The 41,059-nt window shown below is 42.1% G+C and carries 31 protein-coding genes (1 of these 31 running past the window's edge); 7 read left to right on the forward strand and 24 right to left on the reverse strand.

Annotated features, from left to right (window positions below; all coding sequences use genetic code 11):
- Both HUU58_08665 and HUU58_08670 read left to right on the forward strand, forming a co-directional pair.
- Positions 1 to 3,062 carry the 3' end of a VCBS repeat-containing protein gene (locus tag HUU58_08665; GenBank protein NUN45741.1) on the forward strand. Its footprint begins 6,469 nt before the window's first position, so the window shows 3,062 of its 9,531 coding nt (coding positions 6,470-9,531); the start codon falls outside the window, past its left edge; its stop codon occupies positions 3,060 to 3,062.
- A 41-nt stretch (positions 3,063 to 3,103) separates the two neighbouring features.
- Entirely contained in the window at positions 3,104 to 3,664 is a 561-nt protein-coding gene (locus HUU58_08670; GenBank protein ID NUN45742.1) for a hypothetical protein, read from the forward strand.
- A gap of 83 nt (positions 3,665 to 3,747) precedes the next feature.
- Here the strand turns inward: HUU58_08670 and HUU58_08675 are convergent, their stop codons facing one another.
- Genes HUU58_08675 through HUU58_08705 form a run of 7 tightly spaced genes read right to left on the reverse strand, consistent with a single transcriptional unit; the run spans position 3,748 to position 11,312 of the window.
- Positions 3,748 to 5,574, reverse strand: coding sequence for a BamA/TamA family outer membrane protein (locus HUU58_08675; protein ID NUN45743.1), 1,827 nt, complete (start codon positions 5,572 to 5,574; stop codon positions 3,748 to 3,750).
- Positions 5,571 to 6,182 (reverse strand): YigZ family protein, encoded by a 612-nt coding sequence (locus HUU58_08680; GenBank protein NUN45744.1) that lies wholly within the window; start codon positions 6,180 to 6,182, stop codon positions 5,571 to 5,573. Before HUU58_08680 ends, HUU58_08675 begins: the two co-directional genes overlap by 4 nt.
- Positions 6,183 to 6,199: 17 nt before the next feature.
- Positions 6,200 to 7,501 (reverse strand): dihydroorotase, encoded by a 1,302-nt coding sequence (locus HUU58_08685; protein NUN45745.1) that lies wholly within the window; start codon positions 7,499 to 7,501, stop codon positions 6,200 to 6,202.
- 1 nt (position 7,502) lies between these two features.
- Positions 7,503 to 7,898: a hypothetical protein gene (locus HUU58_08690; GenBank protein ID NUN45746.1), complete on the reverse strand. Its 396-nt coding sequence runs from the start codon at positions 7,896 to 7,898 to the stop codon at positions 7,503 to 7,505.
- A gap of 17 nt (positions 7,899 to 7,915) precedes the next feature.
- Entirely contained in the window at positions 7,916 to 8,317 is a 402-nt protein-coding gene (locus HUU58_08695) for a group II truncated hemoglobin (protein NUN45747.1), read from the reverse strand.
- A gap of 6 nt (positions 8,318 to 8,323) precedes the next feature.
- Positions 8,324 to 10,063, reverse strand: a complete 1,740-nt coding sequence (locus HUU58_08700) for a hypothetical protein (GenBank protein NUN45748.1) — start codon at positions 10,061 to 10,063, stop codon at positions 8,324 to 8,326.
- A gap of 46 nt (positions 10,064 to 10,109) precedes the next feature.
- Entirely contained in the window at positions 10,110 to 11,312 is a 1,203-nt protein-coding gene (locus HUU58_08705) for a class I SAM-dependent rRNA methyltransferase (protein ID NUN45749.1), read from the reverse strand.
- A gap of 440 nt (positions 11,313 to 11,752) precedes the next feature.
- Between HUU58_08705 and HUU58_08710 the strand changes: the two genes are divergently transcribed.
- Genes HUU58_08710 through HUU58_08720 form a run of 3 tightly spaced genes read left to right on the forward strand, consistent with a single transcriptional unit; the run spans position 11,753 to position 16,747 of the window.
- On the forward strand, positions 11,753 to 12,763 hold the full coding sequence (locus tag HUU58_08710) for a hypothetical protein (GenBank protein ID NUN45750.1): 1,011 nt from the start codon (positions 11,753 to 11,755) through the stop codon (positions 12,761 to 12,763).
- A gap of 58 nt (positions 12,764 to 12,821) precedes the next feature.
- Positions 12,822 to 16,154, forward strand: coding sequence for a tandem-95 repeat protein (locus HUU58_08715; GenBank protein NUN45751.1), 3,333 nt, complete (start codon positions 12,822 to 12,824; stop codon positions 16,152 to 16,154).
- Positions 16,155 to 16,162: 8 nt separating this feature from the next.
- On the forward strand, positions 16,163 to 16,747 hold the full coding sequence (locus HUU58_08720; GenBank protein ID NUN45752.1) for a hypothetical protein: 585 nt from the start codon (positions 16,163 to 16,165) through the stop codon (positions 16,745 to 16,747).
- A 190-nt stretch (positions 16,748 to 16,937) separates the two neighbouring features.
- On the opposite strand, the gene HUU58_08725 is transcribed toward HUU58_08720, so the two are convergent.
- The 13 genes from HUU58_08725 to HUU58_08785 form a co-directional block, all read right to left on the reverse strand.
- Positions 16,938 to 18,452, reverse strand: a complete 1,515-nt coding sequence (locus HUU58_08725) for a hypothetical protein (GenBank protein ID NUN45753.1) — start codon at positions 18,450 to 18,452, stop codon at positions 16,938 to 16,940.
- 197 nt (positions 18,453 to 18,649) lie between these two features.
- Entirely contained in the window at positions 18,650 to 19,204 is a 555-nt protein-coding gene (locus HUU58_08730) for a GNAT family N-acetyltransferase (protein ID NUN45754.1), read from the reverse strand.
- A 148-nt stretch (positions 19,205 to 19,352) separates the two neighbouring features.
- Positions 19,353 to 19,949, reverse strand: coding sequence for a mobile mystery protein B (locus tag HUU58_08735; protein NUN45755.1), 597 nt, complete (start codon positions 19,947 to 19,949; stop codon positions 19,353 to 19,355).
- Entirely contained in the window at positions 19,940 to 20,404 is a 465-nt protein-coding gene (locus tag HUU58_08740) for a mobile mystery protein A (GenBank protein NUN45756.1), read from the reverse strand. The genes HUU58_08735 and HUU58_08740 overlap by 10 nt, the downstream gene beginning before the upstream one ends.
- 305 nt (positions 20,405 to 20,709) lie before the next feature.
- Positions 20,710 to 21,078 (reverse strand): DUF3703 domain-containing protein, encoded by a 369-nt coding sequence (locus HUU58_08745; GenBank protein NUN45757.1) that lies wholly within the window; start codon positions 21,076 to 21,078, stop codon positions 20,710 to 20,712.
- A gap of 11 nt (positions 21,079 to 21,089) precedes the next feature.
- A complete protein-coding gene (locus tag HUU58_08750) occupies positions 21,090 to 22,361 on the reverse strand; it encodes an efflux RND transporter periplasmic adaptor subunit (GenBank protein NUN45758.1) in 1,272 nt (423 codons plus the stop codon).
- Between the two features lie 11 nt (positions 22,362 to 22,372).
- Positions 22,373 to 26,734 carry a CusA/CzcA family heavy metal efflux RND transporter gene (locus HUU58_08755; protein NUN45759.1) on the reverse strand — a complete coding sequence of 1,454 codons (4,362 nt, stop codon included), beginning with the start codon at positions 26,732 to 26,734 and terminating at the stop codon, positions 22,373 to 22,375.
- Positions 26,735 to 26,838: 104 nt separating this feature from the next.
- Positions 26,839 to 27,252: a hypothetical protein gene (locus tag HUU58_08760; protein NUN45760.1), complete on the reverse strand. Its 414-nt coding sequence runs from the start codon at positions 27,250 to 27,252 to the stop codon at positions 26,839 to 26,841.
- Between the two features lie 782 nt (positions 27,253 to 28,034).
- Positions 28,035 to 30,266, reverse strand: a complete 2,232-nt coding sequence (locus HUU58_08765; GenBank protein NUN45761.1) for a multicopper oxidase domain-containing protein — start codon at positions 30,264 to 30,266, stop codon at positions 28,035 to 28,037.
- A complete protein-coding gene (locus tag HUU58_08770) occupies positions 30,267 to 30,926 on the reverse strand; it encodes a class I SAM-dependent methyltransferase (GenBank protein ID NUN45762.1) in 660 nt (219 codons plus the stop codon).
- Between the two features lie 52 nt (positions 30,927 to 30,978).
- Positions 30,979 to 31,842, reverse strand: coding sequence for a DUF3347 domain-containing protein (locus HUU58_08775; GenBank protein NUN45763.1), 864 nt, complete (start codon positions 31,840 to 31,842; stop codon positions 30,979 to 30,981).
- A gap of 93 nt (positions 31,843 to 31,935) precedes the next feature.
- Entirely contained in the window at positions 31,936 to 32,307 is a 372-nt protein-coding gene (locus HUU58_08780) for a hypothetical protein (GenBank protein NUN45764.1), read from the reverse strand.
- A 267-nt stretch (positions 32,308 to 32,574) separates the two neighbouring features.
- Complete coding sequence (locus tag HUU58_08785) at positions 32,575 to 33,264, reverse strand: hypothetical protein (protein ID NUN45765.1); 690 nt, start codon at positions 33,262 to 33,264, stop codon at positions 32,575 to 32,577.
- 590 nt (positions 33,265 to 33,854) lie between these two features.
- Here HUU58_08785 and HUU58_08790 point away from each other — a divergent pair.
- Together HUU58_08790 and erm are read left to right on the forward strand one after the other, a co-directional pair.
- Positions 33,855 to 34,832, forward strand: a complete 978-nt coding sequence (locus HUU58_08790) for an IS30 family transposase (protein NUN45766.1) — start codon at positions 33,855 to 33,857, stop codon at positions 34,830 to 34,832.
- Between the two features lie 24 nt (positions 34,833 to 34,856).
- Positions 34,857 to 35,657 carry a 23S ribosomal RNA methyltransferase Erm gene (erm, locus tag HUU58_08795; protein ID NUN45767.1) on the forward strand — a complete coding sequence of 267 codons (801 nt, stop codon included), beginning with the start codon at positions 34,857 to 34,859 and terminating at the stop codon, positions 35,655 to 35,657.
- A 156-nt stretch (positions 35,658 to 35,813) separates the two neighbouring features.
- Here the strand turns inward: erm and HUU58_08800 are convergent, their stop codons facing one another.
- The 4 genes from HUU58_08800 to HUU58_08815 form a co-directional block, all read right to left on the reverse strand.
- Positions 35,814 to 36,953 carry a site-specific integrase gene (locus HUU58_08800; GenBank protein NUN45768.1) on the reverse strand — a complete coding sequence of 380 codons (1,140 nt, stop codon included), beginning with the start codon at positions 36,951 to 36,953 and terminating at the stop codon, positions 35,814 to 35,816.
- A 284-nt stretch (positions 36,954 to 37,237) separates the two neighbouring features.
- Complete coding sequence (locus tag HUU58_08805; protein NUN45769.1) at positions 37,238 to 37,690, reverse strand: hypothetical protein; 453 nt, start codon at positions 37,688 to 37,690, stop codon at positions 37,238 to 37,240.
- A gap of 36 nt (positions 37,691 to 37,726) precedes the next feature.
- Positions 37,727 to 39,094: a GHKL domain-containing protein gene (locus tag HUU58_08810; protein NUN45770.1), complete on the reverse strand. Its 1,368-nt coding sequence runs from the start codon at positions 39,092 to 39,094 to the stop codon at positions 37,727 to 37,729.
- Positions 39,084 to 40,457, reverse strand: coding sequence for a sigma-54-dependent Fis family transcriptional regulator (locus HUU58_08815; protein ID NUN45771.1), 1,374 nt, complete (start codon positions 40,455 to 40,457; stop codon positions 39,084 to 39,086). The genes HUU58_08810 and HUU58_08815 overlap by 11 nt, the downstream gene beginning before the upstream one ends.
- Positions 40,458 to 41,059 lie beyond the last annotated feature (602 nt).

Here is a 41,059-nt window from a genome sequence, read left to right on the forward strand (position 1 = left end):
AGCGTCCCGGCGCAAATGACATTGACATTCGTGGTAATTATATCGGGGTCGGCGCGAATGGAACAACCGCCATAGGCAATAGCGGTGCCGGTATTGAAATCGAAGCTGTTTTCGAAGGATTTTTTTCTGAATACGATTCGATCACGGCCAATATTATTGCGTACAATACCGACGGTGTCGAATTGGTTGGCAACGGTGTTTTCTCGACCTACCTTCATAACAATACGATATACGGAAACACTTCCGAAGGTATCGTGATCGAAGAAGGTGCTCAAAACGGGATCACGGCTCCGTCTATTACATCTGTTTCCAATTTCGTCATCAGCGGTACGGCTTCGGTTGGCGCCATGGTATATGTTTACCAGGACACCGGAAATCAGGGACGCTACTACCTCGGTTCTTCCGCGGCTGACGGCGAAGGTTCATGGTCATACAACGGACTTTACTTGCCCGGTTATAATGTAACAGCAACGCAATTTTTAGATAAACAATCTTCGGCGTTCTCTGCACCATTCGCTACACCATCCGGCACTGTACATGCTACGACCACATCGCTTTCTTACGGCAATGTCTTAGCCGGTGATAGTGCCACACTAACCACGCGCATTTATGCCATAGGTAATCCTGTGGTAATGAATAGCGGTTCGTTAGTATTGGGAACGAATGCACAGATGTTAGCTACGTTAGGAACCGACACCCTCTTTATGACGGATACGATCACGGTACAGGTTCGTTTCAAACCGGTTAACTTTGGATTTCTTACCGATACACTCCGTATTTATTACGGTGAAGGTAATGTGTTTGATATTCGTATCGGTGGAACCGGAACGTCCGGTACAATAGCAGCCAGCAGCATCGGATTTGCGATGGAGACACTCAATGGCGACAGCACAAGCGTTCCTATCCAGATGTACACGACAAGCGGTTGGGTAGAAATCACATCAGCTATATTCGGTCAGAACAATTATTTCACTTATTCGATCGACAAAACGTTACCTTACATATTGAAGCCCGGCGATACAGCCGATGTGACGGTTACATTTAAACCGACAACATTTACCAGTTCCGCCGACACGCTATACTTTGCAAACAATTCATCCGATGGCATGCTGGAATTGATGTTTAGCGGTTTGCCGCTCCCGGGTACGGTAGCGACGAATCTTGCATCCCAAGATTTTGGTAATGTTCTATTGGGCGATAGCTTGGAATTGACGACAAAGATTTACGCTCCGTCAGGCCGGGTCGAAATCACATCCGTCACACTTTCCCAAGGTGATGTACTTTCGATGACGGTAACGCCGGCATTACCTTTTACGTTGAATGCAGGGGACACCATCCTCGTGAAAACGAAATTTATTCCGTCTGATTTTAACTCGTTTAACGACACCATTACGGTTTTAAGTAACGCCTCCAACGGAACCGTTACTGTGTCGTTGTCCGGACAATCTTTGCCCGGAATCATTTCGTCTGCCGCTTCGGCGTTCGATTTTGGTAATGTGTTAGTAGGTGACAGCGCTCAAACCTCAACCCGTTACTACGCCACAGGCGGTCCCGTTCAAATAACCGGTTCTTCACTGGTAACAAGCGGTGAAACAAGTGTCAGCTTTACACCGTCATTGCCCTATTTACTGCACGTAGGAGACTCTGTTGTCGTTACCGCCAAATATAAGCCGTTAACATTTGCGGCGATGAGCGCTGACACGATCCACCTGATCAGTAACGCATCAAACAGCGGCAAACTGAGCATCCCGATGAGCGGTTTCGGTCAAACCGGTACGTTGGCCTTTAATACTACACCGGCTAATTTCGGTTCGATTCGCGTTGCCGATAGCAGCACGGCCCAAATCGTCAAGGTATACAGCAGCGTAGGTCAAATCCCTCTTACAGGATATACCATCGGCGCTCATTTCAAAGCGACGACTTCGACCGTATTCCCTATCACCATCAAATCCGGTGATACGGTTACGTTAGCTGTTAAATTTAAACCGCAGACCACCGGCGCTCTTTTAGACACCATCAAAATCGGAAACGTACGTATTCCGCTTGCGGGCACCGGTTTAGAAAACGTGGCGCCTACGCTTACGCTCGGCGTGACAAGCGTCATTGCACTCAAGCAGTACCTTGGTATTTACATGTATAGCAGCGAGGCGTTGAGCGCTAGATCTGCCGCATTTAAATTTAATGATGTCAGTGTCACCGCTCCGACATTTGATGCCGTATCCGGCGTTAATAACCTGTACTATGCGCAGTACAAATTATCCGCAGCCGGTTCCCTCAAGATCGACGCTACCGGTACGGACATTGCCGGAAACATCGGTACGCGTTCCAAAACGTACACGATCGGTTCATTGACCAAAGATCAAACTTTGGCTGTCGAAGCGGAAGGTCTGCGTATCAACGGCACTAAAGGCGCTATCAGTGAAAGCGGTTTTATGATTATTACCAAATCGCAAACCTATGACGGCGACCCTGTCGGTTTATCGAAAGGTACGTCCAAGTCGGCGACCGATTTTGCGAATGCCAATATCCAATCATGGGACATCATCAGCACCGTAGCGCTTGAGAAATCCGTGACGCTGACGGCCGTTTATGATGAAACATGGATCAACACATTACAAACGCAATACGCCAACTTCGACGAACGTAAAATCGGTTTCTACCGCGAAGAAAACGGTTCATTGGTTTATCTGGGCGGGGAAGGTCGCAACGGTAGCGTTGCACTTCAAACCAAATCGCTTGGTAAAATCGTGATTCAGTACAATGACGAACATCGTTACTTGCCTTCAGAAATTACGTTGGCGCAGAACTATCCCAATCCGTTCAACCCCACGACGACGATCGAATTCGGTCTTCCCGAAGCCTCGCACGTCAAACTGGTCGTCTATAATATCCTCGGGCAACGCGTCGCTGAGCTTTTCAACGGTCAGCGCAACGAAGGATATCATAAATTCGTATGGAACGGACGCAATGCACAAGGTGCCACGGTGGCCAGCGGCGTGTATCTGTATCGCCTCGAAACCAATAAAGGCAACGTGACTAAGAAAATGATGTTTATCAAATAACGTACGGTATATAAAAAATTATATAACAAAGGATCATGATTATGAAACACTTCAAAGTATGGCTGGCCGGCGCACTGATGATCGCGCTCAGCACAGGATGCAGCGAGGATCCGGCGACCGACCCTCTCGGGGATGCATGGCAGCTTTTTATAAACGGTCAATACACTGAAGCACAAACCAGTTTTGAGGCCCTTATCGAAACGCAACCCGGTCAAGCTTACGCCGGACTCGGGTGGACGGCCATGAAACTGGACAATATCCCGGCATCGGTGGATTATTTCGAACTGGCCGCGGGTGATTCACTTGTGCATGGTTACGCAGGCTGGGCTATTGCGTCATGGGCTAATAAAGATTTTACGCATATCGTCGAACGTGCAGGTTTTGTAATACGCAAAGAACCGACATTCGAATTTGAATTCTACAAAGATATTACCATCAGCACCATGCGTCTTATGCAAGCCTACGGTTATTATCATACAGGCAATATGTCAGCCTGTCTTGCCCGCATTCAAGAGTTGGATGGTGGTTTTGCCAGTACAACTGACCCGGCATTATTGCTGGCAAAACTTGACGCTTTAAGCGCAACCGCTTCCGGATTATAAAGCGAACTTTTTATAACAAAAAACCGCAGCCTAAAAACTGCGGTTTTTTTATGTGTAATTTTTGCAGAAGCATCTTTTTTTCATCAAAACGTACCTATAAAACCAAAGTGGATTTTCCCCTCCGACGGACGATCGTTTTGACCGAGACCATAGTCCAGAGCAAACTGCCCAAGCCGCGTTCCAAATCGCATACCAAAACCATAACCCCATGGGAAACCGTCTTGTTTATTAATTTTCGTACGTTCTAAATCAGCATATACTCTGCGGTAATAATAACCTTGATCGTAAAATACAAACAATCGTGAAGCGCGCCCTGTAACATAACGCAACTCCAAATTGTTCCAACCTACGCGCGTTCCGCTAAAAAAGCCTTCGGTATAACCGCGCAGGGTTTTTAGCCCGCCAAATAAAAACTGTTCACTCAGCGGCGCCACATCACGACCGGGCCTGAACACTGAAAAATGTAACCCGTTTGCAATAACCCAGCGACGGACCGGTTCACGGTAAATTTCCAAATCCATTCGCCATGTTTGTGTGCGGATGGATTGGGAAAACGAACGTATGATTTTTTGCTCGCCGCCATAGGTGATCGTATCCGTACCGTCGGATGACAGAGTCCAATTTTTTTCCCGTGTACGTCCATACGAAAAAACCGTATGATAATATAAACCATTGCGGGGATTGATTTGTTCGTCACGCATATCCCCGGTCAAGCCGCCATTCCATGCGTAACCATCGCTCTGCGGTGTATTAAATATAAATGCTGTTTTCGGATCGGCGGGTTCCACCGTCTGTAAACGCACCCCCGCTAAAACTGACCAATCGTGGGTAATTTCAGTTTGCAATTCCATCTCCCAGGCGCTGCGCGAATACAACGAATCTTCGATTTGCTGTTGCACGGCTATGCGTCCGTTGACAGGCCATCCGACCAACCACGGTTCGGTGTACTGCAGCATCAAATCCTGTGAAAGGCGATTTTTCTTTTGCCAGCGCATACTCAACTGCCGCGCCGTTCCAAAAAGATTATAAAACGATACATGAATCAACCCGGTGAAGTATCCTTTTTCATCACGCGCCGCATCACGCGGGACATAACCGATAATCCCGTCCATTGTATTGGCACGATCTTCCTCGACATCCAGCCATACCGTCAACAGGGAATCCGGTCTCATTGTAACCGACGTAAGCTCCGCATTGCGAATAAAAGGAAATCGTCGGATACGCGTAAGACCGTCTTGAATGGCGCGGTGATCATAACCGCGGGGTAATCTCATGCGCATTTCACGCGTCAAAGTCAGCGGTTTGGTGCTTTCGTTTCCCCGAACGATAAATTCACCGACCGGTTTGACGATACGTCTTTTGATATGCAACAGGACATCAATTATAAAATCAGACTCCGCATCACGCCGCATCCAGACCGAATCAAGCGCTATATGTACAAACGGCGCACCGTTGTTTTCAAACCAGTCCAGCATGCGATTTACCGATGCCGTCCACTGATCCGGTGAGAACATATCACCTGTTTTCCATCGCATAACTTCCGTAATCTGCGAAGCTGAAATATCCGATTCGCCGCTTATGCGCACAGAACCAAGCTTAGCTTGTTTTTCTTCGGATAGAAAAAAAATCAATTGTATGCCGCCTGCGCCTTCGGTTGGTTTTTGTTGAATGGAATCAATGGACGACGCCAAATAACCCTGATCGCGATAGTATTCTAAAATACGCATCGCATCATTGCGAGATTGTTCCTGATCAAAAACGGAACCGGGTTTGTGATAGAGCAGAGATAAGATTGTTTTGTCATTCACGATACGATTACCGTGAATGGAAACAGAAACAATACGCTCTGTTGCGGTTTGTGCACAAAGCGTAGTAGTAAATAAAAATATAAACCAGCGCATAAATTTCACACTGAGATCACCGTAGCACGGCCACGGGTCTGATGAATTATCGCATCGCAGAAGTGCAAAACTTCATTTTTGCGAATCGCAACATCCATCGTGGCTTGCTCTGCATATACAGTGTCCCCTGCTTTCCCGCCGGCATGATGTACACAGCGCATGATCGTATTGATTTCATCGTATGGAAACTGTATCCGAAGGTTTTCATAGATCAGCCGCTGTTCTGCACGGCATCGCGAAAGAACTTCCGCGGCCGAATCACCGTACGCACGTACAAGTCCGCCCGTGCCAAGCTTGGTGCCTCCGAAATATCGAACGACGATGACGATAATATCCGTCCAGTTTTTAGCCGTTATGGCCTGCAGAATCGGTTTACCCGCCGTACCGGAAGGTTCGCCGTCATCGCTGAGGCGAACCAAAACATGAGGTATTAAACCCACTTGGTAAGCGAAGCAGTGATGCGTGGCATCAAAATAATTTTTACGAATAGATTGCAAAAACTGTTCGGCGCCGTCTTTATCTTGAACCGGCGCGGCATACCCGATAAATTTCGAACCTTTAACTTTGATTTCGGAAGTACATGATTCGGCGATCGTGTAGTATTCATCCGGTGTCATGCGTTTTTCCGAGGAAATCACGATGCGTAGAAAATTTTTCCGTTATGTATAACGCCGACGGCTTTGCCTTTCATCGCATAATCGTGATACGGTGTGTTGATTGATTTCGAACACGTCTGATGCACGTCGTATTTCCAGCGCATTTCCGTATCGAGAATGGTCAGATTGGCTTGCGCACCGATGACAAACTCCGGCAGCGGAAGATGCAGAAGTTTACGGGGTGCGATAGCCAATTTGTACAAGGCCGACTCCAGCGAAATCACGCTTTTATGTACGAGATCATTGAGCGTAATACCGACGCATGTTTCCAGACCGGTGATGCCAAACGATGCTTCGTCCATCGTACATTCTTTATCTTCGATCGTATGCGGCGCATGATCGGTGGCGATAATATCAATCGTACCGTCTTGCAAACCCAACTTGATTTCTTCGATATCTGCAGATGTGCGTAGCGGCGGATTCATCTTAGCGAAGGTATTGTAGTTTTCCACCGCTTCGTCTGTCAATGTAAAGTGATGCGGGCACACTTCACAAGTCACTTTGAGGCCGCGTTGTTTCGCTTGGCGTACCAGACGCACGGTTCCGCCCGTTGAAATGTGTGCGATGTGAACCGGAGCATCCGTATATTCCGAGAGTAAGATATCCCGCGCCACAATGACCTCTTCAGAAATGCTCGGAATCCCTCTCAACCCTAATCGCGTACTGGTAAATCCTTCATTCATCGAACCGCGATTAGAAAGTTGTTTATCCTCTGCATGCTCGATCACAGGGATATTAAACATCTTCACATACTCCAGCGCACGACGCATGATTTCCGCATTGTACACCGGGTCGCCGTCATCTGTAATTCCGACCGCGCCGGCTTCGACCAAACTTCCGATTTCTGCTAATTCTTTACCTTCACGTCCCTTGGTGACACACCCCACGGGATGCACATCCACCAGATGGCCTTGCGCTTTATGTTTTACGTACTGTACGGTATCGGCGGTATCTATCGGCGGCGTTGTATTGGGCATACAAGCAATAGCCGTAAAGCCGCCCACCATCGCTGCGTTAGCTCCGGTCCAAACGGTTTCTTTATCTTCGCGACCGGGTTCACGCAAATGTACATGCATATCCATAAGACCGTGCGTAACGATTTTGCCGGAGAGATCAATCACTCTATCCGCAGGATCATCGCATTTACCGATGCGCACATAGCGGCCATCGGCGACAAGTATATCCACGACCTGATCCGATTTATGTATCAGATCCAAAAGTCGAACATTTTTGAGTAGCAGTGTTTGCGGTAATTTTTCTGCTTTGACGTCGCGCGCCATGTTAGTGTTTTTCCTGTGAAAATTCGTAAATAATATAAACCATAATGACTAAAATCAGACTGAATACAAGGGTTTTCATTTCACCGCCTTGTACATCATATTTTATTCCGCTGATGTCCGATAATTCGAAATCGCGAAACGAATCGTAGATGCGCATGGAAACGATACCGTCCATGTACGAATAAAACACGCCGCGGTGCATATCACCGTTGGTCGTACGAATTTGGATCACGTAACCGGGTTTTATTTTGTACATAAACACCGATTCTATTTCTTTGCGGCGTTTTTCTTTTTCCGTTTCATCTTTCGGTTCATCGGACCGCATATAGTAATTATGCGAACATCCGACGAACATCATCCATCCGAACAGCATCACCCACAGTAAGCGTTGCGACATAGAGACTCCGTTTCTTATTAATGCGGTTGGTTACGCATGGCATCAGCGACCATGTAAAAAAACTCATTGAGCAAATCAATCATCCCCGGCTCATGCAACTGTTCACGCATAGCTTGCCCCATACAAGCCATCCACTGGTCGCGGGCGTTTCCATTGATCGGAAACGGCGCATGACGCATGCGCAATGCCGGACTGCCTCTTTTTTCCATATAGACCGGCGGCCCGCCGAAACGACCCACCAAAAACATAAACAATTTATCCCGCGATTCGGTAAGATCGGTCGGGTGCATCGCACGTATTTCACGTGCTGAGGAATCGGTATCCATTATATCATAAAAACGATCAACTAATTTCCTCAAACCTTCTTCACCGATAACGGAATACAACGTACCAATAACGGCTAACTTATCCTGATCCATACCGCTTTATTTTTTCTTACCTTTGCCTTTAGTTTTTTCTTTTACCGGATCACGCGGCAAGTCTTTTTCTTGCGGTTTATTTTGCTTTTGTTCTACGGCAGGCGACATCGATTGGCCTAAAAAATTAACATTTTCGACGACAAACGGAAGCTCGACGCCTTCGACATCATCATGGATATGAATATTGATCGTTCCGCGTTTGGGCACGGCGGCATTCAGATTCAGCACCATCGTCGTAGATTCTTCAGTGTACGTACTGATATACCGATCCGATATACCAACCGGATTACCTTTTTCGTCAAGGATATCCATTTTATTCAATTTGAAATCCGGCAAGCCTACACGAATGACCATCTGATGCGTATATTCATCATCCTGAATATCTTCAATCACCGTACCGTATTGATTGCCTTCGGCGCCTTTTTCAAACTTTCGAATACCGGGATCCACGACACTTGTGGAAGTGCTGCGCATAGCATACACCGTTCCCTCGACACGTTTGATGCCTTTGGCGGTAGCATCCGGTACAGCCAATGTCAGCGTCCAACGTAAAAAATCTTTTTGTTTGGACATTTCGACGTAGTTGGTTTCGCGGTACCATTCGCTTTCATGCAAAAGATTTTGTCCGTTGTCGGCGATGGCACCGGTAACTACGGCACGTTCCGTTTTGACGATCGCGCCCGGCAACGCACCCGTAAATGTTACCTGATAACTTTGATCCGTACCAAACTGGAAATAGTCCGGATCTTCGACATTGGAATAGGTAATGCGGGTGATTTTGACCCAATCAAAAGTCCCACCTTGATAGCTCTGGACGGCACGTTCGGACTTTGAAGACTCCATCGTAGTCGAAGATTCGGTTTGATTGAGTCCGAGACGTTCGATCATCGCATCATAACCGGCTTTGGCCGCAGAAACTTCGGCGTCGTAATTAAATTGAGGCGCTGTTTTACCGCTCACCACGGCACGCACCGGGCCTTTTTGACCGAAAAGTAATTCGTTGACCGCATCGCCGGACGGCGGATTGTCTTTGATATTGGCGCCCGCCCGCGCTTGCTCTTTAAGCCAATTTTCGTCGGCAAACAATTTATCTAATACCTGAATGAACTTCTCGCCGGTAAAGGAAACCTGATACGAACCGTCGGCCTGTTGGGTCATATTATTAGACGACTGTGCTTTGCCGGGCAAACGAAAATTCATTTCGCTTTTCATCGTGCCCATAATCGCCAACAGCATCGGACGCATTTGGTTATAACCGTTTTTTTGTTCTTTTACGGCTTTGGTTATTTCCGCATCGGTGGTCGGTATTTTTTCTGAACCGGATTTGGCTTTATCGGATTTTTTTGAGGGGTTCGTTGCCAATTCCAGTACCCAGTTCTTTTGTGCATCCTGATATACGACGATGCTGTCTCCGGCTCCGGCATTCTTAAATTTTACATTGGAAATATTTTTGAAATACGCTGTGCCTTTGAAATAATTGCGTCCGTCGTCGAGTACCCGGAATTCAACATCTTTCCATGTGTCTACACCCGTCGCTTGCTGAATAATTTCGCGCGCTGTTTTGGAACCATCCGGTGTTTTACCGTTCATATTACCCATCATGCCATCCATGCCGGCGGTCGTTACTTCGACCGTCACTTTTCCTGAACCGTCGGGATTGATCGTATAATCGGCTTTGGTTTCAAAGCAACCGCTCCATACGATCGTAGCCAAAATCATCAGTAATAAAGGCATCAAGCGCTTCATATATTTTTCTCCTGTTGTATATTCTGAATGTAAAACAATTACGATCTTACATCAATTGGAAATACACTGTTTTAAGATACAGCGTTTCCGGAATCTGAAGCATCCACGGATGATCGGGTGGCTGATAGGTAATATTGACTACGCGCATCGAAACACCATTGTCCGCGGAAGCAAACCGTGCGGCCTCGAGCATCAGGTCCACCGGCATGTGATACGCGCAAGATGAAAGTACGATATGCCCGCCCGGATTAAGAAGTTGGATCGCTTGGTGAAGCAACTTCCAATAGGCCCACTTCAGTTTTTCGATGCCTTCTTTACGTTTAGCAATGGCCGGTGGATCAATAACGATCACATCGTATTTTTTCACCTTGTCCGGCGCCGAAGTTTTGAGAGCAACCTGCTCTTCCATGTACTTGAATACATCGGCGTGGATAAATTGTAACCGCTTTTCGACATTATTACGACGCACATTGGCCCGGCCACCTTCCAGAGCGACAGCATCTTGATCCACGGCGGTCATGCGCACACCGGATTGGGCTAAAGCCACAGCAAATCCGCCGGTGTAGGAAAAAAGATCCAGTCCGGTTTGATTAGGTTTGACCAAAGTACGTACATACGCGCGGTTTTCACGTTGATCCAAATAAAAACCGGTTTTATGTCCGCGATGAATATCTACATGAAACAACAAATCATTTTCCGATATGACGATTTCTTCCGGTATCGCACCATACACAACACCCGAAAAAGGCTCCAACCCTTCTTCTTCACGCGATTCCATGTCGCTGCGATCATAGATACCTTTGGGTTTAACGACTTCGACCAAAGTTTCTAATATTTCAGTACGAAATTTTTCCATCCCCAGCGAGCGAAATTGCACTACAAGATATTCGCCGAATTGATCCACCATCAAACCGGGCAGGCGATCACCTTCGGCATGAATCAACCGCCGTGCGTCCGATGACAACGCCAATTGCGTACGAAAATCAAAGGCCCGTTGAATACGCTGCTTAAAGAAATGTTTGTCTATCGTACGATTTTTCCGATCGAGCACCCGCACGACAATATGAGATAACGCGTTATAATAACCCACGGCAAGAAACTTATCCTCCGCATCGGCGATTTCGACGATAGCGCCATTGGGAATATCACCGCGATCTTTGAATTGCGTGGCGATATCATCGCGAAATATCCACGGGTACGCATTGCGAATTTTCTTTTCTTTGCCGGATTTTAGACGAATACGATGCATGAAGCAGTCCAAGAAATAGCTTACACAGATTTGCAACGCAATTTACATGAGGAAACGCAGAATATCAAAAGATTTAGAATAAAGAATAAGATTACTAATCAAACATTTCCTGTATAACATCATTAAATAACATTATTACATCGCCTACATATTTATGTAGGTTAATTTCAAATCATTATAAAACATATTGTTGAATAAACATTCAACAAATTTTGACGCTATAAATCCTCTTCAAGTGTGCGTTGGATCACATACCGGACAAAAAAATTAGTTTATCATCATTGGTTATGAAGCTTTTTTGTAAAAAAAACATTGCTCTGCCATCGTTTTATAATAGCTTTATGATAAATACTTTTCGCAGCTCATTTTCTAATAAACATACTTTACTTATTTAATAGGTTTTAAAATCATACATTTCATTAAACCAAAGGATTATTTCTATGCGTAAACTTATGACGATGATTGCCTTATTAGCGCTTTGTAGCGTACAGACTTACGCCAAAACATGGACCGTGGATCAGAGACCGGGCGCTAATTTTCAGACTATTGCCGCGGCCGTTGCTTCATCTTCCGTACTTGCCGGAGACACGATCCTTGTATCAGGTTCATCCATTGCGTATGCCGGATTTAGCTTTAACAAAAAACTCACGATCATCGGTCCCGGATATTTTTTAGGCGAAAACACCAACTTACAGGCCGATACCAATTCAGCAAAAATCAACACGCAGGTGACGATTCAAGGAGGCGCTCAGGGTTCCGTGCTGATGGGCTTACACTTTCTGACATCGCTATATGTGGATGCGGACAATGTGCAGATTTTACGTAATCGTTTTCAAATAACTTCTTTGTACGACTATGGTATCTACGTATACGCCCAAGACAGTGTAGTTATTCATCAAAATTTTATGACACAAACAGCTGCATGGTACCACTGTATTACCATAGCTAGTAATAACACACAATTGTCCATTAAAAATAACTTTATGGAATATACCGGAGGAAACGCATCGTATGGTGCTTTGAGCATCCAATCCGATGTAACTGGTGATGTATCGAATAATATCATATACGGAAACGTCAACATTAGTAACGGAGCCCTAATTTTCAACAACAATATTCTGCGTTCAGGGAAATTTACAAGCGTAGGCATTACCCCATACAATAATATAGCTGCAGACACCGCCTTCGCAAGCTGGACAGCTAACGGCAATCAAAGCAACATCAGCATGTCGAGTGTTTTCGTATCTTCCGGCACATCTGACACGAAGTGGCAAATCGCTACGGAAGGCCCGGCCGATAACAATGGCTTCGGAGGTGTTGATTGCGGTATGTATGACAATAGCGCCGGCAGAGCTTATATCCCGTCGGGTATTCCACCGATTCCGTCTATTTATCAATTTGATGCCTCGGATCTCAATAATGTCACCGTCAAAGTGAAATCACATAACTAATTCTATCTGCAAAAATGCGCATCGAATTAGTTCAACCTTCATTTGAACGGGAGTTAATATGAAATTTTTTACAGCCCTTATCGGGCTATGGCTCAGTGCCACATCTTTATTCGGGCAAAGCCCGCCGGATGTGCACTCTGTCGAGTACTTCATAGATACCGATCCCGGATTTGGCTTAGGCACTTCTGTAGCACCAAGTGCAGCTACTTCGGGTTCGGATAAAACATTTGTATTTACCGTATCTACAACCGGATTACCATCGGGGTTTCATACGCTGTATGTTCGTTCACGGGATAACAACGGGGGTTGGTCTCAAGCAACAGCAAAAGCCTTTTATGTTATGCCCGGCGAATCGGGTTCGTTTGCAGCTGCGGTGCAGCGCGTAGAGTATTTTATTGATACGGATCCCGGCTTTGGCAACGGAATAGCGATGGGATCCCCCTCGTCGGGAGATGCGACAGTGACCGGCATGATCGACATTTCTGCGCTCCCCGGCGGTTTTCATACATTGTACGTACGGGCACGCGACGGATTTCATAAGTGGTCCGTACTCAATAGCCGCGCTTTTTACAAATCGGTAGTATATACCCCCCCGACGGATCCGCAAGTCACATACATCGAATACTTCGTAGATAAGGATCCGGGGTATGGTAACGGAACATCCGTTCCGGGATTTACGGCTTCGTCGGATATCACACACAATTTTTTAGTGGATATCGGCGCACTTTCAGGCGGATTTCATACATTGTTTATTCGCACCAAAGATGCCAATGGTAATTGGTCTATCGCATCTACGAAAGCCTTTTATAAACCACACAACTATGTTGCTCCGTCTGATCCTCAGATCACGGCGATGGAATATTTCATCGACACCGATCCGGGTTTCGGCGCGGGTACGGCCTTGAGCTTTACCGCTTCATCGGATGTGACGGTCAACGGCGTGGTAGATATCACTTCCGTCAGCGGGGGTTTTCATACGCTCTATTTGCGCAGCAAGGATGCCAATGGAAACTGGTCTGTCACGCAGGCGCATGCTTTTTACAAAGCGCATACCGTCTCCAATACATCGTCTAACATCACAGCCATCGAGTATAATTTTTACAAATCCGGATCATCGACACCGGTACGGATATTTACGGCTTTTACTCCTTCAACGGATGTTCAGACAACGTTTCTGGCTGATCTATCAGGTCTTACCATCGACAGCACCTACGATATGCGCGTTACGGCGATTGACGCGACAGGACGTCGCAGCATTACGGCTACGGCATCCACCGTCATCATCGAACGCCCTAATCATGCGCCGGAAATTAAATCATCGGTTGCCGATGTGACCGTCAATGAAGACTTTGATAGCCTGATCGTCGCGTCGCTCGACACGGTGTTTCATGATTCGGATATGACCACCGTGGGCGATCATTTGCAATTCAACGTCTCGGTCAACGGCTCAGCCGTAACTTCTGTGTTGCGCGGTTCGCAGCTGGTAATTTTTTCTTCTCCGGATATATTCGGATCCGCCGAAGTGATCATCACGGCTACCGATGACAGCAGCGCATCGGTCAGCGACACGATACATGTTACCGTGAATTCCGTTAACGACCGGCCTGTGGCAACCTACGATGTCGCGCAATCCAATGCGGGATATACGGCGTATGTCCAACCGCTCAAAAACGATACGGATATTGACGGGGACGCCCTCGTCATCGCAGCGATCGTCGCGATGCCGCAACACGGAACAGCTACGGTAGTAAGCCCGGCGGATACGTTGATTTCCTATACGCCGACAGTAAGTTATAGCGGTATAGACTCGATCCAATATGCCGTAAGCGATGGGCTCGGAGGCCTTGATACAGCGATCATTTATCTTCAGGTCAACGGTTATATCAATTCAGCCCCTCAGCGAAACAACACCATTGCCGATGTTACCGCAGCGGAAGATTTCGGCGTTATCGCATTAGCACAACTCAATTCGGTATTCGGCGATAATGATATAGCGCTCAACAACGATAGTTTGCGGTATTCCGTTTCCGTACAACCGGCCATCGTTGCATTAAGTTTGCGGCACGATACGGTGGTTGTCAATTCGATCGCTAATCAATTCGGCATCGCGGAAGTTATCGTTACGGCGACCGATGACAGCGGCGCTACGGCCAGCGATACATTGACTGTTACCGTTAATTCCGTCAACGATGCACCGTTCACACAAAACGACGCGGTTTCAACGACGGGTATTCAAACGGTCGTAGCGCATCCTTTGAATAATGACACCGACGTCGAGAGCCAAACGCTTACGATCGCGGCCATCATAACGTCACCCCAGCATGGTTCGGCGACGATCCCGTCCGGTGATACGACGATCGCTTATACCGCAACCATCGGTTACAGCGGCAACGATTCGCTGACGTATTCGGTCAGCGATGGGAACGGCGGTTTGGATACAGCTAAGCTCGTCATTACGATACAAGCTCCGGCGCCGTTGAGTCTGAGTACATCGGTCCACCAAAATCCGGCTTTGGCACAATACGCCGACGTCTATGTCATCGCGGATACGGCGCTCATCGGGTTGCCCGACGTCAAAATGTTTTTGGGAAGCGATTCGACCGCGCTGACGATGACTGTATCTACATCGCGGGTATATCGCGGACAATTTGAATTTGCAAGCAGCGGCGCTTATACGATTCGTACACGCGCTACGGCCGCCACCGGCGCACAGGCTGTGAACTTCCGTTCCTTTACGGCGACTTTGGCCAAACCCGGCGTGACGACAAACGTCGCTTCGACCGACGCCCAGGCCCAGCTTTTGGTGAAATCGAAAGCCATTGTTTCGCCGACGTACATCACGGTTGCGACGGATGCATCTATGAACGGCACGGCGTACCAATTCGCACCCGCATTGACACTGCAGGAACCGTCGGAAATAACGATACGGTTTGAACCTTCGCAGTACGAAGATGCCGGTAAAATTTTTATCGAAAGCGAAACGGACGGTCGTATCGTACGTTTGCAAACCGGCGTCTATCCGGAGCAACGTATGGCCAAAGCCAAGATCACTTCGCTCGGTAAAGTGCGCATCGTGTATGATCCGTCGTTCACCGGTTCCAATACCGTTCCGACAAATTTTTCTCTGAAAGCCAATTATCCGAATCCGTTTAATCCGTCCACCACGATCGCTTACGATCTGGCGAAAGAAGGTCTGGTGACATTGACGGTGTACAACGTACTCGGACAAAAGGTCAAAACACTGGTGCATGGTCATGCACCTGCAGGTTCGTACAAATTGCTGTGGGATGCCACCGATGAACGCGGCAAACGCGTTTCTACCGGCGTGTATTTTTATCGTTTAGAAACGCCCGGCTTTGTACAAACCCGTAAAATGCTTTTGATGAAGTAGGAGTAATCATGAAAAATAAAATTATCTTTTGCGCACTGGCGATCGTGTTGTTATCGAGTTGCGGTCCCGATCCGGGAACATCTGAAGATTATGCGGCCACGGTAGCCGAAGGCTGGACTTTTTTTGAAACCGGTTCGTATCCGCAAGCGAAAGAACGTTTTCGCGCGGCCATCGCGATAGACCCTGCTTTTTCAGAAGCCTTTACCGGTTTGGCATGGTCACAGATGAAAACGGACAGCTTAGATGAAGCCGTCACCGTTTTTAGCTTTGGTTCGGCTACGTCTGACGTCACCGCCGATTTGTGGGCGGGATGGGCGTTTACGGAACATGCGCTAAAGCAGTACACCGCTTCCAATGGTCGCATCACAAATGCCCTTGCCGCGGATGCGAACTGGATATTTAGTCATACCGCAGGATTATCGGTCAGCGATCTTCGCGTTTTGACGGCGGAAAATCACTTTGCACTCGGCAGTTATGCGGCCAGTCTTTCGGCCGTTCAGCAACTCAATGCGGCTTTTACCGCGGATGTGACGACCACCGCCGGTCAGTCTGCGCTCGCCGCTGAGATTGAGCGATTGAAGGGAATAAACTAAGTCTTTATCTCAAGGGTCATAAAAAAAGGCGAAGTGCAACACTTCGCCTTTTTTATTTTCAGGATGTGATTTGCGATGGGCGGGAAGCTTTAGTACAAATATTGATGCGGAGAACCAAACTTTGATTTACCACAAATGTGTCTGCGGAGCACTAAACCGCCACTTTTGCCGGACCCGTGTTGTGCGTTCTTTATTTTTCATATCCAAACCAATTTCCTTTATCGTCAAACTTCCATTCCTTTGGAAGGTTTTGTATTTGATAAAGGTTTATGTATTCAGATTTGTACGTCTGGTTCGCATCAGATGGTATCACTATGTCACTGAGCATATAATTGTATCTTTGTGTGGCTTCATTCGAGTTGCCGGGTAAACTCATACTTTCTTCTGTGGGGTTTAAAATAAAAACCCGCTCATATTTTTGCAAATCGTTATTATTAAACGAGGTAATTAAACAAGATTTTGTGCCAAGAAACCAGTTACTAATGTGTTCCGCGCCATTTCTTGTTATTATTAAATCGTTATTGTTAAAACCTACTGCTGATTTCATTTTCATCAAATCCAGATAAGTCTCATCATTACTTTCTCTGTTTCGGGTTAAATTCGAGATATCACCAACTGCGATGAGGATTGTACCAAACAAGACCAGCCCGATAACCGACTTTTTTATCCACGGCTTGGATATATTATATTGAACCATAAAAAGCAGCACAAAGATTATGGGTAAACATATGTAGTTTGCAAATCTCGCCATTAACAAGAGTTCGTAGATGGGAAATACGAGTAGGTAACAGAACAAGATATTGGATATCCAAAATATACTATTTTCTTCATCAGGTTTTGTCTTGGTATTTCTGTACCAATAGTAGAAAATTGCTATCACACCCAAAGGAAAAATAAGTATAAATAACGAAGCAAATTTATCTGGGTCATTAGCCGAAAAAACCATTCCCAAACTTGAACTGTCAAATATTCGGTTTATATAAAAACCTACTCGTTCAAATCTTTGTATGTCTAATAAGTAAAATGCAAGTAATGCAATTCCTAACCCAATAAATAAGCTAAAAACAAGCTTAAGCGACAATCTTTTTCTTGTGTGAATTAACAAAGACAGCATCAACGATGCAGTGTATAAAAGAGCTGTCGCTGTACTTCCGAAATGACTAAGTACCATTAAGATAAATACAAGAAAAATTATAAAGAAGCGTTTGACATTCAGATTATCAAGTGCCGATTTTGACTGTTGCATAATGATGGCTAACAAGAGCAAGCCTAAAGCGTTTTTTTGTAAAAATTCAGGCATATACAAAATGCTCAAAGGATAAAATGCACTGGCAAAAACGAATACCCACATCCAATTAGGCAAGGTCTGTTCTTTAAAAATACTTTTTATAGTAGCATAAACCGGAATGGGTAATAAAGAAGGAATCAGGCACATCCAAAATCTTGTTGCTGACACAATGGCTACATGATTTTCAACTCCAAACCAACTTAAAACTTTTGCTGTAAAAGCATAAATATAGAAAAGCAACGGCATATCGGGAAAAGGTAGTGCCCCATTTTCAAGCAAACCTTTGGTTTGAACATAATAATAGTAGGTATGATTGAACCATCCTACAAATTCAGGTCTTCCAATCCAAATCACAAAAACACGAACAAGAAATGCAATAAAAATAAGGATTAAAAGAAGTTTTGAGTTTTGTTTCATATTAATTTTAATTATAACCCACAACGGTTTCGGGCTTTGCGTTCGGGCGGGTTTTCGGAGCACAAAGCATCAATTTATTACTCAAGTTTATTAGAATCTCTAAATTCCAAGTTTGCACGCGGCATGCTGAATTTGTTGAAGCATCGCCTCGCTTGACGCAAAACGGATGTCAGCGGTTCGTTGTTTTTTGTAAACCATTACTTTTTTCTATCGTCCCATTCTCTTTTTAGCATGGCAAATTGAAATTCACTTCCCCATTTTCCTTTAAAAAATATGTTTTCTATAAAGTGTCCTTCTTGTCTAAAACCGATGCTTTTTAATAGGTTCACGGAAGCCCTGTTTTCTGCGTCCGAAATTTCAACTACTCTGTGTATTTTTTGGGTGTCAAACAGAAACGACAAAATCCCAATTAACGCTTCTTTTGCAAAACCTTTTTTTTGTTCAAGATGCGAAATTGTAATTCCAATTTCTGCAATTCTTATGTCGGATTGATCAAGCTTAATTGCACAGTCGCCAATAATTTTTTTCGTTTCTTTATTTTCAATGCCGTACTGCACCCATTCTCCGGCTTTTCCAAAGTGTCTTGCTGAATTGTCTTTAATAAATTCTTCGGCTTGTTCCATTGTCATAGTATCAAAACTTTGATATTTAACAACTTCCGGATTAGAACGATAAACATGAAAATCAGGCAAATCAGATAATCTGAGATGCCGAATTTTAAGCCTAGTCGTTTCTATATTTGATACTTCCATTGCCTAAATTTTTTTGGATATGTATCGTTGTCTTTTACGAAGCCCGCTAACGTTCCCGCGCTTTGCGTTCGGGCGGGTTTCGGAACACAAAGCTCCAAGTTTGCACGTAAATCCGCCTGACTCAAAACCCGTATTACCTGCCGTTTTTTTATGTTTTAGCAAAATCAATCAAAGGCTTAATATCACCAGAATCTGCTTGCCTTATCGCAGTCAAATAAACTGATCTCGCTTCTCCCTTTTTATTTAGATTTGTGCTATTCCAAGTAAATATCGGTTTTCCAAATAATTGACTAATAATGATATCTGCTATTAATCTTGAATGCCTACCATTACCGTTTGGAAAACAATGTATTTTAACAATTCTATGTTTGAATCTTATTGCAAATTCCTCATCAGTATATGTTTTATTCTTTAACCAATAGAGACTATCATCCAATAATTGTTTTAAAGAAAATCCTATTTGATGCTTATCGACTCCAATATTTTTGTTTGTCTTTCTAAAATTACCTGCCCAAGACCAGACTTCGTTAAACATTCTTTTATGAAGTTCCTTTACAAAAATTTCGGATAGGATATACTCAGGTTTCCATTTTTTTCCAATAGTCCACTGTACAGATTTTTCTATATTTAATTGTTCGAATTCGTCTAATTCACCACGCGTTGTGATTGATTTTATTAACAGCCCCTCTTTCTCATCTTCATCTAAAGGTGTTTGCCCTTCAATATATTCTATTTCTAATCCCATAAATACTTTGGCATTTTAGTTTTGATTTCTTCAGCTCTATTTTTTATTGCTTTTTCTATACGAATTTTCGAATTCTCCTGATCCTCAAGTTGCATTGTGTATGAAGTTCTCATTACAATATCCTTTGCAATGTCTAAAGCTCTTTTTTCAATCATTTCTTCAATACTTTGTCCTTTTGGTATAAACCCATAAACAAGTTTCATATCAAGTACCGCTCCAACTTCCCTAAGGCCTTTTATTGTAATTGAACCATTGGCCTCACGTTCCTCAATCTCTTTTACACTTTGAGGAGATATTTTTAAACGATTACCCAATTGTCTCAACGACATTTTTAAAGCAATGCGTATTGTATGTATCCATCCTTTGGGGGGTATTGAAAATGAACTCAAAGGTCTGAACAATGCCAATTTTCTATCAGCTTGTTCAATAATTAGTCGTTGTTTTGAAATATCCATCAGGTTATATCCTAAAATTATTTACTAAAATTAAGGTTATAATATGAAATATCAAGATGTTTTTTAAGGTTAAAACCTGACGAAATGTTGTTTTAAAAATGGGGAGATAACGTTTTGGGGCTACAAGAAGTTGGCGCTTTCGGAGCACAAAACTGTCTGCCAGCACCAATGTTTATTAATTGCTCAAATGTTTGTATTCGCACTGCCCGCCCACTAATGCAAAACCCGTGTTGAGCCAAAATGCTACAGTTATATTACCAGTTGAATTGTTGTTATTATGGTCGTGTGAATGATTATGTCCCATTTTATTTTCTTGTTGCTTTAATTATTATTTTAAGGTCTTCGGGTATTTCCATGGGCTGTAGTGGTGGAACATTTGCACCTCCAGTATTCCCTAGTGGGATGTTACCGACAAAGGATTTTACTCCACCGACTAATAAGCGGGGAATTTGTCCGATTACTTCTTTTGGATTTTTAGTTTTGATGCCGAAAATCAACATTTTCCAGTGAACATAGGAATGTGCAAAAGGATAGGGCTGTCCAAGTATGTGTGCTCTTTCTAAGTGTTGCCAACTTTGTTGCAAATATCCTTTAGAAAAGGCATTTACAGCTTCGCTTATTTCCTTTTGAAAGTATGGTTTTAGTGCTGTCGGCATTGATGTGTTAAATTTCATAGCTTAAATTTTTAATGTTCGTGTGCCTCTCCTTTGTTGTTCATTTTAGCCAATATAAAAAATGCTCCGTTAACTACTACTTTGCTATTAGCGGGAATTTCCTTTAGCAAAGTAATCTCGCTGTAACCTATATCGGTTGTGCCTTTGCGAATAGGAATTTTTTCAAAGGTTGTTCCTTCTTCGGCGGGTTCGGGTTCCTCCTTTTCGCTGTGTTCGTGTCCGTGTTCATCGTGTTTATGCTCAGCAGTTGTGGTTTCGCTATGGTGTTCTACTTCCTTGTGAGCATCGGTAACGATAAAAATATAGTCCTGCCCTTCGTGGTTTACAATGGCGTTGGTAGGCACTGCATCAACGGTTGCATTTTCTAAACTTACTAGTGCGGTAATACTCATCCCGTCAATCAGTCCTTGTTTGTTGCCTTTTACCATTGCGTGAACGGCAATGGCTTTGGTGTTTGCTTCAAATGTGTTGCTAATAGCGTAAACATCGGCATCGTATTCTTTACCCGGATTGTTGGTAAGGGTAAAATGTATGGTTTGTCCAATTTTTAGTTTTTGTAAATCTTTTTCATACACATACAAATCCAAATGCAGTTGGTTGTTGTCCACAATTTCGGCTATGGGATTATCGGCATCTACATAGCTGCCAATGTTAACCATTACATTGCTGATTGCCCCGCTGATTGGGCTTGTGATACTAACGGCAGACTGAATATTATCTGAAGTAAGCGTTTCGGTATTAATGCCGATTAGCTCTAATTGCTTTTTCAGACTTGCTCGTCTTGCTTTTAATGTTTTAAGTTCTGCTTCGGCTGATTGCAGATTTTTTAGTGCTGTTGCGTTGCCTTGTTGCAATTCCTTTTGTCGGTTAAATTCTAATTGTGCCAATTCTGCTTTTGAAGAAATGCTTAAAAATTCTTCCTGTAAAGTGATGAATGAATTATTGGTGATGGTGGCAATTATCTGTCCTTTGCTAACAGTGTTGCCCGTTTGCACTAAGATAGATGTGATTACTCCGCCCAATGATGCCGTTGCATTGGCTTTATTCTGATTTGGCACTTTCAAAATTCCATTGGCTTTGAGGGAAGCTGTGAGTTGTTTTTTTTCAACACTACCGAACTCAATTTTTATTGATTTCATTTGTTCGGCTGTGAGCATTGACGTGTTGGAGTTTTCGTGTTCATCGTGATGCTCGTTTTCCTCTCCGTGCGTTTCTTTTTTGCTGTTGCAGGATGCAAATACTATTGATGTTGCAATGGTTGCTATGAGGATTATATTTTTCATGTTTTGAAATTTTATTTGTTGATTAAGAAATTGATGTTGATGATGGATTGATTGATTTGGTTAACCGATTGCAGATAACTCAACTGCACATCAGTAGCGGTTTGCAAGGCTTGTAAGTATTCAATGTAACCAATGTCGCCACTTTTGAAACCAAGCGTTGCGGTGCTGATTATTATGTCAGCATTGGGCAAAGCGGTGGTTTTGTAATAATTGTATTGCGACAAATTCTGGTTGTATTGCTGAAAAGCATTTTGCAACTGGTTTTGTAAAATCAGTTTTCCGTTATCGGCTACTTTTTGCAATGCTTGTTGTTTGTAGTCAAGCGATTTTATTTTTGCAGCGTTGCTGAAAAAAGTAAGCGGAATGCTGATACCTATGTTGAAGCCTTGAAAACGTTTGCTGCGGTCAAAGAATACATCAGAGCCGTTAATAGTTTGCACCCCAATAAGCGACTGATTGAAGTAACCTACACTATAGTCGGGAAGTGTAGAGGCGGTTTCTAACTTTTTGTTTTGTTCTGCAATTATTGCTTGCTGATACAACACCTTTAGCGATGGGTTATTTGCTATTAGCGTTGTGTCAAACGAACTGCTTAAAACAAGCGGTTGCAAATTTTCACTTACCGAAATTGTAAAATCTTCGCTTGTATTCATTAACGATTTAAGCGAATTGTAAGCCGTTGTAAATTCCGTTTCGTTTTGTTTAAGTAACTGAGAAAGTTGTCCCCGTTTGGTTTCGGCTGTGGTTTTTTCCAACAAATTGGTTTCGCCTGTTTTGTAACGCAAGGCGGCAGCATTCACAAAATCGTTATACAAACTGTCAAGAGATTGCAGTTGCTTTTTTGTGGTTTGTAAATATTGCAACTGATAAAACCAGTATTGCACCTGTGCTTTTATTTCGTTGGCGGTGGCTTGCTGCTGCAACTCACTACTTTGCAATTCGGCTTTATACAAACCTGATTTAGCGGTGTAATAAGTAGGAAAGGGAATACTTTGTGAAACCTGAAATGCCTTATCCTGATTGATGCTGTTAAATTGCCCAAACTGAAAATTGACATCCGTTTTTGGTAATTCAAACACCGATTTTTTCAAGGTTGCAGAAGATTGCACATTGAGTTGTTGCGATTGCATTTCTAAATTGTTTTTCAATGCTGAACTTATGGCATCTTCAACCGAAATGGTTTTGGCTGTTGGCGTTTGAGCATTTGCAGCATTGAATGAAAGCAACGCAAAAACTACAATAGCCGTTGCAGATATTTTGCGTATTGGCTTTTTGATTTTTGAAAACATCAAATACAACAACGGCAAAACAATTAGGGTTAAAAAGGTTGCTGTTATCAATCCGCCAATTACAACAGTTGCCAAAGGTTTTTGCACCTCTGCACCTGCACCATGCGAAAGTGCCATTGGTAGAAACCCCAACGATGCAACAGTGGCAGTCATCAGCACAGGTCGCAAACGGATTTTCGTTCCTTCTTTTATGCGTTGGATAATGTCGGTCATTCCGTCTTTCTCCAATTGGTTAAAAGTTCCAATCAGTACAATGCCGTTTAAAACCGCTACGCCAAACAAGGCAATAAAACCAATACCTGCCGAAATGCTGAAAGGCATATCACGAATGAGCAAGGCGAATACTCCGCCTATTGCACTCATTGGAATTGCGGTGTAAATAAGTGTTGCTTGTTTTACTGAACCAAATGTGAAATAAAGCAACATAAAAATGAGTGCTAAAGCTACTGGTAATGCAATCATTAGGCGTTTGCTCGCTGCTTGCAGATTTTCAAATGTTCCACCATAAGTGTAATAATAGCCTTCAGGCAATTTTACTTTTTCGTTCAATTCCTTTTGAATATCAGTAACTACACTTGCTACATCTCTACCTGAAATATTGAAACCTACAACAATTCTGCGTTTACCATCTTCACGGCTTATTTGTGCAGGACCCAATTCCATTTTTATTTCTGCTACTTGTGATAATGGTATTTGAGTTCCGTTTGTAGTTGGAATATACAAATGACTTACATCGTCAATGTTGTTTCGGTGTGTGCTGTCCAAGCGAACAACCAAATCAAATTTGCGTTCGTTTTCATAAACTACACCTGCCCCACCACCTGCAAAAGCGGTGCTTACAATGTGGTTTATATCCTCAATGTTCAAACCATAGTTGGCAATTTGCGAACGGTTGTATTTGATGACGATTTGCGGAAGCCCTGCAACCCGTTCAACGCTTGGTTCGGTTGCACCGTCCACACTTTGCACAACTGAATTTACCTTGTTTGCATAAGCCAAAAGTGTGTCCATATTTTCACCGAAAATTTTAACGGCAACATCTTGACGAATACCTGTCATGAGTTCGTTGAACCTCATTTGGATGGGTTGGTTTTTTTCAAAGAAAACCCCAGGAATTGTGCTTAGTTTTCTTTCTATTTCTTCTGCCAGTTCATCATACGTAACATCCCGTTTCCATTCGGAAGGCTGTTTAAGTATTATCATCATGTCTGTTGCTTCGGGGGGCATTGGGTCGGTGGGAACTTCGGCTGCACCTGTTTTTCCAACTACCATTTTTACCTCGTCAAATTCTTTGATTATGCGGGATGCCTGCATGGATGTTTCCAAACTTTGTGAAAGTGATGTGCCTTGCGGTAATATGCAATGGAAAGCAAAATCGCCTTCCTGTAATGTAGGTATAAATTCACCTCCCAATTTTGAAAACAGGAAAACAGAAACCACAAAAACGGCAACCGTTATGCCAACAATTACTTTTTTGAAACGAATGGCTTTATCTAATAGTGGTGCATAGATGCGTTGAAATAAATTCATCATTCTATCGCTAAAAGTTTGCTTGTGTGAAATGGTTTTTGGTAAAAACGCTGCACACATCATTGGAATATAGGTAAGCGATAAAATCAATGCCCCGAAAATGGCGAAACCAACAGTTTGAGCCATTGGGCGAAACATTTTTCCTTCAATACCTATAAGGGTAAGAATTGGTATATAAACTATCAGGATAATGATTTCGCCAAACGCAGCACTGTTGCGGATTTTTGAGGCGGATTGAAAAACTTCCTCGTCCATTTCATTCTGTGTTAGCTTTCCAATTGATTTTCGCAAACCCAAATGGTGCAAGGTGGCTTCTACTATAATTACCGCACTGTCCACAATCAAACCAAAGTCAATTGCACCTAAACTCATAAGGTTTGCACTTACGCCAAATACATTCATTAAGCCCAATGCAAAAAGCATTGATAATGGAATTGCAGAGGCTACAATAAGTCCTGCCCGGAGGTTCCCAAGAAATATGACCAAAACGAAGATTACTATTAATGCACCTTCAATTAAATTTTTTTCTACTGTGCTGATGGCTCGGTTTACTAAGTCTGTTCTGTCTAAGTATGGTTCTATTACTACATCTTTGGGTAATGATTTTTGAATGGTTTGCATTTTATCTTTAATTCTGCCAACCACATCGGCACTATTCGCCCCTTTTAGCATCATTACCACTCCACCTACTGCATCTACTTCACCGTTGTAAGTCATAGCACCATAACGAACGGCACTGCCTAAGCAAACTTCGGCAACATCTTTTATCAAGATAGGAATGCCGTTAGGATTGGTTTTTACAACAATATTTTTGATGTCGTCAAACGAACCAATCAAGCCAACGCCACGAATGAAATAAGCGTTTGGTTTTTTGTCAATGTAGGCACCACCCGTGTTTTCGTTGTTCTTTTCCAATGCGGTAAAAATTTCGGGAATGGTAATTCCCATTGCAATTAAACGGTCAGGATTTACGGCAACTTCGTATTGTTTGAGTTGCCCGCCAAAGCTGTTTACTTCTGCAATTCCTGGTGTGCCATAAAGTTGTCGGGCAACAATCCAATCTTGCATTGTCCGCAAGTCCATTGCTGTGTATTTACTTTCACTGCCTTTTTTCGGGTGAATAATGTATTGATACACTTCGCCCAAACCTGTGCTAACGGGTGCTAATTCAGGTGTTCCAACACCTTTTGGGATTTTGCTTTCGGCTTCTTTAAGTCGTTCGTTTATGAGTTGTCGTGCAAAGTAGATGTCCACTTTGTCGTGAAAGACAACGGTAATTACCGAAAGTCCGAAACGGGAAATGCTTCGCAATTCCTCTAAGTCGGGAAGGTTGGCAATGCTTTGTTCTATAGGATAAGTTACCAACTGTTCCACCTCTTGTCCTGCAAGGGTAGGGCAAACGGTGATGATTTGCACCTGATTGTTGGTAATGTCGGGAACTGCGTCAATAGGCAGTTTTGTAGCACTCCACACTCCCCAAACAATGAGTGCAAGCGTCATCAATGCAATGATGAATTTATTTTTTATGCTGAAAGCAATTATTTTGTCTAACATTATTTTTTAATCAATTTAATGAATGAATACACGATTACTTGCGGTGCGTTAGCACCGTAAGTAGTTTTGTTTTGTTCCGCTGAAGGCGGAACCTCATAAATTCATTAACTGATTTTAGGCGGCTGCCAAATAGATAAATACACCTCTGAAACAAAAGAGGCGTTGTAAACAAGAAAGTCTTGAGATGCAAAAGGTGTCAGGTTGTATAATGCAGTCGGGTAGAAAATGTTGGTCATAGATTGTCCGCAACAAGCACACATACAAGAAGGTGAGCAATTCTCGGTGTCGCTGTCGTGGTCTGAGTGGTCGGTTGTGGCGAAAGTAGATTGTTCTGAACCATGATATTTACAGTCGTCCTTGTCGCTGCAAGGCATAACCGCCAAAGCCAACAAGTAAAAACTGAATATGAGTGTCAAAATTTTTTTCACGGAGCAAATGTAAGGAAGTCCGCCGAATGTTACAATACCGAAATGCGCGGTATAACTTTTAGGTGCTGTTATAACCAGTACGGCGTACATTGCTTACGTTTTCCTTATGTGTCTGCATAACCATTTTAAACTGAGTTGTCAATACTGGTAATAACGAAATGATTAAACTAATGACGAAAATACTGTCGTAGCGAATGTCATTGTATCTCAAGACCCTTGTCCCGTCGTCACAGGCAGTGCATTCAAGTAGTTTAATTGAACTGTCAAAATAGAAATACAACATTACTGTTACTGGAAAAATTAATATAGCTAATACACAATTAATTAATCTTTGTCTTGGTGTCTGCTTAAAGATGAAATAGGAAAACAGAGTCGTGTAGAGTCCGAAAGAGATAACAAACAAGTCACTTGCGAAATGGAAGTATTTACGAGGATGCTAAATGAAATTTTATAATTTGTCAGCGAACAATATAAATGCCTGATTGTTTTTTGATAAGTGTCCTCGAAGTAAAACGAAAGTCCAGCCGTCACGACAAATATTAAGAAGAGAATAATTATGGTTTTCAACTTTGTCATTTAATTGTCCGGGTCTGTCTGCCGTATTGGTTATAACGGTTCTCGGCTTTGCGTAGTGGCGGACTTAGAAGTACTTCACTGTCAGCCTACCACAAATGCTGATTAGATGCACAAAGTTACAATTTTGCACTGAGCCCGCCATTACGCAAAACCGATGTTGTGCCTTCGTTGTTCTTTTTCGTCTGTTATGTTGTCGGTCAATACTGTCAGCATTGGGAAAGCTATACTCTTTGCCAAGTTTTGGTTTGCGTGTCGGCTCGTGCGACTTGGCAATGTGTATGGCTTGTGGGTTGGATTTAATAATTAAGTGTCAGTCCTATTCCAAAACCCATATCACTGTCGTAATGTGTTCTGAACCCTAAGTTTTTACTTGCGATATAATTTAGTCCAAACATATATTCTTTGTCTGTATTTACCATAAATGAGGCTCTAAACCTTTTTGAAAGCGGAATGTCTTCACGTCTTAATTGTACTCTTACATTTCCATCGTGATAGACTTCTGTTTGTAAAATTACAAGCATTGGTAAAGTATAAGCCACCCCTAAACTAAATTGTGTCCGATTGTCTTTGGTGTTTGTCTGCCCAAAAATATTTTTTTCAAATTCCCCATCTTGTTTTCTGTATCGCCAATCAAAACCAACAAATGGCATTAGCCATTGGTTTCTGCCAATGTATCGTCCTATGTGGGTTTCAGTTTCATAACCGTGTCTGTCGTGATAACCTAATCGCCATTCTGTGCCAAAACTCCAACGGGTATTTTGTAACATAGTCATTCCGTCATTACCATTGGTTGCAAAGTCGTTTTGGAACATAAAATGTAGTTCATTGCTTTCCCGTTGTAATTTTTTGTAAGCCCATTTTTTATCAGGCAGCAAGGGATTGGGTTCTTGGTTTTCTGTGCTAAAAACTCGGTTCATTCCTGCCATCATATGGTAGAGAATATGACAATGAAAAAACCAATCGCCATCTAAATTGGCTTCAAATTCTATAACATTGGTTTCCATTGGCATTATGTCCAACACATTTTTAAGTGGTGCATAATCACCTTGTCCGTTTATAACCCTAAAATCGTGTCCGTGCAAGTGCATTGGGTGTCGCATCATTGAATTGTTGTAGAGTGTTATTCTTACAATTTCACCTTTTTTGATTAGAATTTTATCAGTTTCTGCAAGCACTCGGTTGTCCATACTCCACACATAGCGGTTCATATTGCCTGTTAATTCAAACCTTAATTCTCTGATAGGTGCATCTTTTGGTAAAGTGGTTTTGGTGGGTGATTTCAGCATTGCGTAGTTTAATGTAACAATGTCATTGCTTGGCATTGTATGATTGCTATGGTCTGAATGTTGAGATGATTTTGGTTTATTTTCTCCTGTAATTTCATGGTACATTACCGTATTCATATCCATTTGTTGAAGCGACATATCCATTCCCATATCGTTCATTTTGCCGTTCATTTTCATCATATCATTCATCATCTTCATTCCTTCAAAATATTTCAGTTTGGGCAATGGACTTACTAACTGTTTGATACCTGAACCAATATAAATTGATGCCGATTTGGTGCGGTCTTCGGGTGTTGCCAAAAATTCGTAAGAAGTATTTTCTGCGGGAATGGTAACAATTACGTCATACGTTTCTGAAACCCCGATTATCAGTCTATCTACCACAACAGGCTCAACATCATTGCCATCATTGGAAACTACTGTAATTTTTCCACCTGCGTAGGTGAGCCAAAAATAAGATGATGCACCACCGTTTGAAATTCGCAATCTTACTTTATCGCCTGCTTTGAATTGAGAAAGTTGACTTTCAGATGTTCCGTTAATCAAAAATTTATCATAGTACACATCACTCACATCCATTGCCAACATTCGTTTCCATTCGTTGGTTAATTTGGTTTTGAAATGCCCTGCTTTTATGGCTTCTCCATAACTCTGAACGGTGTTTTTCTTGATGGCAAACCAATCATTGGCATTGTGTAACATTCTGTGAACATTGTCAGGATTATAGTCTGTCCATTCGCTTAAAATAATTGGAACAGTCGGCAAATCGTCAATCCCTTTTCTGAAAGTAGGGTCGTCTGTTCTTTTAAGAAGAACCATTGAGCCGTACATTCCAATTTGTTCTTGTAGTCCGCTATGACTGTGATACCAATGTGTGCCGTTTTGAATTATCGGGAAACGATAAATGTGCGTGGTATTAGGTTCTATCGGCATTTGGGTCAGGTACGGAACGCCATCTTCTTTATTAGGCAAATACAAACCGTGCCAATGCAAAGATGTACTTTCTTTAAGCCTATTGTGTACGTGTATTTCTGCTGTGTCGCCTTCTGTAAACGTAAGTGTAGGCATTGGAATTTGTCCGTTTACGGCAATGGCTCGTTTTTCTTTACCTGTAAAATTTACGATAGTGTCTTTTACAAAAAGGTCATATCGGACTACTTTTTGGGCGATAGTGTTTGTGGTTGCCAATAGTAAAACAACTATCGGCAACAGTTTTTTATAAATATTTTTTTGATTATCCATTTAAGAAATTTCATTTTTTGTTGCATTGAAATAGGAAAATGTGCCAATTGCTGTATTGATAGATTTTGTTACCAAAACATTGTCAAAACCTGCTTTTGTAATAAAATCGGGCATCAATCCTTTTACATTATCATTCGTGGTTTTGAAACCATCTAACAATTGAACCAATCTAAAAGTAAATCGCATTAACTTGTTCTGTGCTTTTCCCCAATCGGCAATAATGAGTTTACCGTTAGGTTTCAAAACCCGATGCAACTCTTTAAGACAATTCAATTTTGTTTCAGCATCTAATTGATGAAAAACCAAACAATTGTAAACTTTATCAAAAGTGTTATCGGTAAAAGGTAAAATACCACCATCGTATAAATGCAATGGAATTGAAGTATTATTTTTTGCCAATTTATGTTCGGCAATCGCCTTTACTTTGGGGTCTATATCCAATCCTTCTAATTTTGTTTTTGGATTTTTCTTATGTGCCAAAATCAAATTTTGTCCTGTACCAAAGCCAAATTCTAAAATCTTTTCGTTCGCTTGTGGATTGATTTCTTCAACCAAAAGTCTTCTGAATTTTTTTTCGGGCATAGTAATTTTAATTGCCAAATCATAATAGGCAGTTAAAAAATCGTAACCCAATGCTGGAATATATTTTTTATTTTCCATTTGTTTTTTCGTTTAAAAAATGGTGTAGCCAAATAGGCTACACCATTTTTGGTTATTCAATTGTTTCTACCGTTTTACCACAAGTAAGCATTTTAGAACCGTAATAAGGGTTTTTAACTGCATTTTCCTTGCTCAACCAATTAGCACCTTTGCCATTGTTTGCCATTGGGCAATGTTGGTAATAAGTAGGCGTTTCTTGTTTAGAAACTTTCAAGAGTTGATACATATTATCTGACAAAGTATTGAAATGGTCTCTTTGATGTCCCGTATCTTTGGTTTCTTCGATGTGTTCGGTATCAAATTTCAAGTCTTTCATTACTTTCATCCAAACAGTATGCTCTTCATTTGAAAGTTTATTCATCTGTACCGCATTAAGAGCATTGAGCAATTCTTTTGCTTTGGAAGAAGCTAGATTTCCGTCAGACTTTACCAAAGCATCTTTTAGAGCGAAGTAATTTTCAAAAACTGATGATAGTTGATTTACTTCTTGTTTTGTTTCAGTTGGCTTGTCTGTTGCTCCACCGTGATTGTGATTAGTATGGTCGTTAATCGTTTCTGATTTCACAATTTCCGTTTTTTTTGCACGGTCGTATTGGCAACAATTAGGAAGTTTGGCATACGCATCATCAGGTGCAAGAAATTGGTCGCTATCGTAACCTGCCAATGCAATCCGTTTTAAGATTTCGTCTTGACTGGTTTTACTTGGGTCGTATGTAAGCGTAGCCATTTTGGTATCTTTGTTCCAATCTACTTGGGCTACTTTCTTAACATTTCCTGTTTTTTCAATGGTGCTTTCGCACATTCCGCAGTTACCATATATTTTTACGCTTTCGGTTTTGGCGTTTTTTATTTGAGCGTTACACGCTGTGAACGATAGCAATAGGGTAATTGCCATCAATATTTTTATTGATTTCATCTTTTTTTAAATTAAATGTTTAACGAATAATTGAATTTGAAAGCAAGAAAAATGCTTTCAATTAGACAGACCTATGGCTGTCAAGGCAAAAAATTAGCCTATTTTGGGCGGTTGCCAAATAGAAAGGAAACCTGATGAATAATAGGTATCTTGATAATAAAAGTTAAGCTTACTAACGATTATTGTAATTCCTGAAAATCCGTCAAAAAAAGGAATTGTAAAGTTTGTGCAATTAGTAGGACAATGACAAGCTGGATTACCGCATTTCCCATCACAATCTTTACCGTGTTTACCACATTGTCTTTTTTCTGTGTTGCAACAATCTTTTTTTTCTGTCTTCGTATTAGATTGTTTGGTGCTAGTATTTTCTATGTTTTCAGAATTTGACCCACAAGCATAAGAGTCTGTTGGTGTCAAAAAGAAACCAATCAGGGTTAATAATGCTATGTAAAAAAATCTAGTCATATTCTTTATAACTGCAAATGTACAAATTTTATTCTGTCAAGCGTTGGTAAAAAACAGCTCTTTTGGTTTTTCAGCGTTGGCTTTATGTGTCGGCAAAAAACCAAATGTGCTGTTTGTGCGGTCGGCTTTTCTACAATGAGGCACAACGGTTTGGGTATTGCCGAAGGCGGGGACTTTTAGCACTGAACTTCAATAGAATTACTAAAGTTCAAATAAAGCAAAAAAGTTCAATAGAAGAACTTTAGCCCCGCTTTTGGCAATACCTTGTTAGCCATAGTTTTTTATTAACCCGTTTAGGTTGTTTTCTTTTAATAATTTGTCAATATACTTTCCTCTACTACTTGTTTTTCTTTGGTATGGAGCAAATAAAGAAGTTACTTGATTAAATTCTTCGTTAAGTTTTAGAAGTTCATCTCTGTTAGTTTCGTTTAAAGTACTATTTCCATACTTTTGATTAAATTCAATAAGTTTTTTAATGACGATTTCCTTTTCTACAATTTCTTTTTCAGAAGCATTTAAAGTGCATATTCCGTAAATTCCATTACAATAATGTTTCCATTCTGTTTCAAAAACTTCATTTAGTAACCTATCTATTTCTTCCGTTTTATTTATGAATAGATTGTCATACGCAAATTTATTTTCGTTGTGATTCTTTAAATTTTGAACGAAATTTTGTTTAAATGTTTCTTTTATTTCTTCTGGTTTTTTCTTGAAATTCTTGTAGTCGTTTAACTTTTCAATATGACTTTTTGAAAAATATTTTTCGTATTTAGTATTTACTAATTTGTCGGATAAAGGCGAAGTTATTATTTCTTGTTTCTCAATAGAATAGGAGTAATTAGGAATAATCTCCTTTTCTATTAGCTCTAAAATTTCGGTTTCAGAGAATCCTGTTTTTTCAGACAATTCTTTTAATTCAATAAAATTTTCTTTTATGTATTGCGTATCTGTTTTCATTTTTGTTAAAATTATGGCTAACGGTCGAGTGTATGTGCCGTAAGGGATTGCGGAGTAGTTCCCTGTCCACCGACACGAAAGTTTGAGCGGGCTACAATGCTTAAATACCCACTGAAACCCTTATGGCATATACACTTTGTTGTGCGTTCGGCTTTTATTTATTTCATTTTCTTATTGTAAATTTAAGCAAAGTTACTAATTTTGCATTCAATTATTTAGGTTTTTTTCATTATGTATTACAGCAGACCTTGGACGACTATCTAAGTGATAGACAGTCCCAAATAAATTTTCCATAATCTTTTTGGCAAGACAAACAGCCTATGTTTTGGTGTGTCGTCATTTTTAATGAAGGCATTTCTTTGTCATAGTTGCTCTGTCAGGTAATACTGTCTTTCACATCGCTACGATTTGAATTCAAGTATTCACCCTTGAGTTCAACTTGTAAATGCAACTTTTAATTTATGATTGTTGCATAGGAATAGATACAATATTTTTTCAGAGAGGAAAGAGAGAGTTACTCTCCTTCGCTCTGCTGAATGGATAAATATTACTATCTTCGCCTGTGTCCGTCCAAAGATTTAGTTGTAGATATGAAACATTTAACCGTAGAACAAAGATATACCATTTTTGCGATGTTGCAAATAGGTTATACACAAATAGAGATAGCAAAGACTATCGAAGTAGATAAAAGTACTGTAAGCCGAGAGTTAAGGCGTAATTGTGATATGCGTAGTGGTAAGTATATTATGGATTTAGCACAGCGCAAAGCAGATAAACGCAAGGCAGATAAGAGACGTAAAGAGCTATTTACCTTACAGATGCAGCGTAGGGTTAAGAAGCTCTTAAAAAGAGGTTTTAGCCCTGAACAGATTGCAGGTAGGAGCAAGAATGAGGATAAGCCAATGGTCTCTCACGAAACTATTTATCGCTGGATATGGGAGGAGAAGCGAAAAGGTGGCACGTTACACAAGTATCTAAGGCGGCAGGGACGTAAGTATGCTAAACGTGGCTCAAAGAACGCAGGACGTGGATTTATCCCTAACAGAGTAGATATTGATGAGCGTCCAAATGTGGTTGATAACAAAGAGAGATTTGGAGATTTAGAGATAGATACAATAATAGGTAAGAATCACAAGGGTGCAATTCTTACCATTAATGATAGACTAACAGGTAGGGTTTGGATACGAAAACTACAAGGGAAAGAAGCCATCCCAGTAGCTAAAGTAACCGCTTGGGCTCTACGAAAAGTAAAGAACTTAATTTATACTATTACGGCTGATAATGGAAAAGAATTTGCAAAACACGAGGAAATAGCACAAAAGTTAGAACTAGATTTCTACTTTTGTAAGCCATATCATTCTTGGGAGAGAGGTGCTAATGAGAATACTAACGGACTAATTAGGCAATACATTCCAAAGGGTACGGACTTTAGTGAGATAACCAATAAGCAGATTAAAAGGATAGAAAATATCCTCAATAATCGACCTCGTAAAAGACTTGGATACCTCACACCAAATGAAAAATTTAAACAAATTATTAACCAGAATTCAGTTGCATTTGCAAGTTGAATTCAGCACCTGTAAGAAGTCATAATGAATAAAAATAAATTGCCTGTAAGATTTACAGGTCAGCACTTTACAATTGACAAAGTGCTAATTGAAGATGCAATAAAACAATCAAGAATTAATCAAAACGATACGGTCTTAGATATTGGTGCAGGAAAAGGATTTCTAACTGTACATCTACTACAAAAGGCAAAATTAGTCATTGCGATTGAGAATGATTTTGAGTTAATAACGCATCTAAAACACAAATTTAAACAAACTCAAAACATTCAAGTTTTTGGATGTGATTTCAGAAATTATAAAATTCCTGATTTTTCGTTTAAGGTTGTTTCTAACATACCATTTGGTATAACATCAGAAATTTTAAAAATATTGATGTTTGAAAATATGGAAAGTTTTCAGGGCGGTTCAATTTTCCTGCAATTAGAACCTGCTAAAAAGTTATTTGTAGACAAAATCTTTAATCCTTACACTATCCTATATCATACATTTTATAGTTTGAAGATAGTTTACGAAATAAATCCTAATAGTTTTATACCTCCTCCAACTGTTAAGTCTGCTTTTCTTAAAATTGAACGAAAACCTTTACATATTGATTTTAATCAGAAAGTCAAATATTTAAATTTTCTATCCTTTCTGTTACAAAAACCTAATTTACCTGTCAGAACGGCTTTAAAATTAATATTCAGAAAAAGTCAGGTTAATGAGATTTCCGAAAAATTTGGAATTAATTTGAACTTAAAAATCGTGAATCTATCTCCAAGTCAATGGGAAGATTGTTTTATTGAAATGCTGAAAGTTGTCCCTGAAAAGTTCCACCCTTCATAATCACTTCTTTTATATTAAGGTGGTATTTCCATTATCGGGGTCTTGTCTTTTAAGCTGACGCACAACGTGTTTATATCGCAACCTTTAGTTTATCAATCTAACCAAAATATGGGGATTGGTACACCTTTGGTATGCTTATCGGTTCATAATATTTTTTTATAGATCATCGAAAGGGCTTTTAATCTGTTGTAAATTTTTCGTGCTGACATGGGTATATATTTCTGTAGTTCGGCTGCTGCTATGTCCCAATATTTCTTGAATATACCTCAAATCGGTTCCGTTTTCCAATAAATGTGTCGCATAACTATGTCTCAGCCAATGCAGACTCACCGGTTTTCTGATTCCTGCGCTTTCCACGCTCATTTTTAAAACCTTTCCAAGGCTTTGTTCGCTATATTGTTCTTCTTTATTTTGCCCTTCAAACAGCCATTTTTTTGGCTTGTACGAAAGATAATATTCTCTCAGAAGTTGTAATATTTTCAAACCTAATGGGACGACCCGGTCTTTTTTCCCTTTAGACTGTTTTATGATGACCAAACCTCTCTTCGAATCAATATCTGTAATTTTTAAATTTAGTAATTCGCTTCTTCGTAAACCGCAACTGTATATCAAGCTCAACATCGCTTTATGCTTGATATTTTTAGGTGCATCTAAAATGGCTTTAACCTCTTGCTTACTTAGTACATTGGGTAATAACTTTTCACGTCTTGGCCTATGGACGCTTTTCAAATCCAAAACGGTGTTTTCAATTTTGCTGAAAAATAATTTTACGGCGTTGACAACCTGATTTTGAAATGCCGCCGAATAATGTCCCTTTGCAATATACTCGACATTAAACTTAATAATGTGATCATTGGTGATTTTATCAGGAGGTACACTATGATGAAATCGTAAAAATGTTCGTAAAGCATCGGTGTAGGTTTTGATCGTGTTTTCACCGTATCGTCTTGATTGCAACCACTCCCCAAATTGCTCAAGCTTTCTTAGAACTTCCTCATTCAACTGTTTCGGTAAAATCATCTTAGCGTGGGCATCTTTTCGCGCCGGTTTATTTTCCGTTTTTTGGGATTTCAATGCACTGTAATCAATCCACGCTTTACCCCTAAAAAGCAAAAAAATGCGATTAACATTTTCTTTGGTATTAGGCATTTGCCATGCCTTATCGGCAGAGTCCCATCGGATGTCCGGAAGTTGTTTTACAAGAGCTATCAGTCCCTCATCAAAACCAAATCTGATCAAAACACGATTTTCCTTGTTGCGGATAGTCGCATCTAAACGAATTACTTTATCGTGCATATTGCTACGCCTAACATCAAAAATATAAGTTAACTAAAGAACCCTTCGAGACGTGGCATACCAGACGGGATAGATGCGTAAGTATATATGTACCCGTTTCATTTGTCAATGACTATTTGTAGAAACGCGATCGAGAAAAAAGCTTTTCAAACATCATTTTGATACAGCCGAACCGTACCGATTTTCAAAAGAGAAACGAACCCGCGCTTTATTGCAGCCGCGTGTCATGTTTGATACCCTTCAGAAGATAACATACCCTTCAGATCAGTCAACGCGCATTGGGGCTATCCGACGGATGAAGATTTTCCCATAATCCGCGGATACAATAACCCATTGGCCACGGCGACGATACCAAACGTAATCACACTGTCTAACATAGTATAGACGTAAAACATTTTAGTATGCGCGTAGTGATTCATATAGATCGCACTGACGCTTACAAATAACAACCACGGCAGAAAAAATATCTTAACGCTTTTGATGATCCATTTGCCGCCGACGACCGGGGCCATGCGATGAAAAATAAAAACACTTACCGTCCAGAGGATAAAATTATACACATACGATGTGATCCAGTCTCCGGTAGTAAAACTCACATTAAACACACCCGGCGCGGACTCCATCGCACCAAAAAGTCCCGGAAAAACGAGCATCATCTCCATAGGAAACGCGGCGATATACCGGACGACATTGAGCAGCAGTACAAGTAAAAGAAATCGGACGATTGTATGATTCATACCTATCTCCTCAAATAAAATTAATGGCAGGGACGATCAAAAACGTAATGTAAAAACGGTTTTCACATGCGGCTTGGACTGGACGGTGATGGAGCCGCGATGCAGACGCATAATCTGACGCGAAAGACTGAGTCCTATGCCGCTGCCGTCGGGTTTGGTCGTAAAAAACGGAATAAAAATTTTATTGAGCGCTTCTTCGATAATACCGTACCCATTATCGGTGACGTGAATGCACACGCGCCCGTTTTCGTCCATATCCGCGCGAAGCCAGATTTCCGGACGCGATTGGCCTTCGACGGCATGCATCGCATTGACCAGCAGATTGATGAGTACCTGCTCGATCAGGATGCTGTCGGCGGTGATTTCGAGCGATTGGGGGTCTATGGATTTACTGAAAAGAATTTTTTTCTCCGCCATACGCGGGCGCATCAGATGTTCGATCCGGGCAAAAAGTTCCTCCACCGTCACTAAGCGAAACGTAGGTTTAGGAATTTTGGTCAGATTGCGATACGCATCCACAAAATGGATCAGTCCCTGGCTGCGGTTTTGGATCGTCGTCAAAGCGCCGTGAATATCCGAAAGCGTGTCGGAGTCCGGCTTGTTTTGGTTTTCATTTTCATAAGTTTTGGTTATGAGATCATTGACGGTGGATGCGAGCGAAGAAATCGGCGTTACCGAATTCATAATCTCATGCGTCAGTACGCGAATCAGATTCTGCCACGCTTCCATTTCTTTTTCTTCCAATTCCGTCTGGATATTTTGGAGGGAAACAAGGCGATAGAGCTGCTCGCGCAGTCGAAACTCCGTGGCTTGCACCATCAGCTGCATAAATTCGCTCCGCATTTCCACTTTGATGATGGCTTTATCCCCTGTTTTCAGGTTGATAAACGCATCGGCCAGCGACGGGCTCAATGTTTTGATACTGTGGATATTTTTCAGATCCACGGTCGGAAGCCATTGCCCTGTCCTGAGAAGCCGGCGCGCCGCCGTATTCATCAGCTCGACCGTACCGTCGGAGGTAAACGCGATCAAACCCACACCGATATGCTGGACGACCGTTTGCAGATAGCGGAAATGTTCTTCTTTTTCGGCGCGTGTCTTGCGAAAATTGGTAATAATTTCGTTAAACGCGGATTTCAGTTCATCAAACGACGAACCGAGACCGGCGCCGGCAAACGTCTGCGTAAAATCCTCATGACGAACGGCTTCCAGAAATCGCCGGAGGTCGCGATTGGTTTTTTCGACATACACGATCATACTGCCGATCTGGTACACCACGATCACGGCGAGCAGCGCCATAGTGACATACAGCTCCGTCGCCCGCATGACATAAATCCACACATTGATCGTCGCTGTCAATAACAGGATACGCACGATCACCATGAGTCGAAATTTAGATACCATGTTTCTCCAAACGGCGGTAAAGCGACGTGCGTGTAAGCCCCAGTTCTTTGGCGGCCTGGCTGATATTGCCGTTGTGTTTTTCGATCACTTTGTGAATCAGCGCTTTTTCGATTTCTTCGAGATTATAATCATCGACTTGTAAGGGCTCCGTACGCGTGCGACCTAACTCCAACGCAAAATCATCCGCGGTCATAAGCTGGGCATCGCATAAAATCACGGCACGCTCGATGGTGTGCTGCAGTTCGCGCACATTACCCGGCCACGGGTAATTTTCCAGTTTATGGATAGCCGACGGGCTTAGTGTGTGCGCGGGTTTCTGATATTTTTTTGCATAGAGTTTGACAAAATGATCCGTCAATAAATGAATATCCGGCTTCCGTTCGCGCAGCGGCGGCAACTGGATTTCGATCGTATTGATGCGGTACAATAAATCCTGGCGAAAAGTTTTTTCCTCCGCCATTTGTTTGATCGGCATATTGGTTGCGCAGATCAGGCGCGCATTGACCGCGATCGGTTTGTTCGAGCCGAGGCGGGTGATTTCATTTTTTTGAATGGCCGTCAACAATTTGGATTGCAAGGCCAACGAAAGATTTCCAATCTCATCCAAAAACAATGTGCCGCCGCCGGCCACTTCAAAACGGCCCACACGATCTTCTTTGGCATCGGTAAAAGCGCCTTTTACATGACCGAACAGTTCGCTTTCAAAAAGCGTTTCACTGATGGCGCCGAGATCGACGGTGATAAAAGGTTTGTCTTTGCGGTGGGAGCGATGATACAAGGCGCGTGCGACCAATTCTTTACCCGTCCCGTTTTCACCGAGGATCAGCACATTGGCATCGGTCGCGGCGACTTTTTCGATCGTGGCGAAAACTTTTTTCATCGCCTCACTTTGACCGATAAACTCCGCCATCGGCGACTCCATCGCCTGCACCAATTGTTTTTCGCGATCACGCAATTGATCGGCCTCACGCCGCGAAACGCGCAGTCGTACAGCCGCGGATAACGTCGCTAAGAGTTTTTCGTTTTGCCAGGGTTTGAGAACAAAATCCATCGCCCCCGCTTTGATCGCCCGCACGGCCATATCGACATCCCCGTAGGCCGTGATCATGATCACGACGGCATCCGGTTTGATTTGCAAAATACGCTCAAGCCACTGAAAACCCTCGATTCCGCTGCTCACATCGCGGGTAAAATTCATATCCAAAAAAATCACATCCCACGCTTCTTCTTTGAGCAAGTGCGGGATGCGCTCCGGATTTTTTTCCGTACGAACGGTTTCCACGTGTTGCTTCAGAAAAAGACGCGCGGCCAAAAGCACGTCTTCGTCGTCATCTATGATCAGAATTTTGGAAGAAGCGAGCATAACTGTAATTTTATTTTCAGGTTGATTATCGATGCATTTCTAACGATTTGTAAGGTGTTGGTCTAAAGAACCGTGGCCGCATTCACAAAATATTTATTACCAAAAAACCGTTTCGTTCGTTTTTACAGAAACACATTTACATACGCATGGCGCGCTGTTTTGTTTGTTTTTAATTTCCGTGAAATGTGCGAAAATTAATAGTTAATACGAATAACTACATTGGAACAACCGTTTTAAACCATCAAATCCATACTTAAAGATGCAACGTCCTGTTTTTAGTGGGTTCCCGCTTTCGCGGGAACGACATGCTTTCACGGGAACGACACGCTTTCGCGGGAACGACATGCTTGCACGGGCGTGGCCGCGTGAAGTTATTCGTATTGCCTCACCCGCGTACGCGGGTGTCTATGTGACCACAGGTTTAGCATTGTGGTTAACGAATTTATTTCTTCACAGTGGGTTCCCGCTTTCGCGGGAACGACATGCTTGCGCGGGAACGACATGCTTGCGCCGGAACGACACGCTTTCGCGGGAACGACATGCTTTCACGGGCGTGGCAGCGTGAAGTTATTCGTATTGTCTCACCCGCGTACGCGGGTGTC

The organism is bacterium, from assembly GCA_013360215.1.
In the GTDB taxonomy this organism is placed as follows: domain Bacteria; phylum CLD3; class CLD3; order SB21; family SB21; genus JABWCP01.

Coding starts and splice junctions, on each gene's coding strand:
- HUU58_08670 (NUN45742.1), top strand. CDS start 3,104: ATGAAACACTTCAAAGTATGGCTGGCCGGCGCACTGATGATCGCGCTC.
- HUU58_08680 (NUN45744.1), bottom strand. CDS start 6,182: ATGACACCGGATGAATACTACACGATCGCCGAATCATGTACTTCCGAA.
- HUU58_08685 (NUN45745.1), bottom strand. CDS start 7,501: ATGGCGCGCGACGTCAAAGCAGAAAAATTACCGCAAACACTGCTACTC.
- HUU58_08690 (NUN45746.1), bottom strand. CDS start 7,898: ATGTCGCAACGCTTACTGTGGGTGATGCTGTTCGGATGGATGATGTTC.
- HUU58_08695 (NUN45747.1), bottom strand. CDS start 8,317: ATGGATCAGGATAAGTTAGCCGTTATTGGTACGTTGTATTCCGTTATC.
- HUU58_08700 (NUN45748.1), bottom strand. CDS start 10,063: ATGAAGCGCTTGATGCCTTTATTACTGATGATTTTGGCTACGATCGTA.
- HUU58_08705 (NUN45749.1), bottom strand. CDS start 11,312: ATGCATCGTATTCGTCTAAAATCCGGCAAAGAAAAGAAAATTCGCAAT.
- HUU58_08710 (NUN45750.1), top strand. CDS start 11,753: ATGCGTAAACTTATGACGATGATTGCCTTATTAGCGCTTTGTAGCGTA.
- HUU58_08715 (NUN45751.1), top strand. CDS start 12,822: ATGAAATTTTTTACAGCCCTTATCGGGCTATGGCTCAGTGCCACATCT.
- HUU58_08720 (NUN45752.1), top strand. CDS start 16,163: ATGAAAAATAAAATTATCTTTTGCGCACTGGCGATCGTGTTGTTATCG.
- HUU58_08725 (NUN45753.1), bottom strand. CDS start 18,452: ATGAAACAAAACTCAAAACTTCTTTTAATCCTTATTTTTATTGCATTT.
- HUU58_08730 (NUN45754.1), bottom strand. CDS start 19,204: ATGGAAGTATCAAATATAGAAACGACTAGGCTTAAAATTCGGCATCTC.
- HUU58_08735 (NUN45755.1), bottom strand. CDS start 19,949: ATGGGATTAGAAATAGAATATATTGAAGGGCAAACACCTTTAGATGAA.
- HUU58_08740 (NUN45756.1), bottom strand. CDS start 20,404: ATGGATATTTCAAAACAACGACTAATTATTGAACAAGCTGATAGAAAA.
- HUU58_08745 (NUN45757.1), bottom strand. CDS start 21,078: ATGAAATTTAACACATCAATGCCGACAGCACTAAAACCATACTTTCAA.
- HUU58_08750 (NUN45758.1), bottom strand. CDS start 22,361: ATGAAAAATATAATCCTCATAGCAACCATTGCAACATCAATAGTATTT.
- HUU58_08755 (NUN45759.1), bottom strand. CDS start 26,734: ATGTTAGACAAAATAATTGCTTTCAGCATAAAAAATAAATTCATCATT.
- HUU58_08760 (NUN45760.1), bottom strand. CDS start 27,252: ATGTACGCCGTACTGGTTATAACAGCACCTAAAAGTTATACCGCGCAT.
- HUU58_08765 (NUN45761.1), bottom strand. CDS start 30,266: ATGGATAATCAAAAAAATATTTATAAAAAACTGTTGCCGATAGTTGTT.
- HUU58_08770 (NUN45762.1), bottom strand. CDS start 30,926: ATGGAAAATAAAAAATATATTCCAGCATTGGGTTACGATTTTTTAACT.
- HUU58_08775 (NUN45763.1), bottom strand. CDS start 31,842: ATGAAATCAATAAAAATATTGATGGCAATTACCCTATTGCTATCGTTC.
- HUU58_08780 (NUN45764.1), bottom strand. CDS start 32,307: ATGACTAGATTTTTTTACATAGCATTATTAACCCTGATTGGTTTCTTT.
- HUU58_08785 (NUN45765.1), bottom strand. CDS start 33,264: ATGAAAACAGATACGCAATACATAAAAGAAAATTTTATTGAATTAAAA.
- HUU58_08790 (NUN45766.1), top strand. CDS start 33,855: ATGAAACATTTAACCGTAGAACAAAGATATACCATTTTTGCGATGTTG.
- erm (NUN45767.1), top strand. CDS start 34,857: ATGAATAAAAATAAATTGCCTGTAAGATTTACAGGTCAGCACTTTACA.
- HUU58_08800 (NUN45768.1), bottom strand. CDS start 36,953: ATGCACGATAAAGTAATTCGTTTAGATGCGACTATCCGCAACAAGGAA.
- HUU58_08805 (NUN45769.1), bottom strand. CDS start 37,690: ATGAATCATACAATCGTCCGATTTCTTTTACTTGTACTGCTGCTCAAT.
- HUU58_08810 (NUN45770.1), bottom strand. CDS start 39,094: ATGGTATCTAAATTTCGACTCATGGTGATCGTGCGTATCCTGTTATTG.
- HUU58_08815 (NUN45771.1), bottom strand. CDS start 40,457: ATGCTCGCTTCTTCCAAAATTCTGATCATAGATGACGACGAAGACGTG.